The organism is Bacillus sp. FJAT-29790 (assembly GCF_019039215.1).
In the GTDB taxonomy this organism is placed as follows: Bacteria; Bacillota; Bacilli; order Bacillales; family Cytobacillaceae; genus Cytobacillus.
On record NZ_JAHNZZ010000001.1, the window covers coordinates 1092006 to 1149676 of the forward strand.

Sequence of the window (57671 nt, forward strand, 5' to 3'; positions counted from 1 at the left end):
GGGCAAACTTTGAAGACTAAAACAACAATATATGCGAAAACAGTCTTAAGATATTAGGTGGTTAGATATGCAATCAGTGAATCGCCGATTGGTTCTATTCCACATCTGATATTAACTAAGAATGCGATTATAAAAGAGAAAGATAGGGGATTTATATGGTAATATCAGGTATTTTTATTGAAACGATACCGGGTAAGGCGAATATTGCCGCACAAACTTTACAGACAATAGCGGGAGTAGAGGTCCATCATATTGAGGATGATTTTAAAATCATTCTGACGATCGAAGCCGATACGATTAAGGAAAGCTATGACATTGCCGAAACATTCAAACCGATTGATGGTGTTCTCACCATTTGTTTAGCCTACAGTAATTTTGAAGGAGAACCCGGCTATCAGGAAGCAGTTAATTCCCTATGAGTGAAAGAGTAAACAGGAGGCAATTTCTATCGATTAATTGGGAAGCCACTGTTGGCTTTTTAGGGAATTTCATCGTTCCTCAGCTTGAGCAGGACAGGGATTTTTTCAGACCGCCTGGTGCCCATGATGAATTGGAATTTTTAACCTCTTGTACGAGATGCGGCAAGTGCAAAGAAAGCTGTCCTGAAGAAATAATCAGCTTGTTTACTATGGCTGATGGAGCAAAGCTTTTGAACACTCCATATATAAATCCAAATGTTAAACCATGTACAATTTGTGAGATTTGTGCAGATGTTTGCCCTACTGATGCATTAAGCATCACGAGCTTTTTGGAAGAACGTTCAATTGGAAAGGCAGTAGTCCATGAACAAAGCTGCATTGCCTTCCAAGAGGTCATGTGTGATTATTGTGTACGATCCTGTCCTGAACAAGGAGCAATCCAATTAATTAAGGGAAAACCGGTGATTAATGAAGAAAGTTGTACAGGGTGCGGACTCTGTGTTGCTAGTTGTATATCTGGTAACAATGCAATTTTAATCTATCCAAAAGAAAGCTAGGAATGAGCATGATGATGAAAAAAATACCATTAATCCCAAAATGGACTGTGGCCAGGAGGATTGTCCAATTTTCGATCATTGCTCTCTTTCTTTCACCGCTCGTCTTTGCCACAGTCGAAGGGGATCATTTTTTCTTCGGTTCACTGGCATCATCCAGTTTTGTTGGGATCATTTTTTCAGATCCTTTTGGTGCTTTACAAGTGATGATGGCATCCAAAAAAATGAATATAGCCTATATGTCAGGTGCTCTGATTATCTTTGTTTTTTATTTGGTCATAAAAGGGAGAGTATTTTGCAGCTGGGTTTGTCCGCTTAACACGGTGCTCGAATTCACTGAGAAACTTAGAAAATATATTAAACTCCCTGAAAGGTCATATAACCGCCATTTAAAAAAATATTTTGCCCTTCTAATCTTAGTATTATCGTTTCTGATCGGTGTACCTGTGTTTGAATTATTTTCACCTATTGCCTTCACAATGAGGAATGCTTTGTTTACTTTTGGCATAGGACTCTGGATTATTTTCGCCATTGTATTATTTGAATTGCTTGTTTCGAAGCGAGGCTGGTGCCGGTATTTTTGCCCGTTAGGCGGATTCTATCAGTCTATTGGAAAAGCTGGTGTATTCAAAGTACAATTTGATCATGATGCCTGCGTCGGCTGTGACAAATGCAGATCCGTCTGTTTTGCAGATCCAGGTATTTTAGAGCCCGGAATATTCAGGGAAAGTAAATATGTCATCGCTGGAGATTGCAGTCTTTGTGGTGCCTGTGTCGATCATTGCCCTTTTGATGCTTTAAAAATCACTGGTCAGTTACCGTCGATCCCCATAAAAGAAAAAATCCAAAGCGAACACAAAAACTTGTCGAAAAAAACGATGGCGAACTAATCTGATTCAGGGTTAATTTTTCATAAAAGGAAATACCAGTAAAAACCATATTGTATAACCACCCCCCAAAAAAGTCATTTGGGGGTCTTTTCGTATTACATTTGGAAATGTAAAGTAGTACAATAAAAATTGCTATTAGATTAATTTAAGAAAGAAATTAAGGAGTTTCAACATGAACAAACAAATAAAAAGAAACATTATTACGATGCAAGGGTTTTATCTGTTTACCTTTTTTGGTGTCGGAAGTTTATATCCTTTACTTAGCGTCTACTTGAGCGAGGTTGAGAATCTAAATGGGTATCAGATAGGGACGATAATGTCTATCAGTCCGATTATGATGATCTTCTTTCAGCCTTTATGGGGGATGATATCGGATAAGACGAATTCACCAATAAGGATTCTTACGATTAATACATTCATCGCTGGGTTTTTTGGTCTAGGGTATATGGCATTTAGCGGGTATTATTGGATCTTCCTCGTAGCAGTTAGTATCGCGATGTTTCAAAGTGCGATTATTCCGATTTCAGATAGTGTATCGCTTAAATACACAAGCAAGGTAAATGCCAACTACGGGAATATTCGCTTATTCGGATCGCTTGGGTTTGGCTTAGCCGTTTTCTTAATGGGGAGACTTTCAGAGCATAACCCGAAAGTTATTTTTTTATCATTCTTCCTTTCCTTTTTGCTTGCATCTCTGATGGCCAAAAAAATGCCTACAGAAAAGAACCCAAGTAAGAAAAATCTGTTTGCTGGGGTAAAAGAGCTTCTATCCTTAAAAAAATTTCTCCTTTTCTTAGCGCTTACGTTTCTTATTTTCGGACCAAATTTAGCGAACAATGCTTACTTTGGCTTGTTTATTGAAAATAGTGGTGGAACTTACGCAGGAATTGGCGTTGCGTTTCTAATCGCTGTTTTGTCAGAAATTCCATTTATGAAAGCCGCAGGCAGCTGGATTCATCGGTTTGGCTTGCTGCAAATTGCAACCATTGCTGGCGCTGCTTCATTATTCAGATGGCTGCTTTATTTTACAGAGCCGAGTCTATGGCTCATCTATACAACTGCTGTCATACAAGGTTTCTCGATCGGCTTGTTTATTCCGGCAAGCCTGCAATATTTAAGGAAAATTACGCCTGTTCATATTGCTGCTACAGCAATCACTCTTTATTCGGCAATTGGAAATGGACTAGGGAATTGGTTCTGCACCTTTGTTGGAGGAATGATCTATGAAGAATTTAGTATCTACTTCGTTTATTTATTTTTTAGCCTTTTAACTTTTATCGGCATTTTGTTAAACTTATGGCTTTTGAAAATGGAAAAGGGCAGTGTTGTGAAACGGCTTGCTGCGAGAATATAATGGGAGCGAAAAGACGTCTGCTTTTGAAGTAAAACTTGCAAGAGTAGACGTTTTGGGAAAAGCGGGTTTTATTGCGGCTCATTTGGCAGTCCCGCCTTTTTCCTTTTATTTTTCCCTGTGTAACCTACTGGCAAGCAGCTCCTTTACCTGGTTGTATGATAGTCCGGATTGACTGTTTAGCCGCTTTACTTCTTCAATATCTGTCCCTACAATTGTGACTTTTTTCATGCTTCGCTTTTTATCCATTTTTAATACCTCCAAACTAATTCTTGTTCAAACACGGATATTCATATCTTACCCCCATTTCTTCCTAGAATTCGCTCCACACTAAAAATAGGAAAATGATCTGTCGACATCAGATTAATAATTCCTTAATTGCCCATACTAAAAGAAAAAGGGGGCGTTTGCTATTTTTTTTAAACGAAGAGGTCAGGATGACGCGCCGGAAGTTGTTATGTTGGACACAGAGGTTTATGCTTGCAGCCATGATAGCTGCAACGGCTGGATGAGAAAGGATTTTGCATCAGCTGATTTAAAATGCCCGTTATGCGGAAATGATACAAATGCAGAAATGCGAGAATTACCGCAAATTGAATAGCGATCAAAAATTTATAAAAGACTGTTGTCACTTATACAACAGTCTTTTGCTATTTCGTATGCCTTCTATTAGAAGAAGTTATAGATTTTCATTTTGCTGACCGATTTCACTCTCACCAATAAGGACATTGGCTGTTTCTAATGTTCGATGTTCATTTTTGGAATCACCTGGATAATTGTTCTGATACGGGTATGTCCAGTCAGTGTCCTTTTCCATTTGCTGTTCCTTTTGATCATCAGAAGAAAATATTGTTTTCTTCCTATTCAAAAAATCAACCCCTTTACTACTGGCATGTATTGTTTTCACCAAAATGTTTCTTCATTACTTTTTCAAATAAAGGTTTCTCTTATGCATTGACTATGGAAATAAAAACTGAAGGTGAAATAAGGGGTATCGATGCTGTACTGGTTGTATGGCTCTGTTAAATTTGCCTGTTGATTTCCGTTCCAGGCGCTTCGCTTTCCGCGGGCGGTTCGGGGAGCCTACTCGTCGCATTCGCGCCTGCGGGGTCCCCCCTGTCCCGTATTCCCGCAGGAGTCTTCGCGCCTTCCACTCCAATCAACAGGGTGCAAAAATCAAGATTGGTTTTTAACATAGCCATTTGTATAGATATAAAAAAGCGATGGAGCACAAACTCCATCGCTTTTGTCACTATTCAACTTTTTTAGAAAGACAGCGGTCACATTCCATTAAATAGGACTCTGCCTGTTCCTTAACTTTTTGCCCGCATTCCGGACATACCTTACCTGGCAATGTTTTAAAAAATTCAACTGGATTAATTAACATGTGAATCCTCCTTTTTATAATACAGTATATTTTATTTGTTGTTGTTATAGTACAGTATACACGTTTCGGATTTAAATGTGTAGACTTATTTTGAAATTTTTTTAATTAATTTGAAAATAAGAATAATTACCCATCAGCAATGGCTAGCTATCCGTTTATTTGATGAAAAAGGGGGAGGCAAGGGAAATTTTCTGATTTACCCTTCCAACGAATAGGAGTTTCGATTACAATCTTATAGAATGGCTATATTATTGTTCTTGGTTCACTAAAGTACCATTCGTGTAACATAAGCCTTTAGAAAAAAAGGGGCTGATCTTTTGATTATTGAAATGTTGGGATTAATTAATCCCATGCTTATCTTTGTAGCAATGGTACTAACCTTTATCGCCTCCTATACAGGGTTGGATTTATTTACCTTGATACGTTCTTCCGAAAATAAACGATTTTTATTTTTAGGAGGAACGTTTTCACTTGGGATTGGGATATGGATCATGAATTTCATTGGCATGGTGGCAATCAACATGAATGGATCTGCGACTTACCATATTCCATTTACACTTTTATCAATCGTATTCGGCATTTCCTTCACGGGAATGGCCTTTTATTGCGTAATAGACAGGAAGCTTACACTTAAGAAATTATTGACTGGTAGTTTTTTCATGACAATTGCGGTGTTGTCGATTCATGTTACAGGCATGTATGCGATGAATATGAACATTCAATATGATCCGGTTCTATTCTTTATCTCGACTGTAATCATTTTCGGTTCATTTTTCTTCTCACTGTGGATGCTATTCTATTCAAAAAGCTTTTCACGATTTAATGAAATATGGCTCAAGCCTGTTAGCGCATTTATCATCACGGGTGCAATTATTGAAGGTTATTTTTTATTAGTACGAGCATCCGCTTCTTTTGCGGAAGTAGAAACTGGGCAAGGGACTTCTGCTCCAGAGACGTTCCTAATTTATCTTGTTATTTTTGTTTCGATTCTTATTTTAAGCGGATTGATTGGGTCAAGAACGATCATTAGCAAAATGCTCGCTGCGAGCAACACGAATTTCAAGGATATTAAAACGGCACTTGATGAGTCTTCGATTGTAACCATTTCGAACTCCGACGGGATTATTACGTATGTAAATGATAAATTTGTAGAGATCTCGAAATATGAAAAACATGAAATTCTAGGAAAAAGCCATCATATATTAAATTCAGGCTATCACTCACCCGAATTTTTCAAAGACTTGTGGGAAACGGTTTTATCTGGAGAGATTTGGAGAGGTGAGATATGCAATCAGGCAAAAGACGGCAGGTTCTATTGGGTAGAAACAACAATTGTTCCGTTTTTAAATAAAGAGGGAAAACCATATCAGTTTGTCTCGATTCGAACAGATATTACGGCGCTAAAAACGATTGAAGAGCACTTGAAAGAAACATTAAAGGAAGTAAGTGATATTAAATTCGCCCTTGACCAATCTTCTATTGTGGCATTCACGGATGCGAAGGGAATCATCACGAATGTGAATGACAAATTTTGTGAGATTTCAAAATACAGCAGGGAAGAGCTAATTGGTCAAAACCACTCCTTGCTAAATTCACAATTCCATTCAAAGGAATTCTTCAATCAACTTTGGAAAACGATCCATGGTGGAGAAGTTTGGAAAGGAGAAATCCGTAATAAGGCTAAGGACGGGACTCATTATTGGGTAGATACAACGATTGTTCCGTTTCTTAATGAAGATGGGAAGCCGTATCAATACCTTGCGATTCGTAATGACATAACTGAACGAAAAAAAACCGAGAAAATTTTGCACAGACAGGATAAGCTTGCGACAATCGGGCAACTTTCTGCTGGCGTCGCCCATGAAATCCGCAATCCTCTGACGTCGATGAGGGGGTACACTGAATTCCTGCAGATGGATGAAACGAATGAAGAACGACAGGAGTTTTTTGAGATTATTCTTGATGAAATCGACCGGGTGAATAATATCGTCGAAGATTTCATGATGCTTGCAAAACCAAAAGCGATTGAATTAGAGAATAAAAATATTATCCCAATTTTGAAAAGTGTCCTTTCACTGTTTGAATTTGAGGCAAAAAAGAAGAATATCATCATTCATTTTGAATTCAATGATGAAATCATTCAGATTGATTGTGATGAAAATCGCTTGAAACAAGTCTTTATCAACTTTATTAAAAATGGGTTTGATGCTATGCCAGATGGCGGGGACATGACAATACGTGTGACGGTTCAAAACGATCAGGTTCGTATTTCTATCCAGGATACAGGAATAGGAATTCCACCAGAAAAGCTAAAAAACATTGGAGAACCTTTTTACACGACAAAGAAAAAGGGAAATGGACTCGGATTAATGGTTAGCTTTCAAATTATCGAAAGCCATAATGGCAAAGTCACGATTGAGAGTGAAGTAAATAAAGGAACAATATTTATGATTGATTTGCCTGTGACAAGTGTATGAAAAATGCAAATATTCAAAGTGAAATTGCTGACTTTATTAGTAGTTCCCTAGCTATGAAATGCAAAAAATGAGTAAGCAATTTTAAGAAGTAGAATCGAAGTAAGGCGAGGGCTTAGTCCCTCGCCTTACTTTGATTTGCTCACTCAACCAATCCTTGCATCATATTTAACAATTAGTTTTTTAGTTGTTGCTTCTTTAACCCATGATGGGTATTCTTCCATTAATAGATCGTATAAAGCCTCATCAGAAATGGCTGACGGATCTTCGACACTAAAGAAATTTGCATTATTAATATAGCGGCCTGATAAATTGTCTAATTGTTCCAAGAATGAAAAATCTGTCTGAAAAATACTTTGGAAAAAGCCAAGCTTTTTAGCATCTTTATTCGATTTTCCTATCGCCATAAACTGCCAAAAAATTGGTTCAAATGATGAATTCATAATGTGAATATTGATCCGTATATTCCGCAATTTCTCGTAGACTAATGGGTAGTAAAACGCCATTAGTGAAGTCATTTTATGACTTTGAATCGTTTCTGTAATATTTTACAGTAATGGAAAATTTCATCGAAAAAGGTAGTCAGCCTTTTTAATCTTTAGTAGAATGAAAAGAGAACCCTTACATAGGTCTTTTTGGTTTACGATATCATCAAAAAATGGATACAATAGTAAAGAAAAGAGTATGAAGCTTCTTTTTTCATGGTGGATCCTTTCCGACGTATTGGGAAGATCTGATTAATTTAATTTTGAAAGGATGATTTGGATTTGGCTATTTCATTATCAAAAGGTCAAAAAGTAGACTTAACGAAAACAAACCCGGGTTTGACGAAAGTAATAGTAGGTCTTGGCTGGGACACGAATAAATATGACGGAGGCCAAGATTTCGACTTAGATGCTAGTGTATTTTTGCTTGATAATGCGGGCAAATGCGCATCTGAGAAGGATTTTATTTTTTACAATCAGTTAGAAGGCGGCAACGGTTCTGTCGTACATACTGGAGATAACCGTACCGGAGAAGGTGACGGAGATGATGAGCAAGTTAAAGTGAACTTAAGCGCTGTTCCTGCAAATGTGGAGAAAATCTCTTTTGTTATTACAATTCATGATGCTGAAGGCCGTGGTCAAAACTTCGGACAAGTATCCAATGCTTTCGCTCGAATTGTCAATGAAGATACAAATGAAGAAATTATCCGATACGATCTTGGTGAAGATTTCTCCATTGAAACTGCTATCATTGTCGGTGAATTATACCGTCATGCGGGTGAATGGAAGTTCTCTGCTGTTGGTTCCGGCTACCAAGGCGGCTTGGCTCGTATTGCTACTGATTTTGGATTGCAGGTTTAATAATAAGGTAAGCCAGGTTGATTTTACTCTTCCTGGCTTTGCATTTATATATGTATATATTTCAGGGGAGGGTTTATTATGGCAATTCAATTGTCAAAGGGTCAAAGAATTGATTTGACAAAAACAAATCCTGGATTGACTAAGGTACTCATTGGTCTTGGCTGGGATACAAATAAGTATCAGGGCGGACATGATTTTGATTTGGACGCTTCGGCTTTTTTAGTCGATGCTAATAATAAATGCCAGAACGATCAAGACTTTGTTTTTTATAACAATCTTCAGCATCCAAGCGGTTCAGTCGTTCATACTGGTGATAACCGTACTGGGGAAGGGGAGGGTGATGATGAGCAGTTGATCGTTGATTTCACCAAAATTCCATCACATGTGGATCGTATCGGGATAACGGTTACTATCCATGATGCAGAACTGCGCCAGCAAAATTTCGGGCAAGTATCTAATGCCTTCGTTCGATTAGTGGACAATTCCAATGAACAGGAATTATTGCGTTTTGATTTAGGAGAGGATTTCTCCATCGAAACAGCTGTCGTCGTTTGTGAATTATATCGGCATGGAGGCGACTGGAAATTCAACGCGATTGGCAGCGGCTTTTCCGGCGGCTTAGCTTCATTATGCCGTAACTACGGTTTGCAGGTGTAAATTGCCTAAAAAGAAGAGCAAAGTTCGCTCTTCTTTTTTTAATAAAAACGACATAAATAAATTAATTGGTTAAAAATAAAGGAGAAAAGTTATGAAGATTGGTCTTGTCAGGCATTTTAAAGTAATGCATGCCTATCCGGAAAAGATTTGGATTACACCATCTGAGTTAACAAAGTGGTTTAAGGATTATGATGCTTCTGATATCGAAGAGGGAGAGACCGATCTGCAGGAAATTGAATGGGAAAAATGCTATTCAAGTGATATGTTTAGGGCTGAAAAAACGGCCTCTGCTATTTTTGATGGAGAAATAATCAAAACAGAAAATTTACGAGAGGTTCCTGCTTATCCGCTTGTTCATCGAAATATCAAATTGCCCTATCAACTTTGGGCAGTCCTTGTCCGATTGGCATGGCTTGTCAATCATCCCTCGCAAAAAGACTCAAAAAAATCAGTCGAAAAAAGAATTAATCTATTTTTGGATGATATCATTTCGGAAGGAAAAGCCAATGTTCTTATTGTTAGCCATGGCGCCTTAATGATTTTTATGCGAAGAGAACTGGTAAAAAGGGGCTTCAGCGGGCCAAGGATCGGTCATCCGGCTAATGGAAAGCTTTATCTTTTTGAAATATAAATTTTGGAAAGTTGTTTTAAAATAATCGAGATACAACACATTAAGGGTGTTGTTTTTACGAGCAAATAGAAAACGGGGATACAAAATCCAATACTTCCTTTTTTCTGCCTCCGTTTTGTACTAAATATGGCTTTCTATACCATAAAATATATCAAAAAGGACCTTGAAAAAGAGGTGTGGTAGGATGGCAATTCATGTTGTGCAATACGGGGATACATTATGGTCCATATCGAAGAGATACAATGTGACTATCCAAACAATATTAAATGTTAATGGGATACCACCGGATAGCGCAATTATTCCTGGATTATCAATCTACATTCCAGATAATAGATTGCCTATAAGATCTGTGTTAATTTCTCAAGGTGATACGTTATGGAATTTAGCAAAGCGTTACAAAACAAACATAAGTTTCATTCTCGTGGCAAATAAAGGAATTACCCCAAAGAGTCTTTATGTCGGGCAAAAAATTAATATACCTTCTCCTGTGAAACGATCAATGCAAACGCTTGGCTTTATCATTCCTTATTCTGCAGAAACTTTTATCCCGGTATTAAGCTCCATTGCAAAAAATCTCACATATTTGGCGGTTGTCTCTTACTCATTAACAAATCAAGGACACGCATATTTGGAATTGGACGATACACGGATTGTTGCTGAAAGTAAAAGGTTGAATGTGAAGCCTCTCCTAATGATTAGAAATTTTGAAAAGGGGAAATTTAGTCCCGAGCTTATCGGGCAGGTACTCGAAAATTCCAATTATCGAGTAAATTTAATTAATAGTTTATTGAATTTCATAAAGAATAAGGGGTATGAAGGGGTAAGTATTGATTTCGAATTTATTCCACCGCCGCGACGACAAGATTTCAACCTGTTTCTGATCGAACTGAAGAGGGCATTAGGCCCGCTAATTTTGCATGTAAATGTTCATGCGAAAACAAAGGATATTCCATCAAACTGGATCATCGGCGCATATGATTATAAAGCCATTGGCGATGTTGCTGACATCGTTGCAGTCATGACAATTGATTACGGATACCCTACAGGTCCACCTAATCCTGTGTCACCGAACTGGTGGATTGAGGAAGTCATTCAGTATTCAATTGGACTAATAAATCCTCGAAAGCTTCAAATCGCATTGCCCTTATATGGGTATGACTGGAGGAAAATTGACAATAGTGCAAGAGCCTATTCCCTTCTTGGCGCCCAAAATTTAGCCCTCTCCACAGGTGCCGTTATCCAATATGATTTAAAAGCAGATTCACCATGGTTTACGTATTGGAAAGGGACAGATGAACATATAGTCTGGTTTGACGACATCCGGAGCTTTAATAAGAAATATAAACTGATTGATCAATACAGGCTTCTTGGAACAACGTACTGGCAACTAAGCCTGTCATTTCCGCAAAATTGGGCTTTTGTAGAGAAAAATTTTATTATTGTAAAATGACCGGATAATGCTTGTTTAGGGTTTTTATTCGTTGCCTAGAGGATGGATTTTATTTCATCTTCGAAATAAAACATTTTCGGGTTTTCTTTTATTGTATAAGAATATCTTTTCATATTTGCAATATAACTTGATTTATTGATCGTTACTTTTTCCCCTGTCGTAATTAAAATAACAACCTCATCTGCCTCAAACTTATTTTTTCGTTTCATTAAAATCCCTTCTTTCTGATTATGGTAGATATAAGGGTATAAAAAAAGACGCCATGAAGGCGTCTTTTTACGCATTGAGGCGATTGACTGCACGCCACATTCGTGCATTCCCTTAAGGCCTGCCAATCGTCTTACACAATTAGCTCATCGCAATATTAATATAGCATAATGAAGAAAAAAATACAAGCATACAATTAGTCAGGAGCATACCCTTAAATTTGCATTTCAAAGGATTTTCAGACACAATAATACAAATAAAGCTATTTCCATAGGAGATAGAATTTACGTGAAGGGTGAATAGATGCGTTCAGCCTTTTTAAGTTAAATAATGAAACTTTAATAGTTAATTTTCGTTTTATATATAGAAGAAACTTTAGTAAGTTAGGAGATCGCATGGAAAGATTTCAACCTATATGGGATGCAATTAGACGATTTTGGCGAAAGAGACATCTATCACAAATTTTACTGCTAATCTTGTTAACCATTTTATTATTAACCATCCTCTTTTTTGCGTTTTTAGCTGTTACAGCAAATGTTGAATCATTGAAAGAGGGATTGAAGCAATCGACAGTCATTTATGATAAAGATGGCGATGTCGCAAGTAATTTAGCGACGAATCGGACAGAAGGAGTCTTTATTGAAGAACTGCCTGATTATGTGAAAAACGCAGTAGTAGCTATTGAGGATGAGCGGTTTTATCAACATAATGGCTTTGATATAAAAGGGATAGCTCGTGCCTTTTTCAATAACCTGTTTGCAGGCAGAATTACTGGCGGCGGTAGTACAATTACCCAGCAGCTTACGAAAAATGCCTTGCTTTCATCAGAAAAGACTTATACACGTAAGATAGAAGAGTTATTTTTGGCCGTAGAAATTGAGAAGAATTACAAAAAAGATGAAATATTGCAAATGTATTTGAATCAGGTGTATTTCGGAAGCGGTGCTTGGGGGATTGATCAGGCAGCGAGCAAATATTTCAATAAACAAGCAAATAATTTAACCATTAGTGAATCTGCCTTACTTGCAGCTTTATTGCAAGCACCTTCCGCACTCGATCCTTTTCATAATTATGATACTGCAATGGAGCGCCGAAATATTGTGTTAGGAAAAATGAAGGAACATAGGATGATCGATCAATCTGAATATGAGGCAGCGATTGCGGAGAAAATTCAGCTGAAGCAAGGAAAAGGCGGTTTCGTTGAAAGAAAGTATCCTTATTATATTGATGCTGTTCTTGATGAAGCGATCAGTAAATATGGCTTGACGCAGGAGGAGATCTTCACGAGAGGATATCGAATATATACCGAAATGGATCAAAACCTGCAATTAGGTCTTGAAAAAGTATATGCAAGAGATTCTTTATTCCCAAGAGGAAGACATGGTGTTCTTGTTCAAAGTGGCGCCGTTCTGTTAGATCCAAAATCTGGCGGGGTCAGAGGGCTTATCGGGGGACGTGGAAACCATGTGTTCCGTGGATTTAACCGTGCAACACATATTAAGGCCCAACCAGGATCAACATTGAAACCACTTGCCGTATATACTCCTGCTTTAGAAGACGGGTACAATGCTAATTCAATTTTGAAGGATGAACCAATGTCATTCGGGCAATACAAACCAGAAAACGCCACCAAACAATATGCTGGTGACGTTCCGATGTATAAAGCCGTTGAAGATTCCTTAAATGTTCCAGCTGTATGGCTGCTTGATCAAATTGGGCTTGAAAAGGGCCTTGATTCCCTCAAGCGATTTGGCATTCCGTTAGAAAAAGAGGATGAATATTTAGGTATTGCACTAGGTGGCATGCGAAAAGGGATTTCACCGCTTACTTTAGCAGAAGCTTATTCGACCTTCCCAAATGGGGGAAAAAGAACAGATGCTCATTTAATCACGAAAATTGTTGGTCCAACTGGCACAATCATTGCTGAAAGAAAAAAGAAAACCGTTAAAGTAACTTCAAAAGCGATTGCCAATCAAATGACTTCAATGCTCCTAAATGTCGTTGAGTCCGGTACTGGCAAAGGAACGAAAATGAATGGCACTGAAATAGCAGGAAAAACAGGCTCAACACAGCTTCCGTATAGAGACGTGAATGGAACAAAAGACCAATGGTTTGTCGGTTACACTCCAAACCTTGTAGGTGCAGTCTGGCTTGGCTATGACAAGACCGATCGAGAACATTATTTATCAAGGAGCAGTTCTGAAACAGTTGTGCCTATTTTTAGAGCGATTATGCAGCAGTCGATCCCATATCTTGATCAAGCAGAATTCTCGACTAAATCTGTAAACAAGAAGCTTGCGCAAAAGGATTTCAAGGAGGAAGTGGGACAAACAATCAAAGAATCGGCTGATAAAGTGAAAGGAACTCTCGAAAAAGAGCTTCCAATCTGGAAAGAGAAAGTTAAGGATGGTATGAACGAGTTAAGTCAGTTCGGGGAATTCTTAAAAGATAAATGGAAGAATAGGACCAATCAATAAAATGGAGGAGAAGAGGGAAACCTGTTCTCCTTTATTTTTGCATTTCACCTTATCGATCTAAGGGGCTTTAATTTCTGCGAAAATATACCGATAATGGTAATAAGATCGAAATATGGCATTTATAGGACTGCTAGCAAATGCTAGCAGTGTAATATCAGTTTGTTATCATATTAATAGTTGGTTGGTATCACCATAATAGGGAGGTTCTTTACATCATGCTTGGAGAAAAAAGAATCCAGCTCAATGTACGTATTGCGAAGGATACTTCTAAAAAGCTCGATGAAATCGTCGAATATTATCAAGAAAACACGAAGCTGGGAAGAGTATATAAGGGCGATGTTCTGACAGATATTATAGAAAAATCGTATGAGGTTATGAATAAGCAGAGGCAGATGCACAAGAGATTTTGAGCAAGGTACTACCCTTAAAGAAAAGAACCTGATATAAAATTAATTACAAACAATCCCAAATAATTACATGAACCAAAAGATAATAAACAGGGAGGGGTATTATGAGAGATGTAAAATTAACAGATATTTATAACCACCGAATCGCACAGAAATATTTAACTAGATCTGGATTATCACACGCTATTGCTGTTTCCTATCATGCATTTCAACTGGCAATGGATCGAGATGTCGATGTGGATTCGGCTGCAAAAGCCGGTTTTCTTCACGATATGGGTCACTATACTTGGTATAAAAATGGGAAATGGGATTATGAATTATACCGAAGGAACGATATTCATGCCATAAAAGGAGCAGAACGGGCACATAAGCTGCTTATTCGATTAGGAGAGAACCCGGTGAAAGCAAAAGAAATCGCTCTTGGCATCCTCTTTCATACCGACTCTTTTCTGCCTGGAGGAGAAGTTGTCAGGACGCCTTTGCAAACAATTATCAAGCTTGCGGATGAAAAAGATGAGGAGGCTGGTGGAGCACATCATTATAGGGAAGTTGACTCTGACCGGGCTCTTAATGCTTTGCAAATTTTAGATAATAAAATCGATGACTATCAAAGGGATAAATAAAGTTAACGCCAGTATAATTTGATTAGAGGAGAGGAAATAGGTTTCTCTTCTCTAATAGGTGTAAGGCAATATTGAAATCATTATGATTTTTCCATTCCTATGTTTTCGTATTTTTTGAATTTTTCACGCAATATATTGTCAAAATAGTTAGAATTCGATAAGATTCGTATAAGGATGGTGATATTATGCGTACGAGGGCCAGTAAACAAGCTGTAAATCTTGAAAAATTTAAATTCAGTTTAATGACCATTTTTTTGCATGTATCATTTTATGGATTGATTATCTTTATTCTTCTAATATTCATTGAACTCTTTAGTAAATAAAATAAACCTTATTTTCTTTGAAAAAAACTTTTTTGAACTGCTAAGACTTTTATTCATGTATAGATTAATGTTATTATTAAGATTGATTTTCAATAGAAGGAGATGTTTGATTTGGCTAAAAAAGGATACATACTAATGCAAAATGGTGAAAAAGTGGAGTTTGAATTATATCCGGAGGCAGCTCCAGCGACAGTTGAAAACTTCGCAAAATTAATAAACGAAGGGTATTATAATGGTCTTACATTCCACCGCGTTATCCCGGGATTTGTCAGCCAAGGCGGCTGCCCAAGTGGAACAGGAACAGGTGGACCAGGATATACAATTAACTGTGAAACAGAAGGAAACCCTCATAAACACGAGGTTGGCTCTTTATCAATGGCGCATGCAGGAAGAAACACAGGCGGAAGCCAGTTCTTTATTGTCCATGAGCCACAACCGCATTTAAATGGCGTTCATACTGTATTTGGCAAAGTAACTTCAGGCATGGATACAGTTAAAGCCATGAAAAATGGCGATGTTATGGAGAAAGTTGAAATTACAGAAGCATAAGTAATGAGAAAAGAGCCGGATTGGCTCTTTTTTCAATACATAAAATAAAACAAAGTGGTCTAGATGTGAAGGGAGAAGCCAAATGAATCCGATAAACGATCATTTAAAAAAGAATCTTGATCTTTTATTTGTCGGCTTTAATCCTAGTATTCGTTCGGCAGAGACAGGGCATCATTTTGCCAATCCGAATAATCGGTTTTGGAAAATCCTCCATGAAGCTGGATTAACGCCACGGAAATTTGATGCTGTGGAAGATTATAAACTATTAGATCTTGGCTATGGGATGACCAATATTGTTTCAAGGCCTACAAAGGCGGCGGATGAAATAACTAAGGAAGAATACAATGAGGGCAGGGAAGAGCTAAAGGAGAAAATCAGATTATACAGACCTAAGATTATTTGTTTTGTAGGTAAAGGGGTTTACCAAGAATATAGCCGAAAAAAATCATTGCCTTGGGGAATCCAAGAAGAGTCAATCATCCCTGGAACGATTGATTTTGTCGCACCTTCATCCAGTGGACTTGTGAGAATGAAAATGGACGAAGTAATAGAAATTTATTCTAGAATTCCTCCACTAATATCAGCAATGAAGGAGAGCCTCGATTCATTCAATTAAGTGAATTAAAGCAAGGAGGCGTAAGTTGGAAACATTTACAGAAAAAGTGATAGCAATCATTAAACAAATCCCCTCTGGCCGTGTGATGACATACGGACAGATCGCAAAACTAGCTGGCAGTCCTAGAGGTGCGAGACAGGTAGTGAGGATTCTTCATTCCATGAGCAAGAAACATCAATTGCCGTGGCATCGTGTCATTAACTCCAAAGGCGAAATCGGGTTAAAGGCCGAGGAACATTTTAATATACAAAAACTTTCTCTGGAGAGTGAAGGTGTGACATTTTTGCCTGATGGCTCGATTGATTTAAAGCTTTTTTTATTTACTCCTGAATTTGAAGATTATGAGTATTAACCGCATTTTATTCTATTGCTTCCAAAATAAAAAGAGGTGTATAAGTATTAACGGGTTTCGTTACTTATCGCTAACAGAAAAAATGTAAAGAAAAAAGACTATCAAAAATGAAAATTTTGATAGTCTTTTGTTATTGGTATAAATTATGATTTATATTTGGGATGTCGTATCAAATACATTGATAAAAATGAGAAACCATGGTAAATTAATATAGAAAAACATTCTAATTCATTTTAAGTGTATATTATCCCTATAATAATTATACAACATGAATTGTCTTTAAGTCAACCCCCATTTTATTTTTTTTAAAGGAGTGATTGATGTGAACACAGAACTTCTCCTGGAGCAAAAACGATTGAACATTGTAATGGAGACAATCACGGAGCAGATCAGCAAGCTGGAAAACGAAACCGTCCGGCGTCGGAATGAAGTGGTCGATATCCGGAAACACTTTTGGGACGACGTCAAGGTTAACACAGATAGTTTCGACGATTATCTCGAGACAATCATTAGCTTGAGACAACAGGCTCAAGTCCTGTCCATAAATCAAAGCACTTACGGGAAAGCAAGTGAGCGGTTGTCCGCGCTACGTCGCATGCAGGAGGTGCCTTATTTCGGCCGGATCGATTTCACCGAAGAAGGTACTTCTGCTGCGGAACGTATCTATATCGGCGTCTCCACGCTCACGGATGCAAGTGGAGAGAACTTCCTAATCTACGACTGGCGGGCGCCAATCTCGAGCGTCTACTACGATTCCCCGCCCGGTCCTGCCGAATATACCACGCCTGGAGGAGTTATCCACGGCATGTTGGAGCAAAAGTGGCAATATATCATCCACGGCGGAGTTATCGAATCGATGTTCGATACGAGTCTCACGATCGGAGACGAGATTTTACAGCAGGTACTCGGCAAAGGCACAGACAAACATTTACACAGCATAGTGGCCACCATTCAACAGGAGCAAAATCGGATCATCCGGCACGATCAAGGGCGGCTGCTCATCGTCCAAGGCGCCGCTGGCAGCGGCAAGACATCGGCCGCCCTGCAACGGATCGCTTACTTGCTCTACAAGTATCGCGATAGACTGAAAGCAGATCAAATCGTTCTATTTTCTCCTAACGAGATGTTTAACAGCTACGTATCTACGGTTTTACCTGAGCTCGGAGAAGAGAATATGCAGCAGGTCACATTCCAAGAATACCTAAACCATCGGCTTAGCGACACATTTCAAGTCGAGAATATTTACGAGCAATTGGAATTTGTGTTGACTGCATTAGGTGCCCCTTCCTACCAGATTAGGACTGCGAGCATCCGATTCAAGGCATCACATCGTTTTTTCGAGGCGATCAAATCATATAGGCAGTCGCTGGAATTATCCGGTATGATCTTCAAAGGTATTAAATTTAGAGGAAAACCGATTATTTCCGCCCAACAAATCAGGGAAAGGTTTTATAGTAGCGACACCTTGCTCCGCTTTAACAACAGGCTTGAGAGGTTAACGGAGTGGCTTAACGAGCGAATGGATGATGCTGAGAAGCGCGAACTGACCAAGCCGTGGGTACAGGAAGAAATCGAGCTGCTTAGCAACGAAGATTACCAAAGGGCTCGTACCCACTTACGAAAAAAACGAGGCTTTACGGAGGATACGTTTGACAATTATGAGAGCGAGATCGAAGCACTCGGCCGTTTGATCGTTCGCAAGAAGTTGAAGCCGCTGCGCGAACGGATCCGAACGCTTCGTTTCGTCGACATTAAGGGAATATATAAGCAGCTTTTCACCGATCAAACGCGGATCAAACCTTGGATGGATGGTAAAACACCCGAGATGTGGGAGGATATTTGCCTATCGACGGTGAAAATGCTTGACGAAGGCAAACTGTTTTACGAAGATGCTACTCCGTTTTTGCTTTTGAAAGAGCTGATTCAAGGCTTTCAGATTGACGCCTCGATCAAACACGTGCTTGTAGATGAAGCGCAAGATTATTCTCCGTTTCAATTCGAGTTTTTAAAACGTTTGTTTCCTTCGGCAAGGATGACCGTGCTCGGCGACTTTAATCAGGCGATATTCGCCTATGCCGGCGAAGCTGTCGATTTTCATACACTTACCGGTTTATTCGGACCGAATGAAACGGATGCGATAACTTTGACCCGAAGCTACAGATCCACAAAGCCGATCGTCGAATTTACGCGCAGACTCGTGCCCGATGGCGAAAGAATTACCGCTTTTGATCGCGTCGGCGAAAGGCCTATGCTGACACAAGTGTCTGATCGTGCCGAACTGCATCATTGCATCGCTTCCAAAATTGCAGACTTGCGGAATCGGAGGTATAATACGATTGCTGTTATCTGCAAATCAGCGGCTGAAAGCGCGGCAACATACGACGCCTTGAGCGACGTCGAAGAAATCAAACTTGTGAAGAGCGGCTCGATTGAATATGAGCAAGGCGTTGTCGTCATACCAGCGTATTTAGCGAAAGGAATCGAATTCGACGCCGTCATCATATATGACGCATCGGCGCAAGTATACGGCGATGAGAGTTTGCGCAGATTGTTCTACACCGCCTGCACCCGGGCTATGCATCACTTGCAACTTTACAGTGTAGGTGAACCGAGCCCCTTTTTGCTCAATGTTGCGCCAGAAAGTTTACTGCTGAGCTAGAATTTAACAAAGGACTAGTCGGGGTAAACATTACCTTAAAGCACCTATGTAAATTATAAGATGTAGGTAGCTTAGTATTTGCTCCTTCATAAGAAAATGTAAATAATTACAAGGGATAGCTCAGTTAACAACTGGGCTTTTTTACACCGATTCAAAAAGCACCGCCAAAGGCGATGCAATTAGTTATAGATTTTCTCTTATACTTCTTGGTGATCTAAAGTTTTGGGTGATAGAAGACGGAACCCGTTATTAAAATTCACACCAGTTTTTACACATTGAGGCTGTAATGCTTCAAAGTCCTACTTTATTTTGTTGGCATAGTCCTCAATCATTTGAAGTGTGACAAGTTTCCGTGCGGGAACAATGCCTTGTTTGGAAAGAATATTTATACGGCTTGTCACTTCATTTATTTTATCAGCCGAAAAAGGATTTCCCTTTATACAATTCGAAATCGCTTCGTCAATATAAAATTCACGTTGCTGATCCAATGCTAAAAATTCAGTAATTCTCTTATTTTGTTTATTTACATGTTGTGAAATAGCTTTATGTACACTCATGATTCTACTCCTTTTTTATATGTCTTTTATATATCATACCAACTTTATTATATTAGGTTAAGAAATAATTACTCTTTTAAGAAAATAAATAATATTATCTCTAGGAAGAAATATTTCATATCAGCCTATCTAATGATTAAACAAGAACAAGAAAAAGTAAAAGCGAAGATACACTGATTTTTTTAAATCATCTTGAATAATCTATTAGACGACTCACAGGGGAAAGTAATCGAAGATAAAGTCGCAGCGATTTTAGCTGAGCAGTAGCGTTATTTGGGAACCCTGCAAATAGATCGTTGAAACTTGCGAATAGAAGATGAAAATTCGCGAATAGTAGTTGAAAATTCACGAATAGTAGATGAAAATTCGCGAATAGAAGATGAAAATTCGCTAATTGACCACATAATCTTGCAACTAGTAAATCCAAACACATTTTTCATTGTAAAAAAGCGGCTTAAGGAGCAATCAATCCCTTGTAAAGCCGCTTTTTTATTCAATTGTCCTCTTATTCAGCTTTTGCAGCCTGAATGTCTAGGTCAATCTTTACTTTATCTCCAACAAGGACGCCCCCAGTTTCAAGAGCGGCGTTCCAAGTTAAGCCGTAATCGCTTCGTTTGACAGCACCCTTAGCACTGAATCCGATTTTTTCGTTGCCCCATGGGTCTTTTCCAGATCCTTCATACGTAACAGCAAATGTTTCAGCTTTTGTTACACCACCGATTGTCAAATCACCAGTTATATCATATTCACCATCGCCATTATTGACAATTTTTGTTGATTGGAAAGTCATTGATGGGTTATTTTCTACATCAAAGAAATCACCTGAACGAAGGTGGTTATCACGGTCGGCATTGCGTGTATCAATGCTAGCGAGATCAATCGTGAATTGAACATTAGCTGAAGATAAATCTTCTGGATCAGCTTCAATTATAGCGTCAAAGCTGTTAAACGTTCCTTTCACGTTCGCGATCATCATATGTTTGATTGAAAAATCTACGCTGCTGTGTGCAGTATCAAGTGCCCATTTTGTATTTGTCATTTTATTCTCCTCCAATTGTTTTAATTAATTTAGTTTTAATTCGAGATAAGTTAATTCTAGATAAATTATATGTAGGAATCAGAATTTTGTCAATAAAAAGTTTTTTAAAAAATGTAACTTATTAAAAATGATTGACGCCCTTCATATAATGATTTGTGATTGCAAGTGTTACAATAATAAAAATAGAATAGTTAAGAGGGAGTCAGATCATGAACCAATTGGAAATTACATATCGAAACGCGACAGAACACACAAAAACGAAAATATTGGAGGATATGAACAATTATCTCGGCAGTCAAGATGTCATGCCCTCATTTGAAGACTATCTTTCTAAAAGAAATCACTATATCGAACAAATCTGGATTAATATTTGGTTAAATAAAGTAACGAACAATGTTTCGAGACAGGAGAAAAAACAGTTTTTAAAAGAAAAAGGGTTTGAAACCGAAAATGTCGACCGGAAAATGATTAATCATCTATTTCGGACCGAGATGAGGACATATAAGCCTTTTGATACGTACAAATGGCTTCATGAAAAATTTGAAATTGATCGAAGCAAATGGACAAGTCGCTACGAAGAAGCAAGAGCCGATTATCTAAAAAAAGTAGAAATAGAACGTTTATTAGAAAAAAAACAAAGAATGCACGATAAGATTGAACAAAACGCAGAAGAGATCATCGAGAATAATAAAGAGCTTCTATATTTATATGTCAGGCATATGTCAGCTGGCCAATTAGCTTCAGATATTAATAATAAGCCGCGATACTACCCCGTAGATACGTTTGCACTTGAAGAAAAACTTGAAGAAATCGGCTGTTTCGAACAAAGTGATTATTCAATAATGGCCGAATTTTTTAATGAGCTAACCGGAGATATTCATGGAACCATTCACTGGGGCCGGAAATATTTTGAGTATGAAACCTATTACGATTTATATGAAAGGCTTATTTCTGCTTTCCTCCTTGATTTGATGCAGAAAATCGTGTTCGAGCAGCTTCCGAAAGCGATTTTAAATGAATATCAGGAAACCTTTTCTGAACCATTAACAACATTCGATTTGAAAGATGAATTGGAATATATAAGTGAATCACTAGCCCATTACTTTATCAAAGTGATACAAGAAGAGTACATATCAGATATACTGCAGCTTACGGTAATCCCTTTCGATCCAATCAAGCACCGCGAAATTTATGAAGAGCATCTCGCTGATCGCGAACGAAAAAAAGCGGAAGAGCTGTTAGAAATCCAACGGAAAAAAGAAGAAGAGGACCGCATGCTCGAAGATATTTTTGGGCGTGAATATAGCCCCTCAGTCGAAAGAAAAATGCAGTATATCCTTCATATTGGCGACACAAACACAGGCAAGACTCATCACGCACTAGAAAAAATGAAGGAAGCAAATAGCGGAATGTATCTCGCACCGCTTCGTTTACTCGCTCTTGAAGTGTTCGATAAACTCAATGGGGAAGGCACTCTCTGTTCGTTAAAAACCGGGGAGGAGGAAAAACTTGTAACCAATGCAAACCATATTTCCTCTACCGTGGAAATGTTCCATGAAAAAGATTTCTACGATGTGATCGTCATTGATGAGGCACAAATGATTACGGATAAGGATCGGGGTTTTTCCTGGTATAAAGCCATTACGAAAGCAAATGCCAACGAAATACATATTATCGGCAGCCGCAACGCAAAAACAATGATCCTTCAACTACTTGGCGATTCTGATATTGAGGTTCTTGAATACAATCGGGAAATTCCATTAGATGTTGAAAGGAAGGAATTTCAAATCAACCATGTTAAAAAAGGCGATGCTCTCATTTGTTTTTCAAGAAGGCGTGTTCTTGAAACAGCTTCAAGACTTCAAAATGATGGGAAATCCGTCAGCATGATCTATGGAAGCATGCCGCCAGAAACGAGAAAAAAACAAGTGCAGCGATTTATTAAAGGGGAAACATCTGTCATTGTTTCCACCGATGCAATCGGAATGGGGCTTAACCTCCCGATTCGCCGTATCGTTTTTCTCGAGAATGAAAAATTTGACGGAACGAAAAGGCGGCTGCTTACATCCCAAGAGGTCAAACAAATTGCAGGCCGCGCAGGCCGTAAAGGAATTTACAATATTGGAAAAGTGGCGTTTACAAAGGACATCAAATTGATGAAAAGACTGCTTGAACAGGAAGATGAACCTGTCCATACATTTGCTATCGCCCCAACAACCTCGGTATTTGAAAGATTTCAAAAATACTTTCGAGATCTCGGTACATTTTTTGAGCTTTGGGAGAAGTTTGAAAGTCCAAAAGGAACAAAAAAAGCGGCACTTTCTGAGGAACGAGAACTCTATGGACGAATCCGTGGCTCAGAAATTGAGGCTAGGCTTGCCATTATGGATCTATATGGCTTTTTACACCTTCCTTTTTCCAAAAAAGAGCCCGAGCTGATCCAGCAATGGGAACAAACAATGCGCGCAATTATTGAAGGCGACGAGCTTCCTGAACCATCTATCAAAAAACGCAATCTTGAGGAATTAGAGCTTTCCTATAAAGCGATTGGGCTTCATTTATTGTTCTTATACCGTTTGGAACAAAGGACAGAAGCGATTTACTGGGAGCGAGTGCGGGAGGAAATCAGTGATCAGGTCCATGAAAGGCTAAAGACCGATGTTAAAAATATGAGTAAAAAATGCCGGCGGTGCGGAAAAAAACTTCCTTGGGACCATGAATTTCCGATATGCAATGACTGCCACTCGGCACAATTTAGGAGAAACTATTGGAATTAATGTTACTTAAAGCATTAAATAAAGTGTGCTTACTTCTCATTATTTAATGATGTAAAGGCGCACCTCTAATAGATGAGGTGCGTTTTTTTACTTTTGTAAAGAACGACTTACACCTGCAGTACTTTGAATTTTCGACGAATTATCTAAATATGTCGAGAACTATTTTGAAAAATGACCTTCCAAATTCATAAATATCTATCTGCGACCACATCCACTTCAGATTAAAAACATGGCTAAATTAAGGATTTTAATATAAGGAAATCCGTTTGGTAATATTTCGAATGAGAAAAACTCTAAAAATAGATTCGAGTTCATTTTACAAATTTCCTTTTTAGGATGTGATAAATTGATATAAGACTCGGAAAATTGTACAAGAAGAGCATTTCCTCATCGATTTTGAATTTCCATTCTCAATCCTTCCATTTGCGAAAAAACAACTTGTTCTGTCCTATTACAAGAGATTTCTTCATTACTATTTTACATATTGGATAATCCAATGCTTGCTCCATTTTAGAGGGTATTTGATGACATATCATATAACCTCTAAATTATTAATAAAATACTGAATTCTCCGCCAACTGGAGAAGAAAAGGGGGTTGATGGGAGATTATTTATGGGCATCTCGTCGCCTATTAATTGTTTTCATTTTTGAGGAGATTAAGGATTATATCTGATTCATTGGGTTTTCCATTATTGAAACTATATTCCACCCATTGCAAAGAATGAAAAAAGGAGGGTTTTTCTTTGGTTAATGCAAAAATACAGCGAATTTCCTATTCAGATCTTGAAAAAAACTTTCAAGAGGTTGATGCGGGCCTGACGAATCAAGAAGCGCTGGAAGAATCAAATCGATGTCTTTATTGCTTTGATGCTCCTTGTATTCAGGCTTGTCCGACCGGAATTGATATTCCTACCTTTATTAAAAAAATTGCTTCAGGAAATTTACTAGGGTCTGCTAAAACGATCATGTCTGCAAATCCAATTGGAGCGAGCTGTGCACGAGTGTGCCCAACGGAAGAGCTTTGTGAGGGTGCCTGTGTGTTGAATCATTCAACAAAACCAATCTTGATCGGGAGATTGCAAAGATATGCAACTGATTGGGCGATCAAAAATGAACAAGCTCTGTTTCAGCCGGGAGAAAGCAATGGAAAAACGGTTGCTGTCATCGGAGGAGGTCCTGCAGGATTATCAGCGGCCAGGGAATTGGCGCGATTGGGGTATGAGGTTACAATTTTCGAAGCAGCAGAAAAAGCTGGCGGTTTAAATACGTATGGGATCGTTTCTTTCCGTCTGCCGCAATCGATTTCATTTTGGGAAGTTGATCAAGTTCAAAAATTGAATGTAAATATTCGAACAAATACGATGGTCGGAAGGGATGTATCAGCAGAATACTTAACTGAAAACTATGACTATATTATTTTCGCAACTGGAATGGCAAATGTCCCTAGCCTAAACATAGAAGGTGAAAATTTAGATGGGGTATTTGATGCCATCGAATTTGTTAAGGCAACAAAAAGCAATCGTTTATCAAAGGATTTTGTCGGAAAGCGCGTTGCCGTCATTGGTGCCGGAAATACAGCCATTGATGGTGCTACCTGTTCTGTTCGTTTAGGGGCTGAAAATGTCAAAATCCTCTACCGCAGAACCGCGGAGGAAATGTCTGCATATGACTTTGAATACGAATTTGCCAAACAGGATGGCGTTGAGTTTCGGTGGTTAACAGCGCCTGCCCGCATTATTGGGGATGAAAACAGGAAGGTAACTGGGATTGAATGCATCAAAATGGAGCTCGGTGAACCTGATCAAGAAGGGCGTCGCCAACCAGTTCCTATTGATGGATCCCATCACACGATCCCTGTAGATGCGGTCATTAAAGCGATTGGACAAACGAGGCACCTAGAATTAATTGAATCGTTTGGTCTTGATCACAATAACGGAGTCGTTCAAGTGAACAAAGAAACAATGCAAACGTCAAATCCAAAAATATTTGCTTGCGGAGACGTTGTTTTTGGCAAAGGGAAGGGAGATGCAATGGTTGTAACAGCTGCCCAACAAGGAAAAGATGTGGCATATTCCATTCATAAGCAGCTCGCAGCAATTGAAACAGTATAACTGGATTCATGAAATCGCTCTCATTTCTATTGCTGCAATGATAACTTGCTATAAAAGTATATCATCTTATTTTAACTTTATTCAGCAGAATCTCTAAATGATATAAATGGTGCGACGTATGCAAACAGGTATCCATTTCAGTTAGGGTCCAAACTCTTGCTGAATAAAGTTAAGCCTCCGATTTTTTAAAGGAATTTATCGAGCAAGCTAAGGTAAAAATCTGGGTGCAAATACGCCAAGGCGAATTTAATGAAAAGGAGAGAAGTAGAAATGGCTGATTTAAGTATTAATCTTGCTGGAATAAAGTCGCCAAACCCATTCTGGCTTGCATCGGCTCCCCCGACCAATTCAGGCTATCAAGTGCAAAGAGCCTTTGAAGCTGGCTGGGGAGGAGCAGTTTGGAAAACGTTAGGGGATCCTATCTTGAACGTTTCATCACGATTTGCTGCAGTCAGTTTTAACGGCCAAAGGGTCGCAGGTTTTAACAATATCGAACTCATTACAGACAGACCGCTAGATGTTAATTTAAAGGAAATCTATGAAACGAAAAAACGGTTTCCCAAACATGCGATTATTGCCTCATTAATGGTTGAACCGAAACAAGAGAAATGGCATGAAATCGTCAAGCGAGTGGAGGATGTAGGGGTCGATGGCCTCGAGTTAAACTTTGGATGTCCTCATGGGATGGCGGAACGGGGAATGGGCTCTGCTTCCGGTCAAGTACCAGAGCTTGTTGAAAGGCAAACTTATTGGGTGAAAGAAGTGGCAAAAACCCCTGTGATTGTAAAATTAACGCCGAATATTACAGATATCACGGTAACTGCGGAAGGAGCTGTAAATGGAGGAGCAGATGCAATCAGCATGATCAATACCATTAACAGCTTAGCAGGTGTTGATCTTGATTCATGGAATACGATCCCACATGTTGGCGGAAAAGGAGCCCATGGAGGATACTGTGGACCAGCAGTGAAGCCGATCGCCTTAAATATGGTAGCAGAATGTGCAAGAAACCCAAGAATTAACATTCCGATCTCAGGAATTGGCGGCATCTCCAATTGGCAGGATGCCGTTGAATACATTCTTATGGGAGCGACAGGCGTTCAAGTTTGCACAGCTGCAATGCACCACGGATTCCGAATTGTTGAAGATATGATCGAAGGACTGGATCATTATTTAGAGGCTAAAGGAATCACATCCGTATCAGAACTTATCGGAAAATCAGTCCAAAGATATTCAGATTGGGGGAATTTGGACCTCAACTATAACATCGTTGCCAAGATCAATACAGATGTGTGCATTAATTGCAATAAATGCCATATCGCATGTGAAGATACATCTCATCAATGTATTGATATGTTAACCGACACAAATGGGAAAAGCTATTTAAAGGTGCGAGAAGAAGACTGTGTAGGCTGTAACCTTTGTTCCATTGTTTGTCCAGTTGACGGAGCGATCGACATGATCGAAGTACCAAGTGAGCTTCCGCCAATGACATGGAATGAACGTCAGGCAGTCCTTAACCTGAGTGCAGACTGTAATTTAGATGTTGCAAAGTAATGGAGGAGGTTCAATCCAGATGAAAAAACTAATTAAAAACGGAACAATTGTTACGGCTGCAGATACATTTATTGCAGATATATTAATCGAAGAAGGAAAAGTATCGGCAATCGGTTTAAACTTATCCGCTCCAGAAGCTGAAATCGTTGATGCAAAGGATTGTTTCGTTTTTCCAGGCGGGATTGATCCGCATACCCACCTGGATATGCCATTCGGAGGCACGGTAACGAAGGATGATTTTGAAACAGGAACGATTGCTGCTGCTTTCGGTGGAACAACAACAATTATTGATTTTTGTTTAACGAATAAAGGAGAGCCATTACGAAACTCAATTCAAACATGGCATGAAAAATCAAAGGATAAAGCTGTTATTGATTATGGTTTTCATTTAATGATCGGTGAAATCAATGAAGCTGTCTTGAACGAGCTTCCACAAGTCATTGAGGAGGAAGGAATTACATCTTTTAAAGTATTTATGGCGTATAAAAATGTGTTTCAAGCAGATGATGAAACACTTTTTCGAACGCTGCTTGCTGCTAAAGAACTTGGGGCATTGGTCATGGTCCACGCAGAGAATGGGGATGTGATCGATTATTTAACAAAGAAGGCAATTTCGGAAGGAAATACTGCTCCAATCTACCATGCATTAACACGCCCGCCTGAAGTTGAGGGGGAAGCTACAGGCCGTGCGGCTCAGCTGACCGGATTAGCGAATTCTCAACTATACGTTGTCCATGTTTCTTGTGCAGATGCCGTTGAAAAAATTTCCGAAGCGAGGAATAAAGGATTTGAAATTTGGGGCGAAACATGTCCGCAATACTTAGTCCTTGATCGCAGCTATTTAGAAAAACCAAATTTTGAAGGGGCAAAATATGTTTGGTCTCCACCTTTGCGAGAAAAATGGCATCAGGATATCCTTTGGAATGCATTGAAAACTGGGCAATTGCAAACCCTCGGATCGGACCAATGCTCATTTGATTTTAATGGACAAAAAGATTTAGGCAGGGATGATTTTACGAAAATCCCAAACGGGGGCCCAATGATTGAAGACCGTGTTTCTATCCTATTTTCTGAAGGGGTAAAAAAAGGCCGGATTAGTTTAAATCAGTTTGTTGATATTACCTCAACTCGAATTGCAAAACTATTTGGCTTATTCCCACAAAAAGGAACAATTGCTGTTGGTTCAGATGCTGATATTGTCATCTTTAATCCGAAGGCAGAACGTGTAATTTCCGCCGAAACCCATCATATGGCTGTTGATTATAACGCATTTGAAGGTATGAAGGTTTACGGCGAGCCTGTTTCCGTTTTATCCCGCGGGGAATTCGTAATCCGCGATAAGCAATTTGTTGGAAAGCCTGGCTCAGGCCAATATTTGAAGAGAGCAAAATACAATGAGTTTATTACAAAGGATCAAAATGAAACATTATCGATCTAGCAGTCCATATTCATTACCTCTAACTTGACTTTTCCGTTTCATAGATCTGAACGACTCCTGCCGGATGGCTTAAAACCAAAGTGTCAAGCACCAACAAGATACACGTTGGTACTTGACCTCACAACAGCAATAGATTGTAGGTTGGATTCATTATAAATCCACTGCTAAAAAATATAAATTGTGAGGTCTGACCATTCCAGAGTTATCCTCTCCTAAGCGTATTCATACTGTTATTCGGTTATTAAAAATGAAGGTCTCAAACTTAAACCGAACGAGGTGTGTTCATATGAAAACGAGTCATTTAAAATCACCTGATTTATTTCCCATTCAACAAAAAGATCGGAATATTACTTCATTAGGCTTTTCATTCATGTGGGTTGGAATGGTTGTCGTGTTAGCAACCTTTGCTATAGGCGGTTCTGGTGTCATTTCCCTGCCTTTACCTCTAGTAATAATCGCAACGGTTATTGGATGCGTTGCCATTGGATTATTTATTTCCTTAATCGCAGACATTGGAATCGAACATGGACTGTCATTCCCAGTCTATATGCGCGCGCCTTTCGGAACGATAGGAACCCATATTCCGTCAGTGACCCGTGGGATCACTGCTTCGATGTGGTTTGGTATTAATACGTACTTTGGTGCAACAGCGATGAATGGCATTTTTAATATGTTATTTGGATTTGATAATTGGTTTATCTGCTATCTTATTTTCGCCATATTTCAATTAGTTAACACAGCGTTAGGAATTAAAGCGATTGAACGATTTGCCGATTTAGCTGCACCCATCATTATTTTAATCTCGATTTGGATGTATGTATCATTATCAGATACGGCTGCTGCGCAAGGAAGAAACATTTGGACTTGGTCCGAAAATCCTGCAACTGGAAGTGCAGCCTTTACTGCTTTTTTAGTAGTAATTTTCAGTAATATGGGGTTTTGGGCTACTTTGGGGGCAGATATTCCATCTATTTCACGATTTTTCAAAGCTCCAGTTAATGAAAAGAACTGGTTTAAGCGTAACAAAGGATCGTTGTATGGAAATCTTGTTGCCATGCCACTGACGCAAACCTTTATGATTATGATCGGCGGTGTATGTTATATTGCAGTGTTAAATTATGATCCGGTTATGGCCCTTCAAGAAGCCGCTAGCGGTCTCATCCTTGGGGTTCTCCTCCTTATGATCGTCCTTGCGCAATGGTCAACAAATACGGCGGCGAATGTCGTTCCTGCGGCAACGATTTTTTCAAACGTTGGCGGTCCTAAATTTCCATTCTGGGCTGGGGTCATAACAGCAGGAATTGTCGGATCTATTGTCCAGCCATGGACCCTGTTTGGGGTCATCATTCCACTGTTATTATTTGTCGGGGGTATTTTATCAGCTATAGTAGGTATCTTGTTTGCAGATTATTACTTGATTCGAAAGAGACGGGTGAATGTCCCCGAGTTATATGAAGATCATGGCCAGTTCAAGTATATGGGGGGCGTAAACTTAGCTGGCTTTATTGCCTGGATCGTCGGAGCGGTTGCTTCCTATTTTGTACCGAGCTATTCATTTTTAGTCGGGTTTCTGATAGGGGCTGCTTGCTACTATGTGCTTGCTAAATATTGGTGGTTTAAGAAATATAAACAAGCCGAAATTGAAGATCCAAGCGACGACAAATATTTGGGGATTTCGGTAGGCCGCGATTGGATCATTGATCCGGGCGGGCTGGAAGTGATATTACAGAAAGATCAAAACAAAACCGTTTGAATTGGTATCCATTCATTGAATTCACCATTTTAAACAGTTGGCATATATCAATGTAGGAGGGATTTAATGTCGGATCATCAACAGTTCCTTGATGAAAGGGACAGGATCGATTTTCTCATTCAAAAAGGCTATCTCATAAACAAGGTAAACGAAAATTTAGATGGGGCATTCGTCGATTTTACCCATCTAGAGGAAAAGAAAACTGAAACGGTTCGTATTGGCACCGCGAATGGGCGAAAATATTTTTCAACGCTTCTATTTCAACAGCAAAAGGGGTGAAAAATCAGCATTAAAAACACTTTTTAACTTTATTCAGCAGTTGTCTATAACGAGATAAGTAGCGAGATGAATGCAAATAGGTTTCCAAATCAGTAGGGGGGTCAAACCCCGGCTGAATAAAGTTAAGCCTCCGGCGGATGCCTCAGATTTTTCAAGGAATTTATCGAGCAAGCTAGAAAAAAATCTGGACGCAAATTCGCCAAGGTGAATCTGATCAAAGGGAGGGAGAATATGGAATTCTTATTAAAGGCAAAAGATAATGCGTATCCTTGTGAAGTCACAATTGATGAGGACAATGGACGCTACATGATTCGAAAATCAGACTCAAGCGGTGAAGTTTTCAATTCTCCTAAGGAATTAGTAGCATGGATTTTGGAAAACTGGCAATCAGGAGATTTTATCGATCAAGAGCAATTTGAATCCATGCTGAAGGAGATTCAAGTATACCTCCCGATCATTCATTAATCTGCATGACAAGCCATCTAATAAAAATGAGAAGGATTGGACTATTATGCTAATACTTCCTAGATAATAAATAAGTATGTAATAAATAGCTCATTCTTTGAGCTTTTTTTGTTAGGCAGCGGAAATCAACGGGCAAACTTTGTGGCTAAATCAACAATATATGCGAAAAAGTTTTATTCTCAAAAAAGCAATTATCATTTAAGTAGGATAGGCAATTTGTAAAAAACATACGGAACGCCGCTCTATTTAGCGTTCATTTTCGTATAAAACAACCATAGTTTTCCATGGCTAAAAGCTGTAAATTACATATAAGGAAATTGATATTGAAGAAGGCGGTGAGATTTTGAATTATCAATCGAATCGAATCGATCAGATTCCACCCTATTTATTTGCAGAAATTAATAAGAAAAAAGCTGCACTGATTCAATCGGGGATCGATGTCATTGATTTAGGTATCGGTGATCCTGACCTCCCAACACCTACTCATATTGTTGGAAAATTAGTGGAAGAAATGCAAGAACCTAAGAATTTTAAATATCCAAGCTTCGTTGGATGTGCCGAATTTAGGCAAGCAGTTGCTGATTTCTATTCACGTCAATACGGTGTAAATATTGATCCGGAAACAGAGGTTCTGGCATTGATTGGTTCAAAGGAAGGGATTGCCCATTTAATCCCTACACTCATCGATCCAGGTGATTACGTATTAATTCCGGATCCAAGTTATCCTGTCTACCGGATGGCTACTCTCCTTGCAAACGGACAGTACTTCAATATGCCCTTGCTGAAAGAGAACAATTTTGAGCCTGATTTTAGTTTAATTCCGAATGAGGTAATTAAACAGGCGAAACTGATGTTTTTGAATTATCCCGGAAATCCAACTGCAGCCACCGTTGATATTAATTTTTTCGAGCATGCCGTTTCTTTTGGCCAACAACATAATATCCCGATCGCCCATGATTCAGCTTATAATATGGTCACTTTTTCCGGTTATAAAGCGCCTAGTATTCTTCAGGTCAATGGAGCAAAGGAGATTGCTGTTGAATTCGGGTCGCTATCAAAAACTTATAATATGACAGGTTGGCGCATCGGCTATGTGGTTGGCAATAAAGAAATCATTAAAGCACTTTCGATTCTTAAAAGCAATACCGATTCTGGGCAATTTACTCCGATCCAAAAAGCTGCCGCCTTCGCTTTGAACAGCGATCAAACATGTTTAACAAAACATAATCAAATTTACGAAGAACGCATGGTGGCCATGTTGGATGCACTGGGATCGATTGGGATTAAGGCGGATCCACCGAAAGGGAGCTTTTTCATTTGGGCGCCTGTTCCTAGCGGATTTACATCCACTGAATTTGTTACGCAAGTATTAGAACAGACTGGTGTAATTCTGACACCTGGCAACGCTTTTGGACCATCAGGAGAGGGGTATTTCCGATTATCTCTATCGGTTCCAAATGAGAGATTATTTGAAGCGGTGAACAGGATTAAACAAAAGCTGCAAATTGTAGTTAACTAATAGGTGTAAGTAAACTCGAATATAGGGAAGAGTGCGGAATTAATCTAGCGAAACCGCGGCTGCGACAACAATATTGTTTAACAGCATTTAATACTTTAATAGAAAATCTGGAGGGATAAATATGAAACAATATCTTAATTTTATTAACGGCGAATGGAGTCAATCATCATCTGGCAAGTTTGTTCCGATCGTCAATCCTGCTAATGGCCAAATTCTTGGGGAAGTAACACAATCCACTGTTGAAGATGTCGACAATGCCGTTCAAGCCGCTAAGATTGCGCAAAAATCATGGCGATTAGTTCCAGCACCTGAGCGTGCAGAACTTCTATATAAAGTTGCCTTTCTATTAAAAGAAAGAAAAGAGGAGATTGCCCAGCTCCTTACAAGTGAAATGGGAAAAGTAATCGACGAAGCAAGAGGTGAAGTGCAAGAGGCGATCGACATGGCCTTTTATATGGCTGGAGAAGGCCGGCGCCTTTTTGGCGACACGGTTCCGTCTGAACTCCGAAATAAATTTGCTTTAAGTGTAAGAGTTCCTATCGGTGTTGCAGGATTAATAACGCCGTGGAACTTCCCGATTGCTATCGCATCATGGAAGTCACTCCCTGCACTTGTGACTGGCAATGCAGTCGTCTGGAAGCCAGCAACTGAAACGCCGATCGTCGCTCATGAATTTGCTCGAATCTATGAAGAAGCAGGGCTTCCAAAAGGATTGTTAAATCTTGTGAACGGATCTGGTAGTATCGTAGGAAATGCAATGGTTGAGCATCCAGATATTGACTTAATTTCTTTTACAGGTTCAAACGAAGTAGGGAAGGAAATTAATGGCCGTGCAGGTGCCCTATTAAAAAGAACATCACTTGAAATGGGCGGAAAGAACGCAGTAACCGTATTGGAGGATGCCGATCTTGACCTTGCTGTTGACGGGATTTTATGGGGTGCCTTTGGAACAAGCGGACAAAGATGTACAGCAACAAGCAGAATTATTGTTCACGAGAATGTGAAAGATAAACTTGAAAAGAAGCTAGTTGATCGTATCGGCGAATTGAAGCTAGGAGATGGCTTAGACGAAACAGTTAAAGTTGGCCCAGTGATTAATCGTTCCTCCCTTGAGCGGATTGATGAATATGTAAAAATCGGCCAAGAAGAGGGAGCTAAGCTTCTTGCAGGGGGAAGTATTGTCACAGAAAATGGGTTGGCAAGCGGAAACTTCTATGCACCAACAATCTTCACCGATGTAAAGCCAGAAATGAGAATTGCGAAGGAAGAAATTTTCGGCCCTGTTGTCTCTATCATTCCTGTTAAGAGTTTAGAAGAAGCCATCGAAGTAAATAATAGCGTAGAATTTGGCTTATCCAGTGCGATATTTACCGCTGATGTCAATCGGGCTTTCCAGGCAATGAGGGATTTGGATACAGGAATTGTCTATATTAATGCCGGAACAACCGGAGCTGAAATTCATTTGCCATTCGGTGGAACAAAAGGAACAGGAAATGGCCATAGAGACTCCGGCGTCGCTTCTTTGGATGTATATACTGAATGGAAATCTGTCTATATTGATTACAGCGGTAAATTGCAAAGAGCGCAGATTGATAATTATTAATCAGTATTAATAATCCAAATAAAATTGTTATAAAAGAATCATTAACCTGTATCCCCCGTTCTAATTAATTGAACAGGAGATGCAGGTTAATTTATTTCACTTAAGTAAATATCTTTCGGATCTTTGTCCAGCCATAAATTTTAACACTTAATTGCGTAATGAAAAATAGCTTTACATAAAGATATTTCCGCTCTGAACATGAAAGTCATCATAGATTTTTTTACCTTTATTCTCAGTTTCGGAATTTTTGATTGCAATATATAGAAGAAGACAATGCTCAAAGCTGGATATATCTAGAGAAGTAATCTCTCCGATTTTATCGAGACGGTATACTAAAGAGTTACGATGAAGAAATAAGATACGCGCGGTTTCACTTAGATTCATATTGCATTTGCAGTAAGTTATAAATGAATGTGAGAGTGTATCATAATTATCGTGGTTTCTAAAATTCTTTAAATTCTCAGTGAGTCTATTAGAAATGTAAGAGGTCAAACTATTTGATAAAAGCTCTAATGTAATATTCCAATTATTATAGTGGTATATTTTAGGTGAAATCTCCGTTTTTTTCCCGGCTGCCAAAGCTTTTAACGAATCTTGGTAGGATTTCTTAATTCCGCGAATTCCTTCACTCGCGCTTCCAATTGAAATAATTGCAGATAAATTGAATTTAGTTTTTAAATAATGCATCATTCTTTGTATATTGTGGTCCAATCTTTTAATAAAAAGATCATAAGATTCGTCGGATTTAATTGTTTTTATAACTATAAATTGATCAATTGTTAATAAAGAAATCATATCCTCTTTGTTATCAATTAAATAGTATTTCAATGTATCCATTAAATTGTTTTGAAGAAATTGCCAGGAAAGCTTATTTTGAATTTGATTATGCTGTCTGGAAAAACTATCAGAAAACATGTCAATTTCAATAAGTAAGCATACGCGTCTAATATCCAATTCTAGATTGAATCCGAGCATCTTACCATATCTGACAATATACTCCGAATCCTCTTCATTTATAGAGTTTATGAGGTAGTGTATTAAATTTTCTAGCGTTTTTGATTCAAGAATACTTACTTCTTTCTTCAGATATTCGTGGCACATTAATTCAACATGGCTCTTAACAAGCTGTGCATATTTCTTAACCTCCGCAGGATCCCCACTAATCCCTAAAACTCCAATAGATTCATTATTGATAATTATTGGTGTGGCAACACCAGGAAGAACATTCTTGAGATTTTTTACATCCTCAAACTCATAGCACATCGTTTTCTTTTTTTCCAACACCTCAATGGAGGGTTGATGATAATCGCCCAATCGGTTAGTATCACTCGATCCAATAATATACCCCTTTTCATCCGTAATGATAATTGGATATTCAATTATTTTCGTAGTATTCACGACAATGGTTTGAGCTAAATCCACTAAAAAGATCAAATGATACACCTCTTCCAAACTTGGATTAATAATAAGAAATTCTCTAAAATGACCTTATATTCCTTGTTAAATTTAACAATTAAATGAATTAAAAATGCTTCGTAATTTGTGAAAAACATCCATAGTTTGCGTTGAATGAAATTTGTATATTGGTATTAATAGGATTTTTAGAAAGAAAGGTGGTTTATATTAATGAAAAATAAGGCTGACATCATCATTATTGGTGGAGGAGTAATCGGTTCCAGTATAGCTTACAATCTGTTGAATGACGGCTTTAATGGCAAAATTTTAGTTTTTGAAAAAGATGGTCTTTATGAATTCGCATCGACACCAAGAAGTGCTGGAGGCTTTAGACAACTTTACACAACAGCAATAAATATTCAGTTAAGCAAATACAGCTTACAAATCTATAAAAATTTTTCTAAAGCTATGGCAATTGATGGTGATGAGGTTGAAATCGACTTTAAACAAAGAGGATATCTATTCCTAGCAGCAGATAAAATGATGAAGAGATTTGAAAAGCATTTAAAACTTCAAAATGAAAACGGTATCAATTCACAGCTTTTACAAAAAAATGAATTATTAAATATTATACCTGAACTTAATATTGATGATCTTGCTGGTGGATTATATTGTGCTGAAAGTGGTTATTTAGACCCTTACTCAGTCATGCAAGGATACGTTAAGTATGCAAAAAAGTTAGGTGCAGAGTATGTTTATGATGAAGTTGACAACCTTATAACTGATCAAGATCAAATTAAAGGAGTGCAACTTGTGAATGGAAGCGAATATTACGCTCCGATTGTTGTTAATTGTGCTGGTGCTTGGGCTTCCATACTAAGCGATAAAGCTAGCATGCCATTACCTGTAGTACCCCTTCCAAGACAAATCTTTCAGTTTGATACCGAAAAACCATTGCAAAAATACCTCCCATTAACGATGGACCCAACAGGCGTATATTTTCGACATGAAGGAGAGAAGTTTATTTCGGGCTATGCAGAGGAAATTGAACCAAGAATTGATTTTAAATGGAGTAGGTCGGCCTTTGTTGAAAATATTTGGCCGGTACTTGCCAACCGGATCAGTAATTTTGAGAAGGCGAAAATTGAAAGAGGGTGGGCCGGTTTATATGATTTTAACACGAAGGATCATAATGCTATATTAGGAGAATACCCATCTATGAAGGGATACTTTGTTGCATTTGGATTTAGCGGTCATGGAATGCAGCAGGCCCCTGCTGTTGGAAAGTGCCTTTCTGAATTAATTCGAACTGGAAAGTATGAAACGCTAGATTTAACGCCATTAAGGGTAGAGCGGTTTGCGGAAAACCAACTAATAATTGAAGATGCTATTTATTAAAAATTTGATAGGTTAAGGCTATTCGTTCATTTTAATAAGCACATCGAAAGTAACAATTAAAACGAAAGATCAGTAAGTATTAGGTTCCCATAAACAATTTTCACTAAAGCGTAAAAAATATTTGTAATTGAAAAAAGGGGCTGAGAAATTTTGGCTGCAAAAAAACTGAATCACCCAAGTGGATATAACTTTCTTGGGCCGAAAGAAAAGAATAGCATTGTCATTCAAAAAAGGGGGCAATATATTACAGGCTTTTCAGTTGGAATACTTTATTTAGATGAATGCTGGTACCCTGTCATACCTGGGAATGTTGCGAATCTAGGAACATATGATTTTCCCGTTAGATTAAAGGTAGTTCCAGATTGCAATACTTCAAAACTACTATCAGGTGATACCTCATTGTTGGAAAGTATTATTATTGCCGCAAAGGAACTTGAAGCAGAAGGTGCAAGAGCAATATGCGCAGCTTGCGGATTCTTCGGGAATTTTCAAGATAAAGTAGCAGAAGCAGTGGATATCCCAGTATATTTGTCAAGTCTTGTTCAAGTACCTTGGATTAAAACAGGGTTGAAGTACAGCCAAAAAATCGGAATTTTGACTGCATATGCAGATGGTCTAACGGAAAGTTTATTTGAGAGTTGCGGTATAGCCAACAAAAAAAATATAATTATCAGCGATCTAAGCGGGGAAGATGAATTTTCCGCTATTATTGAAAATAGGGGATCATTTGATAATGAAAAAGTTCGACAGGAGGTAGTGGATGCCGCCGTCAGCATGGTAGCAGAGAATCCGGATATTGGGGCTATACTGCTAGAATGTAGCGATATGCCGCCATATGCTGCCGATGTCCAACGGGCAGTTAAGCTCCCAGTTTATGATTTTATTACAATGATCAATTGGGTTCATTTTGCGACTAGTCAAAAGCCGTATTATGGTTTTTTGTGAATATTGCACATAGATTAACAGTCAAAATAGCTCTATCATTTAAATACTGAATTTTCGCAATATAAAAAATATTACCCCGGAAGGATGGTGAGGCTAAAAATACATCATTTATTTGTAGCCTAAAAAATATTAATCAATTAATTTAAGGAGTGATTTAATGGCTAAATTTGAAAAACAAGAGGAGGGGAGCTTCCCAAACCTTTTGGCCCCGTTAAAGGTAGGTCCAATGGTATTGAGGAACCGTGTTTTGGTATCAGCTCACAATACGGGATTGGCAGAGGGAGGATTGGCAACTAATCGAGTCATTGAGTATCATCGAACTCTTGCAGCTGGAGGTCCCGGCCTTCAAATTACGGGCGCCACATCGGTCCATCCAACAGGTATGGGTTCCTATCAATCTATGGTAAACCACAATGACGATATTATATCCGGCTACCAAAAGCTAGCTGAAGCTGTGCATGCTGAGGGAGGAAAAATTCTCGCACAGTTGGGTCATTTCGGTGCTGTTGGAAGATCGTCCTTGATGGTAGAAAAGCCACTTTGGGCACCTTCGCCAGTTAGTTCTGAGACCGGTCGGGAAATCCCTCATCAGATGACCAAAGGTGAGATCCAAGAAATTGTCAAGGCGTTTGGTCATGCAGCACGAAGAGTAAGAGAGGGGATGCTTGATGGGATTGAAATAACTGCAGGTCACGGTCTCTTAATTAGTGAGTTTTTGTCAGGGGCGACAAACTTTCGAAATGATGAGTACGGAGGAAGCCTTTATAATCGACTACGCTTTTTACTTGAGGTGATCGACGAGGTAAGTGAACATGCAGGTCCTAACCTAATTATCGGAGTTCGCCTCTCAGCAGACGAAAAAGTTAAGGGAGGAGTTGATATATCTCAGGCAAAGGAAATTGCCCGACGCCTTGAGGCTACTGGAAAGGTTCATTTTATAAATGTTATTTCTGGAACAAATATGGATCGAATTCAGCGCTGGGCCCATTGGCCAGCAACCCCCGCTCCGAACGGTCTATTTGTTGATTTAGCGAAGCAGATCAAGGAGGTCGTTAATATTCCTGTTTTTACAGTTGGGCGTATTACAGACCCAATGCATGCAGAGGAAATTCTATCGACAGATGCGGCAGATATGGTTGGCATGACTAGAGCCCACATCGCTGATCCTAATATTGTAAAAAAAATTAGCCAGGGCAGAACAAATGATATTCGCCCGTGTGTAGGTGCAAACGTTTGTATTGCGAGAACTAGCAGTGGGCATTCTATTCGCTGTATTCATAATCCTGAAGCAGGCCGAGCAGACGAAATGACATCACTAAGTAAGACGGGGCAACCAAAACGTGTTGCCGTAATTGGAGGAGGGCCAGCTGGGCTGGAAGCGTCTAGGGTTGCTGCTATCCGAGGACACTCGGTTGAGCTATTCGAACGGCAAGGTAAACTTGGCGGTCAGTTACGCCTCTGGGCTACATCGCCATCTATGAATGAACTACACAAAATAATTGAGTGGCAAGAAGATCAGCTTGAAAAGTTAGACGTAAAGGTGCATTTGAACTCTGAAATGACTATTGATGAGATAATTAAAATGACTGTAGACACTGTAATTGTTGCAACTGGCTCTCTTCCGCAATCGATTAATTCTCGTCCTTGGGTCTCACATCTTCCTGGTATTACTGAATCTAACATCGTACTGGCTACCCCACATGAGCTACTTGAAGGAAAGATTAGTGAACCTAAAAAGGTGATCGTCTGGGATCATGCCGGAGGAGTGGCAGGAAGTCAGATTGCACTTAGTGCCGCGGAAAAACTTGTGGAAAATGGTGCGGAAGTACACATTATTACCCCTAACTTTGCGGTTGGCGAAGATATTCATCCAACAATGCGTACTCCATTGTATCAGCGTTTGCTGTCAGCAGGGACGGTCTTCACCCCAAACAGTAAGGTTTTGGATGTTGAAGGTTCAAATGTGGTTATCCGAAATGTGTTCTCTCACAAGGACCATCTAATACCAAACGTGGACGTTCTCGTAACTTGTTTAGGGAATGGGGCAAATGACTATCTATATCATGCCCTTGATGGTCAATTACCGGAAGTTTACGCTATCGGTGACTGCCTAGCTCCACGTACCGTTGAAATAGCAATGACAGAAGGAGCAAGAATAGCCCGGATCCTATGACAATTGTGATTTTTTTCGCCAGCATTTTAAATTGATTATTAATTTGATTCTATTATCAAAGATCATTACTCCATTCCTGCGAAACAAAAGCTAAGGGAGGAATTAATATGCAAATAAGTGCAATAGATCTTTTTTTGATAATTATTTACTTTCTAATCGTGTTGTGGATTGGCTATTACACGATGAAAAAAATATCTTCTTTCGATGATTATTCGGTTGCTGGTAGATCAATGCCAATGGCATTAGTTTATGCCACAATTGGTGCAACATTAGTTGGCGGAGGAGCAACAATTGGCAGGGTTTCATTTGTTTATGAAACGGGAATCGTTGTGTTTCTCGCACTTTTAGGGGTTGTCATCAGTCAGGTTCTATCGGGATTCTTTTTAGCTCCACGAATACGCACGATGAAAAATATATATACGATTGGCGATATAATGGACTTTTATTTTGGACGTTCTGGCCAGCTTATTTCTAGCATTATTGCATTTTTGTTCATGGCAAGTCTGTTTGGTGTTCAAGTTTTAGCAATGGGGCGTATTTTGGAACCCATAACTGGGTTACCATTTGTTCCTTTATGTATTATAGGTACATTAATTATTATTGCATATACTTGGGCGGGAGGATTGTTAGCGGTAATTTATACGGATGCTGTACAATTTATTCTCCTTATTGCTAGTATTGCAACGGCTTCACTTTTAGGCGTTCATCAAATGGGCGGTATGACTGAAATAATAGAAAAAGTAGGTGCCATTAATCCAGATAATTTAGTCATTTTTGGTGGACCATGGACATTTAGTGTATTTATTTCAGCATTCTTGGCTTTTTTATTAGGAGATACGTTAGCGCCATATTATATACAAAGATATGCATCATCTAAAACGGCAAGTGTGAGTAAATGGTCAACTGTTTCATTTGGAGTGACATATATTTTTCTAACCATCGTAATTATGGTTATTGGCTTAATTGGGATCATTATATTCCCTGATATGAAAGGCGATTTAGTCTTTGTTAATTTTGTGAAATCGTATTTGCCTGTTGGCATGGTCGGTATCGTTTTTGGCGGATTACTTGCAGTAGTGATGTCGACAGGGAGTTCTCTTTTAAATACTGCAGCCGTTATTTATACAAGAGATATTCATAGTAAACTTATCAATAAAAGCGCAACCGACAAAAGTTTATTAAATACTACAAAATATGCGACTTTAATCGTGGGTATAGTTGGAATCGTTATATCGTTATTGATACCTAATGTGATGAATTTAATGCTTTATACTTATACATTATGGGCTCCATCAATATTACCCCCATTAGTTATTGCGTTAATTTGGGGAGGACCGTCAGAACGAAAGGTATCACCATACGCTGGTCCACCTGCGATCATAGCAGGAATGCTAATGACGATTATATGGTTAAACTTTCTAGGTGAACCATTTGGGATTCCAGGGATTGTAATGGGTATAGTGACAAATTTAGTTGTTTTTGGAATTACCCATATCATGACAGCCAATAAAATCCCGGCTTCTTCTTCAGAGAATATTGATGTATAAGGTACAAATAACTTTTTACCCATTCTGTTTTTGAGGAGGGATAATAATGAGTGGATGGGATCTGCTAGTTTATTTCTCAGCTGGAGTTTGTTACCTTGCGGCTATTGGAGTAATAGTTGGCTGGATAAGCCATGCAAAAAGAAAATAAATTTTGACATTTATCATGAACTAGAATCTTTGAACAAATATATATTATTAAATCAAATAATCCCGGCAAATTTGCAAACTTAACATATTCAAAAATAATTCACATTTTTAGAATAATAGGAACAGAAAACCATTTACAAACAAAAGCATAAGAACCTGATCTCCCTCAGGTTCTTATGCTTTTATTTAGCTTTTTCTCCTCATAACATTGGATTGCTGTATACAAAAGCATACAATTTTCAAAATTGCTTGTATTGAGGGATGTAATTTCACAAATTTTTTCAAGCCGGTAAATGATTGTGTTTCGATGGATGAACATATTTCTCGAGGCTTCACTTAATTTCATATTATACTTGCAATAGGCGGTAAATGTAGAGGCTAACACTTCATAACTATCATGTTCGATTAAAGGGGCTATGATATTCATGAGTTTTTTCTGATAGTCATCCGAAAGTTCTTTTGGCAACAGGCGCAACATCAATTCACGTTCATTATACACGTAAATACCCGAATTCTGTCCAGAGTTTATCCCAATATTCATTGCTTTTTTTGCATTATTATAGGACTCGGAAATTCCCTTAATGCCATGACTAATATCTCCAACTGAAATACATGCCGAGACACGATATTTTGACTCAAGAAATGAATTAATCTTTTCAAGTTTTTCATCCAAGCTGTCAATAAACGATGAATATGATTGCTGAAAGGGGAGGGATTTTATGATTACAAAGCGCTCAATATTCAAAAAAGAAACAATATCCCCTTTATTTTCATAAAATAAAAGGTCTAAAAAATCCAAGGTTTCTCTTTGGAAAAATTGAAGTGGAAAATCACCGAAAAATTCTTCGCTTTCTTTTTTCGAAGATAGTTTTTGCGAAAGATTTTTTATGTCAATTAATAGACAAACTTGATCTGTATGTAAATCAATTTCCAATAAGTTGGAGTATTTTAAAATATGGTCGTTCTCTTCGTTTTCCTTATAATGAATGACTTGATGGACGAATACCTCCAACATCTTTTCTTTTAATTCTACCATTTCTTTCCTGAAAGCTTCCTGACACATCATTTCTACTTGGTTTTTAACCAATTGCCCGTAATTTTCTACTTCCCTTGGGCTTCCAACAATGCCAAGTACACCAATCACTTTATTATTAAACTTAATCGGCACAGATACTCCAGGCAAGATTTTTTTTTCAATTTCATTTTTGCAATAGATCATAATATTTTTTTTAATGACTTCAAGCGAAGGCTGATGGAAGATACCGATGCGGCTTTTGTCCGTAGCACCGATAATATATCCTTCATGATCGGTAATGCTGATCGGATATGGCAAAATCTCAGCCGTCCTTTCAACAATATCTTGGGCAATATGTTTAAGTATTCTCAACATCATTTCTTCCTTTCCTTTTACTTTTTGTTAAGGTTTTCTTTCCAGTGCTGATTAGTAAAAAAATCCAAAAATTCAATCTTAATTATATCTATTTTCGTTTAAAATGTACATATTATTGGGAATTTTTATAATTTATAATTAAGTCAACTAGGAAAGTCACCTGTAATGACATTAGTAGTAAGGCGCATATATATTAATGTAGTTTTAACCTTATTCAGCAGAAGTCTCTAAACAATATAGGTAACAGATATCCAATTTTGTGGAAGTTCAAACCCCGGCTGAATATAGTTAAGCCTCCGGCGGATGCCTCAGATTTTTTAAAGGAATTTATCGAGCAGGCTCGATAAAAATCTGGGCGCAAATACGCCAAGGCGAATTTGATTCAGGTGACTCCATGCAAATATATTATGAAAAGAAGGTGCTGATAAATGAAAGTAGCTGTATTAGGATCTGGATTAATGGGGAAAGAAGCAGCACGTGATTTAGTACAAAGTGAAGGGGTAGAAGCGGTAGGGTTGGCTGATATTGATTTAGCACGAGCACAGAAAGCGTGTAGTCAAATTCAATCGCCAAAACTGAGAGCGTTTTCAGTGGATGCAAGCAATCGAGAGGAACTTGCTAAATTTATTTGCCAATATGATGTCATTATCAATGCGCTATTTTATTCCTTTAATGAGATCGTTGCAAGTACAGCCATTAAAGTAGGGGTAAGCTCTGTTGATCTCGGTGGTCATATTGGTCATATAACAGATCGGATTTTGGAACTTAATGAAGAGGCGAAAGCTGCCCATTCGACAATTATTCCTGATTTAGGAGTTGCCCCCGGAATGATTAATATTTTGGCTGGCTACGGGGGAAGTAAGTTAGATAAAATCGAATCTATTAAGATGTATGTGGGTGGGATTCCCGTTAAACCTGAAGCCCCACTTGAATATAATCATGTTTTTTCATTGGAAGGATTATTTGACCACTATACAGATCATTCATTAATTGTTCGGAATGGACTAAAGCAAGAAGTACCTTCACTTTCAGAAGTAGAAAGTATTTATTTTGAAAAATTCGGTCCGCTTGAAGCCTTCCATACCTCAGGTGGAACTTCAACATTGCCTCATTCCTACCCATTTTTAGATGAGTTGGAATATAAAACAATTCGTTATCCAGGTCATGCGGAGAAATTCAAATTGCTTGTTGACCTTAACCTTACCCGTAATGACTATGAAGTGGAGGTCAAAGGCCAAAAGGTGAGGCCTCGGGAAGTATTATTGAAGGTACTTGATCCAATCGTGGATTTAAAAGATAAAGATGATGCAGTATTGTTACGCGTAATTGTCTCTGGTAAGAAAAATGGCGAGAAAACAACGTACGAGTATGAAATGACAACCTTTAAAGATCGTACGAATAATGTAACTGCCATGGCACGCGCTACGGCTAATACCATTTCAGTTGTCGCTCAGATGATCGGGAATGGAACAATTGCCAAAAAAGGGGTGCACCCTCCAGAACAAATTGTACCAGGCAAGGAATATATTGAAGAAATGGCGAAAAGAAATATTATTATTACTGAAATTGAGAAACAGGAAAAGTCACCAGTTAATGCATAATCGGTTAAGCTCCCATTGCTTAAATAGCAGAGGGAGCTTTTTATTAGTATCAATATATTAAACTAACTAGTTAACAAAGGGCAAACCATAATCTTTATACTGAGCAAAATGACTGACGGCTGCTAAATATAATAGGAATTAGTAAAACCTGATGAAGAGAAGCTAAATTCTTTTCAATTTTAAAAAAATAATATCAATATTGACTTAGATCATTGCTGTGTTTTGCTGTCCACTTTTGCAAAAATGAAAATATAGTAAGATTTTCAAAAGCAAAACTGTAGGTTTTATAAGGTTAGCAGACTTGGCACGACTTTTGCAATGTAAATAAAACAAGAGGAAAACCAAATAGGTATTCGTATTACCTAAAATTAGGAGGATTCAACAATAATGAACTATTCATCAAAACTAGTAAAAGTAAATAAGGATCCAGGGCATGGCTCACACATCTCCCCTGTATATATGACTTCAACATTTGTTTTCGATAACGCAGAAGTAGGAGCAAAACGCTTCGCAGGAGAAGATCAAGGGTTCATGTATTCTCGCCTAGGAAATCCTAATGTACGAGAGCTTGAAGAAAAGGTAGCGGCATTGGAATTTGGCGAAGGCTGTTTGGCATTCTCATCTGGGATGGCTGCTATTACTGGTTGCCTTCTTGGGATTTTACAGGCAGGGGATCACGTTGTTGCTCACACAGCGTTGTATGGAGCGACACACGCATTTCTTAGCAAAACGGTTAAGAAATTTGGAATTGATGTCACATTCGTACCGTTTAAGACAGGAGAAGAGCTTGAACCACACATGACAGATCGAACGAAGGTGGTCTACTTTGAAACCCCATCCAATCCTACGCTTTCCTTAGTGGATATGAAGAGTGTTGCGACAATTGCCAGGCAGAAGGGAGCTTTGACCGTTGTTGATAATACGTTTTTGTCTCCATATTTGCAAAATCCGATATTATGCGGAATTGATATCGTCGTCCACAGCGCAACAAAATATTTATCCGGTCATGGATATCTAATTGGCGGACTAGTGATATCGCACAAGGAAATTATTGAGCCAATGAGAAAAGAAGTTCAGAAGACGATGGGAGCAAATTTGTCCCCTATGGATGCCTGGCTTCTTTGTCAAGGGATACGTACATTACACATTCGCATGGATCGCTCACAAGAAAATGCCCAGATTTTGGCTGAGCGTTTGGAAAAGCATATAGCAATCGAGAAGGTTTATTTTCCAGGTCTAGCAAGCTTCGAAGATAAAAATATTATGGAAAAACAAATGAAAGGCCCAGGAGCAATGATTTCTTTTGTCCTGAAGGGGGGATATGAAGCAGGTGTTAAACTAATGAATTCAGTAAAACTATGTACTTTAGCTGTTTCTCTGGGAGACGTAGGTTCACTCATTCAACACCCAGCTTCGATGACACATGCGATTATCCCAAAAGAAGAAAGGGAAAAAGCAGGTCTCTATGATGGACTTGTTCGATTTTCGGTCGGAATTGAAGATGTAGAAGATATATGGAAGGATCTTGAGATGGCATTGGCAAAATAGCATTGACATCAGAAAGTTTTTGTCCATTTCAATTCGCTTTCATAGTTTAAAAGGTAGCTAAGCTCTTGCTAATAACTATGAACGAGTATAAATAAAGAACAATGGAGGTTATGGAAATGAAATATGATTTCGACCAAATGATTAACCGCGAAAATACAGCTTGTGAAAAGTGGGATGGTCTAAAAGACCGCTTTGGTGTAAGCGAGGCGATCCCGATGTGGGTTGCGGATATGGATTTTAAATCGCCTCCTCCCGTCATAGAAGCTTTAAGTCAAAGAGTACAGCACGGAATATTTGGCTATACAAATAGACCTGATTCATATTTTGAGGCTATTATTGATTGGGGTAAAAGGAGACATCATTGGTCAATCGATAAAAAATGGATCGCTCATAGTCCAGGCATACTCCCAGCCCTATCCTCGATTATCAATTCATTTTCACAACAAGGGGATAAAGTCATTATCCAAACGCCTGTTTATCATCCGTTCTCTCAGATTATTAAGTCACTAGGACGGGAATCTGTCAGCAACCCACTTAAACTAGAGAATAGCCGATATATGATAGATATAGAGGATTTGAAAGAAAAAATCGATCCCACTGTTAAAATCTTAGTGCTTTGCAACCCGCATAATCCGGTTGGGAGAGTTTGGAGCGAAGAAGAGTTAACGATGTTGGGCCAAATTTGCATTGAAAACAACATTCTAGTCGTTTCGGACGAGATTCACTGTGACCTTGTTTTCAGAGGAAACAAACATATTCCGTTTGCTTCCCTGTCTGAAGAGTTTGCCAATCTTACTTTTACCTGCATAGCAGCTAGCAAAACATTTAATATAGCGGGTCTGCAAACTTCTAGCATCATTATTCCAAACCAAAAATTGCGAGATATTTTTAACAAGGCAATAAATAATCAGTGTATTGGTTCTCCTAACACGTTTGGAATGGTCGCAGCTGAGAGTGCCTATCGCTACGGTGAAGAATGGTTAGAGGAGCTGATCGATTATTTACAAGGAAACTTAGATTTTCTTATTTGTTACTTTCAAAAGAACATTCCGCAAATTAAAGTGATTCGGCCAGAAAGTACGTTTCTAGTGTGGTTAGATTGCCGGGAATTAGGGCTTGCCAAAAATGAACTTGATGAGCTAATGCTCAGCCAGGCGAAAGTTGCAATGAATGAAGGGTATATTTTTGGTGTCGATGGTGAAGGGTTTATGCGAATGAATATCGGCTGTTCTCGCTCATTATTAGAAAAATGTTTACGTCAAATAGATGGTGCCGTTAATTTTTTGTGCAGAGCATAGAAACCAATACTAAATAAATTATCTGAATAATAAAAATATATATAAAAATTTAAATATTTTTAATAGTTAAATCAACATAAGTGAAGTATAATAAATAAAATTGACTAACGTAAAGAATGAAACGGGAGATCAGTATGGTAAACTTTTCCGGTATACAGGAATTTATTCAAACATTCTCAGAAAATATGTCTGAAGTCCTTCGTCTTGATGTAACAATACTTAACGACAAAGGCTTGCGAATCAGTGGAACCGGTGCCTATCTAAATAGGGTTGGAGAGTTTGCACCTGATGGGTCCTTATTAAGAATGATTATGGAGACAGGAAAGCCTGCAATGATCCATGATGTGATTAAAAATAAATCACAATGCATGAATTGTCAATTTTTCACCCAGTGCAAAGTTTCGGCAACGATAGGTTTTCCAATAATGATCCGGAGTAGACCAGTAGGGGTAATTGGCATCATGGGTTTTACCTCTGAGCAGAAAGAGAGGATGATTAGAAATTCCGAGATGTTGATAAGATTTTTGCAGCATCAGAGTTCCCTGCTAGAAAACAAACTGTTATTGCTAGATTACAATCAAGAATTAGAATGCAAAGTGTACGAGGATTTTCCGACCTTAGAAAGGAAAGTTTCTTTTGAAAATATTATCGGCCAATATTCAGGACTGCAAGATCTAATTAAAAAGGCTAGACGTGTGACCAATAGCCCCTCAACAATTTTAATCATGGGTGAAAGCGGCACAGGTAAAGAATTGCTGGCACAAGCCATTCATTATGAAAGTAACCGAGGGAAATACCCTTTTGTTGCAATCAATTGTGCAGCTATTCCTGAAAATCTTTTGGAAAGCGAGTTGTTTGGTTATGAAGGAGGTGCATTCACAGGATCAAGACGTGATGGAAATATTGGGAAATTTGAATATGCACACAAGGGGACTATATTTCTAGACGAAATAGGCGATATGCCTTTATCGTTACAGCCTAAATTATTAAGGGTTTTGCAGGAGAGGTCCATAGAACGAATTGGCGGAAAAAAAACCATTCCTATCAATGTAAGAGTGATTGCAGCTACCCATAGAAATTTAGAGGAACTGGTAGAGAATGGAGCATTTCGAGAAGATTTATATTACCGTCTTAATGTCATACCGTTAAATACGAAACCACTAAGGGAACGCCGCGATGACATTGTGTTATTTCTTAACTACTTTATTAGAAAACATTGCAGGCTTTTGGGCAGAAACGATTTGCGTATCGATCCGGTACTAGAGCAATGGCTGATTCAATATGAATGGCCGGGAAACATTAGACAGCTCGAAAACGCTGTGGAATACATGGTCAATTTCGCTGAATCAAATACCATTGAATTTCACGATTTACCGGATTATCTAAATAAACAGGAGAATTTCGCCGGTTTGAAAAGAGGATTAAGTTTAGAACAAATGATAGCAGAATATGAAAAGAATATTCTACAAACCTTATATTTTGCGGAACCATATCGAAATGATAAAGAAAAGATTTCGCAAGAATTACAAATTAGTCTTTCTACATTATATAGGAAGCTAGATAAATACCAATTATATTAAAATTTTCCGAAAAAAAAAGGGGGAATATGATCATGAAAAAGAGGTTTAAATTTCTTGCATTCTCGTTGATGGCTACACTTGCGTTAACAGCCTGTGGAAGTACACAAAATCAAACAACGACTGAACCTGAAAAACCTGCAGCTCCTGAGAGTAAAACGTTGCTCGAGCAAATTCAGGCAGATGGCGTCGTCAAAATTGGAGCAGAAGGAACGTATGCGCCCTTTAGCTTCCATGATGCATCAGGGAAATTAACTGGCTTTGATACTGAACTCGCAGAAGAAATTGCGAGTAGACTAGGTGTAAAAGCGGAAATCATCGAAACCCCATGGGATGGAATTTTTGCCGGACTTGATTCGAAGCGATTCGATATGATTGTTTGTCAAGTAGGCATACGTCCCGACAGACAGGAAAAATACGATTTCTCTGAGCCGACTAATGTGTCAAAACCTTACTTAATTATTCATAATGACAATGACACGATTAAATCATTTGAGGATTTAAAAGGAAAAAAATCAGCTCAGTCACTAACGAGTATGTTTAAAGATATGGCTGAATCCAACGGTGCTGAAATCGTAGGAGTCGAAGGATTTAATCAAGCGATTGATTTATTAATTTCAAAACGTGTGGATGCGACGATAAATGATGGATTGTCCTACCTCGACTTCAAAAAGCAACAACCTGATGCACCTCTTAAAGTTGCAGCAGAGCTTGATGAACCTACGAAAATGGGTGTTATGTTTAGAAAAGGAAATGAAGAACTCGTAGAGGCAGTCAATAAAGCACTCGCAGATATGAAGGAAGATGGAAAGTATTTAAGCATCTCAGAAAAATATTTTGAAACTGATGTTTCAAAATAAAAAGGGGTGTTTGAATGTTTGCAGATGAAAGGATGCAGCGAATCATTGACATTATAATAAGCTCCTTTTTACCGATGTTAAAAGCAGGGATTGCTTTTACCGTCCCATTGACACTGATTTCCTTTTTCCTCGGGCTCATTCTTGCTCTGCTTACGGCAATGGCACGCATCTCGGGAATTAAAGTTCTCGATGCCATTGCAAGATTTTATGTATGGGTAATCAGGGGAACACCGCTGCTTGTTCAGTTGTTTATTATTTTCTATGGGCTCCCAAGCATCGGGGTAACAATCGGTCCGCTTCCATCGGCCATTATCGGTTTTACGATTAGTGTCGGTGCCTATAATTCGGAGGTTATTCGAGCAGCCATCCTTTCCATTCCAAAAGGACAATGGGAAGCTGGCTACTCAATCGGAATGAGCTATCGTCAAGCATTAAGAAGAATTATTCTTCCCCAAGCAACCCGGGTCTCCATCCCACCATTGTCAAATAGTTTTATAAGTTTAGTAAAGGACACGTCACTGGCCGCTACTATAACTGTTACCGAAATGTTTAGAGTAGCCCAGCAAATTACAGCAACAACCTATGAACCATTAGTACTATATTGTCTTGCAGGATTTATTTATTTAATTTTCAGCACAGTTCTTTCAAACGCCCAAGGACGTATGGAAAAACGATTTGATCGTTATGTGGCGAGCTAATTTGATTGGAGGATATCCCGGTGATTGAGATAAAGAACCTGCATAAGCAGTTTGGAGAAACTGAGGTGTTAAAAGGAATCGATCTGATTATTGAGGAAGGAAATACAGTCTGTATTATTGGACCTTCGGGATCAGGAAAAACAACTTTATTACGCTGTTTGAATTTACTTGAAGTTCCTACAAACGGAATGATTAAACTTGGAAATTTCTCTTTAGCGTTTCAGGATAAAAAACAAATTCCAAAAGATACTGTCATTAAGTTCCGGCAACAAACAGGGATGGTTTTTCAGGGGTATAATTTGTTTCCTCATATGACTGCGTTGGAAAATGTGATGGAAGGTCTTGTGATTATTCGTAAGCAGGGCAAGGAACTTGCACATGCGAAAGCTCTTCACTTACTTGAAAAGGTGGGTTTAAAGGAAAGGGCAAACCATTACCCATTCCAGCTTTCGGGCGGACAGCAACAGCGCGTAGGAATCGCCCGTGCAATGGCGATGGAACCAAAAGTCATACTTTTTGATGAACCTACTTCCGCGTTAGATCCTGAGTTAGTAGGAGAAGTTCTGAAGGTTATGAAAGAACTGGCTAAAGAAGGTATGACAATGGTTGTTGTCACTCATGAAATGAACTTTGCTCGTGAGGCAGCTGATAAGGTTGTATTCATTGACAAAGGGATAATTGTCGAAGAAGGATCACCACAACAAATTTTTGAACATACCCAGCATGAACGTACATTACAATTTTTAAATAAACTTTGTTCATAAAACGAATTAATGATGGATAACCTGGCAAAGCAGTATAGAAAAAATGTAAGCGTTTTAATACTAATGACGAAGGCTATTAAATCGAAAGTATCTTAATAGATTAGGGTAATGAGCAAAAACTGTATGTTCCATTTAATGGGGCTACAGTTTTTTTTCAAATTTACTAAAATCTGACGCCTAATGAAATTAATCGAGGCTAGGGGATAATACGTGCACTCATACCATTTGGAAATGACTAAATGATTTCAATTCAAGTAAATACACCCTAGTTTTTTCTTTAGTAAAAAATCCAATAATTTATAATAAATTCTACCTATTTTTGTGTATAATACACATATTATTCTGAATATTATTAATCTAAAATTAATTCATCATCCCTGAGTTTAATTATGTGGCAAATAATAAAATAATAGGAGGTTATCGGATTGGAAAAGGCTGATGTAAGAGTAAGTGAAAAACTTAGTGAAGCGTACACTCTGCCATCGTGGCTCTACACAAAACCTGAGGTATTGGAAGTTGAGAAAAGAGAAATCTTTAGCAAAACATGGCAATATGCCGGTCATGTTAGTCAATTCAAGAAGCCTGGTGATTACATTACAACGGAAGTAGCCGATCGTCCCGTAATCATTTCATATGGACAAGATGGAGAAATCCGCGCATTTTTTAATGTTTGCACACACCGGGCTGCAAAACTAGCTGAAGGAGAAGGAAATAAAGCAGTCTTCTCTTGTCCCTATCATGCATGGACTTTTCGATTAGATGGATCACTTCATAGGGCTCCTAATATGAATGGAGTTGAAAATTTCGACCATAATGACTTTTGTTTGAAAAAAGTAAAATTGGAGGTATTTGAATCTTTCATTTTTATTAATTTAGATCCGAATGCACCTTCCATGTCTAGTCAGTTTCCCGAATTATTTCAACATGTTAAAAAACATGACCTTGGAAGTTTTAAAAGAACACGAGTAAGAGAAACAATCTGCAAGTCTAACTGGAAAATTGGAATCGATAACTACTTGGAATGTGACCATTGCTCGATTGTTCATAAAGTACTCGTTTCCGTCCTAGACCTGAATCAATACGAGATGAAAATGTTTAAAAATTATTCCTATCAGGGTACACCCCTAAAAGGAATGACTGGGGACTTTGGCCTCGGACAGGGTGGAAGATATTACTGGCTTTACCCAAATACTTGGTTTTCCTTTGATCCTGGTCCTGCAAATCTTTCAATCCATCAATCTATTCCTATCGATCATAAAACTACGAAGTATGTATATACCACTTTCTTTAAAACAGATGAAATTTCAAAAGAAGAAGAAGAGCTAATGGCAATTGATGAGTTAGTAAGAAAAGAGGATCTCGACATTTGTGAGGTCGTTCAGAAAGGTATAGAAACTGGTGCCTATACTCAAGGCAGGTTTTCGCTTACAGAAAATTGTGTTCACCAATTTCATTTGCTTCTGCAAAAAGATTTAGAATCTCTACTTCCCCTTCAAAAAGTAGATACAACCACTGCATTGTAAGAGATAGAATACGATTTAGTCAATATCACCGTTGTGTAAGCGCTTCCGGGACTTTAAAGAACATTACTTTGGAAGATAGGTGAATTTATATGGCAGTTACTCAAGAGAACCAGCCGCAATTAAGGCGGACGATGAAGAGCAGACATTTATTCATGATGTCACTGGGAGGTATCATAGGAACAGGCTTATTTTTAGGTTCGGGTTATGCAATCGGTGAAGCGGGTCCTGCTGGGGCGATATTCGCCTATCTAATCGGTGGGCTGCTCATGTATCTAGCCATGGTATGTTTAGGAGAATTGTCTGTATTCATGCCCGTTTCCGGATCCTTCCAAGCTCATGCGACAAAATTTATTGGTCCAGCTACCGGTTTTGTTGTGGGATGGATTTACTGGTTAAGCTGGGCTCTATATGTAGGACTTGAGTTCGTAGCCGCAGGCGTTTTAATGAAAAGATGGTTCCCTGATGTTCCTGTCTGGATTTGGTGTACGATATTTATTATCTTACTTTTCTCGATCAATTCACTTGCCACAAGAAGTTTTGCTGAAACAGAGTATTGGTTTGCAGGGATTAAGGTGGTTGCTGTCATTCTCTTTATCATTATCGGTTTTGGTGCAATGTTTGGCTTAATAAGTATGGAAAGTGAGCCAGCTCCGTATTTGTCAAACTTTATCGGTGACGGTTTGCTTCCTGCTGGGATGATTGGTGTGTTTATATCGATGATGACTGTTATTTATGCTTTCCAAGGATCAGAAATTATGGGTGTAGCTGCAGGCGAGACGGAAGAACCCGAAAAAAATATCCCAAAAGCAATCCGCAATATTGTTTTCCGTATACTCGTATTCTATGTTTTAGCTATTTTTGTCTTATCCGCTCTTGTCCCATGGAAAGATGCAGGTGTGTTGGAAAGTCCGTTTGTAACTGTTTTTGATATGGTTGGGATTCCTTATGCAGCTGATATTATGAACTTTGTGATTTTAACCGCCATCCTTTCAGTTGGAAATACCGGTTTATTTGCCTGCACACGTATATTGTATTCTCTTTCTAAAAGTGGGATGGCACCAGCCGTCTTTGGAAAATTAAACAAACGAGCTGTTCCAACCAACGCATTATTAGTCACATTGGCTTTTGCTCTACTTTCCTTGCTTACAAGTTTTGTAGCCGAAGATACTCTCTTTGTTGTATTACTTTCCATAAGTGGAATCGGAGGAACACTGACATGGATGGCAATCGCCATGGCACAAATCGGATTTCGTAGACAATACATTAAGAATGGGGGGAAATTAGAAGATCTAAAATTCAAAGTTCGTCTCTATCCGTTTATTCCGATTCTGTGTATCGTCATGTGCTTGTTTATCTTTGCTTTCACAGCATTTGACCCAACTCAACGCACATCACTCTATTGGGGATTTGGATTTGTTGTAGCATGCTACGTATATTATTACTTCCTGCATTCAAGGAGAAAGGCTGACTTGCCTATCAGCATTGATGAGCAAAATAATCCAGCCGTAGAGGAAGAAATCTAAACATTTATAAACTGCAGTTCCAATTACGTGGAGCTGTAGTTAATTTTATGTAAGGGGGAAAACCAAGTGGAGAAAACAGAAAATTTTGACGTTATTATCGTGGGAGGAGGATTTTCTGGATTAACTGCAGCAAGAGAGCTCAGGTTATTAGGCCACAAAGTTCTCGTTTTGGAGGCACGCGATCGACTAGGTGGCCGTACGTGGATAGATAACCGTTTGGGATTCGATCTTGAAATGGGGGGAACTTATGTTCATTGGCATCAGCCTCATGTTTGGACTGAAATCACTAGGTATGGTTTGGAAATTACGTCGGGACCAAAATCAGAAAAGGTTTATTGGATCTCTGATGATAAATCTTTTTCAGCAACTACCGAAGAGTTTAAACTTAAACTTCGAAATACAGTTGAAAGATTGATGAGTGAAAGCAATAGATATATGCCACTACCGTACGAACCTTTGAGTTCTCCTTTAATAAAAGAAATGGATGGAGTTACCGCCGATCAGTTTATGAAAGATTTTGGCCTGACAAAAGAGGAATATGATATTTTACACGGCTGGGTTGCTTCCGATTTTTGCGGAGCACCAGAGGAAGGAGCTATTACCCAAATTTTCAGGTGGTGGGTGTTCTCGCAAGGAAATTGGGATACCCATAGTGCCAGCGTATCTGGATACAGGTTAAAACAAGGGACGAAAGCGTTGGTAGAAGCAATTGCTGCCGATGCAGATGCAGCGATTAAACTTTCAGCCATTGTAAACAAGATCAAACATGAAGGAAATACTGTACAAGTCATGACAACAGAGGGCTCAATTTTTGCGGGAAAAGCTGTGATTGTCACAGTTCCACTGACAACACTGCAAAAAATTGATTTCCAACCGGCACTATCTCTAGAAAAACAAGCTTCTTCCAGGGAAGGACAAACTTCAAAAGGAGTAAAGATTTGGGCACGCGTGAAAGGAGAATTAGAGCCGTTTGATGCTCTAGCACCTGGAAATTATCCGTTAAACTCTGTTCATTTAGATCGTTTTATTGATGGCGACAGTATCCTGGTAGGCTTCGGGCCAAGTGCCACATTGCTCGATCCCAATGATAAAGTCGCAGTTGAAAGGGCATTGCAGCATTGGATTCCAGGCATAGAAGTAATTGAGAGCACAGGCCATGACTGGGTAAACGATGAATTTTCTCAAGAAACATGGCCGATGTTGAAGCCAAATCAGTTAACTTCTTATCATCAGGAATGGAATACCCCAGAAAATGCTGTATTCCTTGCAGGAACTACGTATGCAAACGGCTGGGCAGGCTTTATTGATGGGGCCATTGAAAGCGGAATAACTGTAAGCAGGAGAGTTCACAAATTTATAACAGGCGATTTTACATTTAGAAAGAAACATTTTGTTAATAACAGTTGATAAAATAAGGCTGTTTTCTTAAAGTTTGTTGCTTTTATAATCTGAGTTGATTGGAGCGGAGGGCACTTGACTCCTGCGGGGATAGAGGGAAGCGGGAGACCCCGCAGGCGGTAACGCCTAGGAGGCTCCCGTCCCTCCCCGCGGAAAGCAAGTGCCCGCAGCGGAAATCAACGGGCAAACTATGAAGGGAAAAGCAGTCATCCTAAACCCCATCGTTCTAGCCTCCACCTAAAAAGGAGGAAGCACTTGAGCAACTATTTTTTAAAAGGAGCGAAAAAAATGTATATCAATGGAGAATGGGTTCAAACAAGTGAACATCTAGAGGTAATTAATCCTGCAACTGGAGAAATTGTTGATAAAGTAAGTATCGGAGGGATTATTGAAACGAAGAATGCCATCATAGCTGCAAAGACAGCGTTCGCAAAGTGGTCCTGCCTACCAGCTGTAGAGCGCGCATCTTATCTACTTAAAACGGTGGAAAAGTTAAAGGAGCAGAGAGAATATTTAGCTGAATTAATTACAAAAGAAATGGGGAAATCCATACACAATGCTCGGGTCGAAGTTGAGAGCACTATTTCGTTTTTCCAATGGTTTGCTGAAGAAGCACGCAGGGTATATGGGCGGACTATTCCTGCAAATGTAGATAATAAACGCATCACTGTAACGAAACAACCTGTAGGTGTTGTTGGAGCAATAACTCCTTGGAATTTCCCATTATCTATGATTGCTAGAAAACTTGCCCCTGCTTTAGCTGCAGGTTGTACTGTAATTCTAAAACCTTCAAAAGAGGCTCCTTTATCATCGCTCGCTCTTTTTAAAATCTTTGATGAAGTGGAAATACCAAAGGGTGTTGTGAATCTAGTATTAGGTCAATCAGATAAAATAGTAGGAGTATTGATGGAAAGTAAGGATGTACGTAAAGTCTCCTTTACTGGTTCCACAGCAATCGGAAAACAACTCATTCGCCAATCGGCAAATACAATAAAAAGAGTTTCCATGGAATTAGGAGGGCACGCCCCATTTATTGTATTTGAAGATGCAGATATCGACTTAGCAATTGAAGGCGTAATCCAGAGTAAGTTTGCTTCAGGCGGACAACAATGTGTCTGTGCAAATCGAATATATATTCATGACCATATTTACGATGAATTTGCATCTAGATTAAAGGAAAAAGTATCCAGACTAAAAGTAGGGAATGGCCTAAATGAATCTATTCAAATTGGAGCACTTATAAATGAAGGTGCTATTGCCAAAATGGATGAACAAGTAACCGATGCAATATCTAAGGGTGCTTCAGTACTCTATGGGGGAGAAAGGCTAGTTGGCGGGCATTACGATAAGGGCTGTTTTTATTCTCCGACCCTTCTGATAGATAGTAAAGAAGGAATGAAGGTTTTACATGAAGA

General features: G+C 38.7%; 50 protein-coding genes (1 of these 50 only partly in view). 41 read left to right on the forward strand and 9 right to left on the reverse strand.

The annotated features are described in order from the left end of the window. The first annotated feature begins 155 nt into the window (after positions 1-155). The 4 genes from BGM26_RS05135 to BGM26_RS05150 all read left to right on the forward strand — a co-directional run bounded on the left by BGM26_RS05135 (position 156) and on the right by BGM26_RS05150 (position 3217). A complete protein-coding gene (locus tag BGM26_RS05135) occupies positions 156-419 on the forward strand; it encodes a chaperone NapD (RefSeq protein ID WP_217038643.1) in 264 nt (87 codons plus the stop codon). Beyond that, positions 416-976, forward strand: coding sequence for a 4Fe-4S dicluster domain-containing protein (locus tag BGM26_RS05140; RefSeq protein WP_217038644.1), 561 nt, complete (start codon positions 416-418; stop codon positions 974-976). The genes BGM26_RS05135 and BGM26_RS05140 overlap by 4 nt, the downstream gene beginning before the upstream one ends. Before the next feature lie 11 nt (positions 977-987). Next, positions 988-1863 carry a NapH/MauN family ferredoxin-type protein gene (locus BGM26_RS05145; protein ID WP_254119030.1) on the forward strand — a complete coding sequence of 292 codons (876 nt, stop codon included), beginning with the start codon at positions 988-990 and terminating at the stop codon, positions 1861-1863. A 172-nt stretch (positions 1864-2035) separates the two neighbouring features. After that, a complete protein-coding gene (locus BGM26_RS05150) occupies positions 2036-3217 on the forward strand; it encodes an MFS transporter (protein ID WP_217038646.1) in 1182 nt (393 codons plus the stop codon). A 105-nt stretch (positions 3218-3322) separates the two neighbouring features. Here BGM26_RS05150 and BGM26_RS05155 read toward each other — a convergent pair whose 3' ends face one another. Next, positions 3323-3463, reverse strand: a complete 141-nt coding sequence (locus tag BGM26_RS05155; protein ID WP_217038647.1) for a hypothetical protein — start codon at positions 3461-3463, stop codon at positions 3323-3325. Between the two features lie 163 nt (positions 3464-3626). Between BGM26_RS05155 and BGM26_RS05160 the strand changes: the two genes are divergently transcribed. Further along, entirely contained in the window at positions 3627-3815 is a 189-nt protein-coding gene (locus tag BGM26_RS05160) for a cold-inducible protein YdjO-related protein (protein ID WP_217040654.1), read from the forward strand. 78 nt (positions 3816-3893) lie between these two features. Here BGM26_RS05160 and BGM26_RS05165 read toward each other — a convergent pair whose 3' ends face one another. Continuing rightward, positions 3894-4082: a hypothetical protein gene (locus tag BGM26_RS05165; protein ID WP_217040795.1), complete on the reverse strand. Its 189-nt coding sequence runs from the start codon at positions 4080-4082 to the stop codon at positions 3894-3896. Positions 4083-4466: 384 nt separating this feature from the next. Next, positions 4467-4601 carry a protein YhfH gene (yhfH, locus tag BGM26_RS05170; RefSeq protein WP_217038648.1) on the reverse strand — a complete coding sequence of 45 codons (135 nt, stop codon included), beginning with the start codon at positions 4599-4601 and terminating at the stop codon, positions 4467-4469. Positions 4602-4918: 317 nt separating this feature from the next. Here yhfH and BGM26_RS05175 point away from each other — a divergent pair, with 317 nt between their 5' ends. Continuing rightward, a complete protein-coding gene (locus BGM26_RS05175; RefSeq protein ID WP_483297768.1) occupies positions 4919-7078 on the forward strand; it encodes a PAS domain-containing protein in 2160 nt (719 codons plus the stop codon). 143 nt (positions 7079-7221) lie between these two features. Here BGM26_RS05175 and BGM26_RS05180 read toward each other — a convergent pair whose 3' ends face one another. Further along, positions 7222-7593, reverse strand: coding sequence for a VWA domain-containing protein (locus BGM26_RS05180; protein WP_217038649.1), 372 nt, complete (start codon positions 7591-7593; stop codon positions 7222-7224). Between the two features lie 249 nt (positions 7594-7842). Between BGM26_RS05180 and BGM26_RS05185 the strand changes: the two genes are divergently transcribed. The 4 genes from BGM26_RS05185 to BGM26_RS05200 all read left to right on the forward strand — a co-directional run bounded on the left by BGM26_RS05185 (position 7843) and on the right by BGM26_RS05200 (position 11159). Further along, positions 7843-8421: a TerD family protein gene (locus tag BGM26_RS05185; RefSeq protein WP_217038650.1), complete on the forward strand. Its 579-nt coding sequence runs from the start codon at positions 7843-7845 to the stop codon at positions 8419-8421. A gap of 78 nt (positions 8422-8499) precedes the next feature. Then, positions 8500-9078: a TerD family protein gene (locus tag BGM26_RS05190; RefSeq protein ID WP_217038651.1), complete on the forward strand. Its 579-nt coding sequence runs from the start codon at positions 8500-8502 to the stop codon at positions 9076-9078. 91 nt (positions 9079-9169) lie between these two features. Continuing rightward, positions 9170-9709: a histidine phosphatase family protein gene (locus tag BGM26_RS05195; RefSeq protein ID WP_217038652.1), complete on the forward strand. Its 540-nt coding sequence runs from the start codon at positions 9170-9172 to the stop codon at positions 9707-9709. Between the two features lie 184 nt (positions 9710-9893). Then, complete coding sequence (locus BGM26_RS05200) at positions 9894-11159, forward strand: LysM peptidoglycan-binding domain-containing protein (protein WP_217038653.1); 1266 nt, start codon at positions 9894-9896, stop codon at positions 11157-11159. 35 nt (positions 11160-11194) lie between these two features. Here the strand turns inward: BGM26_RS05200 and BGM26_RS05205 are convergent, their stop codons facing one another. Next, a complete protein-coding gene (locus BGM26_RS05205; protein WP_217038654.1) occupies positions 11195-11368 on the reverse strand; it encodes a hypothetical protein in 174 nt (57 codons plus the stop codon). 393 nt (positions 11369-11761) lie between these two features. Between BGM26_RS05205 and BGM26_RS05210 the strand changes: the two genes are divergently transcribed. The 7 genes from BGM26_RS05210 to helD all read left to right on the forward strand — a co-directional run bounded on the left by BGM26_RS05210 (position 11762) and on the right by helD (position 19372). Continuing rightward, positions 11762-13843, forward strand: a complete 2082-nt coding sequence (locus tag BGM26_RS05210) for a transglycosylase domain-containing protein (RefSeq protein ID WP_217038655.1) — start codon at positions 11762-11764, stop codon at positions 13841-13843. A gap of 215 nt (positions 13844-14058) precedes the next feature. Next, positions 14059-14253, forward strand: coding sequence for a hypothetical protein (locus BGM26_RS05215; RefSeq protein WP_217038656.1), 195 nt, complete (start codon positions 14059-14061; stop codon positions 14251-14253). Between the two features lie 101 nt (positions 14254-14354). Beyond that, positions 14355-14873: an HD domain-containing protein gene (locus tag BGM26_RS05220; RefSeq protein ID WP_217038657.1), complete on the forward strand. Its 519-nt coding sequence runs from the start codon at positions 14355-14357 to the stop codon at positions 14871-14873. Between the two features lie 425 nt (positions 14874-15298). Next, complete coding sequence (locus tag BGM26_RS05225) at positions 15299-15745, forward strand: peptidylprolyl isomerase (protein WP_217038658.1); 447 nt, start codon at positions 15299-15301, stop codon at positions 15743-15745. 82 nt (positions 15746-15827) lie between these two features. Further along, entirely contained in the window at positions 15828-16361 is a 534-nt protein-coding gene (locus BGM26_RS05230) for a mismatch-specific DNA-glycosylase (RefSeq protein ID WP_217038659.1), read from the forward strand. A 25-nt stretch (positions 16362-16386) separates the two neighbouring features. Continuing rightward, positions 16387-16713, forward strand: a complete 327-nt coding sequence (locus tag BGM26_RS05235; protein WP_217038660.1) for an MGMT family protein — start codon at positions 16387-16389, stop codon at positions 16711-16713. Between the two features lie 322 nt (positions 16714-17035). Next, the gene (gene helD / locus BGM26_RS05240) at positions 17036-19372 is read left to right on the forward strand and encodes an RNA polymerase recycling motor HelD (protein ID WP_217038661.1); all 2337 of its coding nucleotides are present in this window, start codon (positions 17036-17038) and stop codon (positions 19370-19372) included. Positions 19373-19671: 299 nt separating this feature from the next. Here helD and BGM26_RS05245 read toward each other — a convergent pair whose 3' ends face one another. Beyond that, positions 19672-19929 (reverse strand): YpbS family protein, encoded by a 258-nt coding sequence (locus tag BGM26_RS05245; RefSeq protein ID WP_217038662.1) that lies wholly within the window; start codon positions 19927-19929, stop codon positions 19672-19674. A 505-nt stretch (positions 19930-20434) separates the two neighbouring features. Beyond that, a complete protein-coding gene (locus BGM26_RS05250) occupies positions 20435-20968 on the reverse strand; it encodes a YceI family protein (RefSeq protein WP_217038663.1) in 534 nt (177 codons plus the stop codon). Between the two features lie 209 nt (positions 20969-21177). On the opposite strand from BGM26_RS05250, the gene BGM26_RS05255 reads away from it, so the two are divergent. From BGM26_RS05255 to BGM26_RS05295, 9 genes are all read left to right on the forward strand, one after another. Next, positions 21178-23745, forward strand: coding sequence for a helicase-related protein (locus tag BGM26_RS05255; RefSeq protein WP_217038664.1), 2568 nt, complete (start codon positions 21178-21180; stop codon positions 23743-23745). A gap of 744 nt (positions 23746-24489) precedes the next feature. Continuing rightward, on the forward strand, positions 24490-25857 hold the full coding sequence (locus tag BGM26_RS05260; RefSeq protein ID WP_217038665.1) for an NAD(P)-dependent oxidoreductase: 1368 nt from the start codon (positions 24490-24492) through the stop codon (positions 25855-25857). A 270-nt stretch (positions 25858-26127) separates the two neighbouring features. Continuing rightward, on the forward strand, positions 26128-27414 hold the full coding sequence (gene preA, locus BGM26_RS05265; RefSeq protein ID WP_217040656.1) for an NAD-dependent dihydropyrimidine dehydrogenase subunit PreA: 1287 nt from the start codon (positions 26128-26130) through the stop codon (positions 27412-27414). 19 nt (positions 27415-27433) lie between these two features. Next, positions 27434-28852, forward strand: a complete 1419-nt coding sequence (hydA, locus tag BGM26_RS05270; protein WP_217038666.1) for a dihydropyrimidinase — start codon at positions 27434-27436, stop codon at positions 28850-28852. Positions 28853-29138: 286 nt separating this feature from the next. Then, positions 29139-30605 carry an NCS1 family transporter gene (locus BGM26_RS05275; RefSeq protein ID WP_217038667.1) on the forward strand — a complete coding sequence of 489 codons (1467 nt, stop codon included), beginning with the start codon at positions 29139-29141 and terminating at the stop codon, positions 30603-30605. 66 nt (positions 30606-30671) lie between these two features. After that, positions 30672-30884 (forward strand): hypothetical protein, encoded by a 213-nt coding sequence (locus tag BGM26_RS05280; protein ID WP_217038668.1) that lies wholly within the window; start codon positions 30672-30674, stop codon positions 30882-30884. A gap of 231 nt (positions 30885-31115) precedes the next feature. After that, positions 31116-31349 (forward strand): hypothetical protein, encoded by a 234-nt coding sequence (locus tag BGM26_RS05285; protein WP_217038669.1) that lies wholly within the window; start codon positions 31116-31118, stop codon positions 31347-31349. A gap of 343 nt (positions 31350-31692) precedes the next feature. Continuing rightward, a complete protein-coding gene (locus BGM26_RS05290) occupies positions 31693-32868 on the forward strand; it encodes an LL-diaminopimelate aminotransferase (protein ID WP_217038670.1) in 1176 nt (391 codons plus the stop codon). A 121-nt stretch (positions 32869-32989) separates the two neighbouring features. Next, positions 32990-34471: an aldehyde dehydrogenase family protein gene (locus BGM26_RS05295; RefSeq protein WP_217038671.1), complete on the forward strand. Its 1482-nt coding sequence runs from the start codon at positions 32990-32992 to the stop codon at positions 34469-34471. Positions 34472-34642: 171 nt separating this feature from the next. Here the strand turns inward: BGM26_RS05295 and BGM26_RS05300 are convergent, their stop codons facing one another. Further along, on the reverse strand, positions 34643-35905 hold the full coding sequence (locus BGM26_RS05300) for a CdaR family transcriptional regulator (protein WP_217038672.1): 1263 nt from the start codon (positions 35903-35905) through the stop codon (positions 34643-34645). Positions 35906-36097: 192 nt separating this feature from the next. Here BGM26_RS05300 and BGM26_RS05305 point away from each other — a divergent pair, with 192 nt between their 5' ends. From BGM26_RS05305 to BGM26_RS05320, 4 genes are all read left to right on the forward strand, one after another. Next, positions 36098-37264, forward strand: a complete 1167-nt coding sequence (locus BGM26_RS05305; protein WP_217038673.1) for an NAD(P)/FAD-dependent oxidoreductase — start codon at positions 36098-36100, stop codon at positions 37262-37264. Positions 37265-37414: 150 nt separating this feature from the next. Further along, positions 37415-38209, forward strand: a complete 795-nt coding sequence (locus tag BGM26_RS05310) for an aspartate/glutamate racemase family protein (protein ID WP_254119037.1) — start codon at positions 37415-37417, stop codon at positions 38207-38209. A gap of 157 nt (positions 38210-38366) precedes the next feature. Next, entirely contained in the window at positions 38367-40382 is a 2016-nt protein-coding gene (locus tag BGM26_RS05315; RefSeq protein WP_217038674.1) for an oxidoreductase, read from the forward strand. A 107-nt stretch (positions 40383-40489) separates the two neighbouring features. After that, on the forward strand, positions 40490-41929 hold the full coding sequence (locus tag BGM26_RS05320; RefSeq protein WP_217038675.1) for a sodium:solute symporter family protein: 1440 nt from the start codon (positions 40490-40492) through the stop codon (positions 41927-41929). A gap of 313 nt (positions 41930-42242) precedes the next feature. Here BGM26_RS05320 and BGM26_RS05325 read toward each other — a convergent pair whose 3' ends face one another. Continuing rightward, on the reverse strand, positions 42243-43463 hold the full coding sequence (locus BGM26_RS05325) for a CdaR family transcriptional regulator (protein WP_217038676.1): 1221 nt from the start codon (positions 43461-43463) through the stop codon (positions 42243-42245). 431 nt (positions 43464-43894) lie between these two features. Between BGM26_RS05325 and BGM26_RS05330 the strand changes: the two genes are divergently transcribed. From BGM26_RS05330 to BGM26_RS05380, 11 genes are all read left to right on the forward strand, one after another. Beyond that, positions 43895-45067 (forward strand): saccharopine dehydrogenase family protein, encoded by a 1173-nt coding sequence (locus BGM26_RS05330; protein WP_217038677.1) that lies wholly within the window; start codon positions 43895-43897, stop codon positions 45065-45067. A gap of 387 nt (positions 45068-45454) precedes the next feature. Continuing rightward, complete coding sequence (locus BGM26_RS05335) at positions 45455-46615, forward strand: trans-sulfuration enzyme family protein (RefSeq protein ID WP_217038678.1); 1161 nt, start codon at positions 45455-45457, stop codon at positions 46613-46615. Between the two features lie 116 nt (positions 46616-46731). Then, the gene (locus tag BGM26_RS05340) at positions 46732-47913 is read left to right on the forward strand and encodes a MalY/PatB family protein (RefSeq protein WP_217038679.1); all 1182 of its coding nucleotides are present in this window, start codon (positions 46732-46734) and stop codon (positions 47911-47913) included. A 134-nt stretch (positions 47914-48047) separates the two neighbouring features. Beyond that, complete coding sequence (locus BGM26_RS05345) at positions 48048-49493, forward strand: sigma-54 interaction domain-containing protein (RefSeq protein ID WP_217038680.1); 1446 nt, start codon at positions 48048-48050, stop codon at positions 49491-49493. 32 nt (positions 49494-49525) lie between these two features. Then, the gene (locus BGM26_RS05350; RefSeq protein ID WP_217038681.1) at positions 49526-50350 is read left to right on the forward strand and encodes an amino acid ABC transporter substrate-binding protein; all 825 of its coding nucleotides are present in this window, start codon (positions 49526-49528) and stop codon (positions 50348-50350) included. Positions 50351-50364: 14 nt separating this feature from the next. After that, on the forward strand, positions 50365-51048 hold the full coding sequence (locus BGM26_RS05355) for an amino acid ABC transporter permease (protein ID WP_217038682.1): 684 nt from the start codon (positions 50365-50367) through the stop codon (positions 51046-51048). Between the two features lie 20 nt (positions 51049-51068). After that, positions 51069-51812: an amino acid ABC transporter ATP-binding protein gene (locus BGM26_RS05360; RefSeq protein ID WP_217038683.1), complete on the forward strand. Its 744-nt coding sequence runs from the start codon at positions 51069-51071 to the stop codon at positions 51810-51812. 425 nt (positions 51813-52237) lie between these two features. Further along, positions 52238-53335, forward strand: coding sequence for an aromatic ring-hydroxylating oxygenase subunit alpha (locus BGM26_RS05365; RefSeq protein ID WP_217038684.1), 1098 nt, complete (start codon positions 52238-52240; stop codon positions 53333-53335). A gap of 89 nt (positions 53336-53424) precedes the next feature. Next, complete coding sequence (locus BGM26_RS05370) at positions 53425-54858, forward strand: amino acid permease (RefSeq protein WP_217038685.1); 1434 nt, start codon at positions 53425-53427, stop codon at positions 54856-54858. 66 nt (positions 54859-54924) lie between these two features. Continuing rightward, positions 54925-56265, forward strand: coding sequence for a flavin monoamine oxidase family protein (locus tag BGM26_RS05375; RefSeq protein ID WP_217038686.1), 1341 nt, complete (start codon positions 54925-54927; stop codon positions 56263-56265). A 279-nt stretch (positions 56266-56544) separates the two neighbouring features. Next, positions 56545-57671, forward strand: the 5' portion of a protein-coding gene (locus tag BGM26_RS05380; RefSeq protein WP_217040658.1) for an NAD-dependent succinate-semialdehyde dehydrogenase. Its footprint extends 307 nt past the window's final position; 1127 of the gene's 1434 nt are visible here — the first part of the coding sequence; the start codon lies at positions 56545-56547; its stop codon lies beyond the right edge, outside the window.

What these genes read in the sequence shown, in the direction of transcription:
- BGM26_RS05340 (WP_217038679.1), top strand. Translation starts at nt 46,732, where the DNA reads ATGAAATATGATTTCGACCAAATGATTAACCGCGAAAATACAGCTTGT.
- BGM26_RS05345 (WP_217038680.1), top strand. Translation starts at nt 48,048, where the DNA reads ATGGTAAACTTTTCCGGTATACAGGAATTTATTCAAACATTCTCAGAA.
- BGM26_RS05135 (WP_217038643.1), top strand. Translation starts at nt 156, where the DNA reads ATGGTAATATCAGGTATTTTTATTGAAACGATACCGGGTAAGGCGAAT.
- BGM26_RS05320 (WP_217038675.1), top strand. Translation starts at nt 40,490, where the DNA reads ATGCAAATAAGTGCAATAGATCTTTTTTTGATAATTATTTACTTTCTA.
- yhfH (WP_217038648.1), bottom strand. Translation starts at nt 4,601, where the DNA reads ATGTTAATTAATCCAGTTGAATTTTTTAAAACATTGCCAGGTAAGGTA.
- BGM26_RS05195 (WP_217038652.1), top strand. Translation starts at nt 9,170, where the DNA reads ATGAAGATTGGTCTTGTCAGGCATTTTAAAGTAATGCATGCCTATCCG.
- BGM26_RS05220 (WP_217038657.1), top strand. Translation starts at nt 14,355, where the DNA reads ATGAGAGATGTAAAATTAACAGATATTTATAACCACCGAATCGCACAG.
- BGM26_RS05145 (WP_254119030.1), top strand. Translation starts at nt 988, where the DNA reads ATGATGAAAAAAATACCATTAATCCCAAAATGGACTGTGGCCAGGAGG.
- BGM26_RS05250 (WP_217038663.1), bottom strand. Translation starts at nt 20,968, where the DNA reads ATGACAAATACAAAATGGGCACTTGATACTGCACACAGCAGCGTAGAT.
- BGM26_RS05140 (WP_217038644.1), top strand. Translation starts at nt 416, where the DNA reads ATGAGTGAAAGAGTAAACAGGAGGCAATTTCTATCGATTAATTGGGAA.
- BGM26_RS05210 (WP_217038655.1), top strand. Translation starts at nt 11,762, where the DNA reads ATGGAAAGATTTCAACCTATATGGGATGCAATTAGACGATTTTGGCGA.
- BGM26_RS05190 (WP_217038651.1), top strand. Translation starts at nt 8,500, where the DNA reads ATGGCAATTCAATTGTCAAAGGGTCAAAGAATTGATTTGACAAAAACA.
- BGM26_RS05315 (WP_217038674.1), top strand. Translation starts at nt 38,367, where the DNA reads ATGGCTAAATTTGAAAAACAAGAGGAGGGGAGCTTCCCAAACCTTTTG.
- BGM26_RS05230 (WP_217038659.1), top strand. Translation starts at nt 15,828, where the DNA reads ATGAATCCGATAAACGATCATTTAAAAAAGAATCTTGATCTTTTATTT.
- hydA (WP_217038666.1), top strand. Translation starts at nt 27,434, where the DNA reads ATGAAAAAACTAATTAAAAACGGAACAATTGTTACGGCTGCAGATACA.
- BGM26_RS05225 (WP_217038658.1), top strand. Translation starts at nt 15,299, where the DNA reads ATGTTTGATTTGGCTAAAAAAGGATACATACTAATGCAAAATGGTGAA.
- BGM26_RS05215 (WP_217038656.1), top strand. Translation starts at nt 14,059, where the DNA reads ATGCTTGGAGAAAAAAGAATCCAGCTCAATGTACGTATTGCGAAGGAT.
- BGM26_RS05275 (WP_217038667.1), top strand. Translation starts at nt 29,139, where the DNA reads ATGAAAACGAGTCATTTAAAATCACCTGATTTATTTCCCATTCAACAA.
- BGM26_RS05370 (WP_217038685.1), top strand. Translation starts at nt 53,425, where the DNA reads ATGGCAGTTACTCAAGAGAACCAGCCGCAATTAAGGCGGACGATGAAG.
- BGM26_RS05150 (WP_217038646.1), top strand. Translation starts at nt 2,036, where the DNA reads ATGAACAAACAAATAAAAAGAAACATTATTACGATGCAAGGGTTTTAT.
- BGM26_RS05200 (WP_217038653.1), top strand. Translation starts at nt 9,894, where the DNA reads ATGGCAATTCATGTTGTGCAATACGGGGATACATTATGGTCCATATCG.
- BGM26_RS05305 (WP_217038673.1), top strand. Translation starts at nt 36,098, where the DNA reads ATGAAAAATAAGGCTGACATCATCATTATTGGTGGAGGAGTAATCGGT.
- BGM26_RS05285 (WP_217038669.1), top strand. Translation starts at nt 31,116, where the DNA reads ATGGAATTCTTATTAAAGGCAAAAGATAATGCGTATCCTTGTGAAGTC.
- BGM26_RS05155 (WP_217038647.1), bottom strand. Translation starts at nt 3,463, where the DNA reads ATGGATAAAAAGCGAAGCATGAAAAAAGTCACAATTGTAGGGACAGAT.
- BGM26_RS05205 (WP_217038654.1), bottom strand. Translation starts at nt 11,368, where the DNA reads ATGAAACGAAAAAATAAGTTTGAGGCAGATGAGGTTGTTATTTTAATT.
- preA (WP_217040656.1), top strand. Translation starts at nt 26,128, where the DNA reads ATGGCTGATTTAAGTATTAATCTTGCTGGAATAAAGTCGCCAAACCCA.
- BGM26_RS05255 (WP_217038664.1), top strand. Translation starts at nt 21,178, where the DNA reads ATGAACCAATTGGAAATTACATATCGAAACGCGACAGAACACACAAAA.
- BGM26_RS05335 (WP_217038678.1), top strand. Translation starts at nt 45,455, where the DNA reads ATGAACTATTCATCAAAACTAGTAAAAGTAAATAAGGATCCAGGGCAT.
- BGM26_RS05245 (WP_217038662.1), bottom strand. Translation starts at nt 19,929, where the DNA reads ATGAGTGTACATAAAGCTATTTCACAACATGTAAATAAACAAAATAAG.
- BGM26_RS05330 (WP_217038677.1), top strand. Translation starts at nt 43,895, where the DNA reads ATGAAAGTAGCTGTATTAGGATCTGGATTAATGGGGAAAGAAGCAGCA.
- BGM26_RS05295 (WP_217038671.1), top strand. Translation starts at nt 32,990, where the DNA reads ATGAAACAATATCTTAATTTTATTAACGGCGAATGGAGTCAATCATCA.
- BGM26_RS05355 (WP_217038682.1), top strand. Translation starts at nt 50,365, where the DNA reads ATGTTTGCAGATGAAAGGATGCAGCGAATCATTGACATTATAATAAGC.
- BGM26_RS05280 (WP_217038668.1), top strand. Translation starts at nt 30,672, where the DNA reads ATGTCGGATCATCAACAGTTCCTTGATGAAAGGGACAGGATCGATTTT.
- BGM26_RS05350 (WP_217038681.1), top strand. Translation starts at nt 49,526, where the DNA reads ATGAAAAAGAGGTTTAAATTTCTTGCATTCTCGTTGATGGCTACACTT.
- BGM26_RS05180 (WP_217038649.1), bottom strand. Translation starts at nt 7,593, where the DNA reads ATGACTTCACTAATGGCGTTTTACTACCCATTAGTCTACGAGAAATTG.